The organism is Leclercia sp. M50, assembly GCF_037150775.1.
Classification (GTDB): Bacteria; Pseudomonadota; Gammaproteobacteria; order Enterobacterales; family Enterobacteriaceae; genus Enterobacter.
In genome coordinates this window covers 1-56,859 of sequence record NZ_JBBCPK010000005.1, presented here as the reverse complement: position 1 = coordinate 56,859, position 56,859 = coordinate 1, and the positions used below count along the sequence as shown (strand labels likewise).

54 protein-coding genes and 4 pseudogenes (1 of these 58 only partly in view) are annotated in these 56,859 nt (G+C 56.1%); 18 read left to right on the top strand and 40 right to left on the bottom strand.

Translation table 11 applies throughout. The features are described 5' to 3' along the window. From poxB to WFM46_RS02175, 4 genes are all read left to right on the top strand, one after another. A protein-coding gene (poxB, locus tag WFM46_RS02190) for a ubiquinone-dependent pyruvate dehydrogenase (protein ID WP_103823407.1) crosses the window boundary here: on the top strand, window positions 1-1,169 show its 3' portion. The gene continues 550 nt to the left of window position 1, outside the view; 1,169 of the gene's 1,719 nt are visible here — the last part of the coding sequence; the start codon falls outside the window, past its left edge; the stop codon is at window positions 1,167-1,169. A 38-nt stretch (window positions 1,170-1,207) separates the two neighbouring features. Next, window positions 1,208-2,209, top strand: a complete 1,002-nt coding sequence (gene ltaE, locus WFM46_RS02185) for a low-specificity L-threonine aldolase (RefSeq protein WP_336996990.1) — start codon at window positions 1,208-1,210, stop codon at window positions 2,207-2,209. A 9-nt stretch (window positions 2,210-2,218) separates the two neighbouring features. Continuing rightward, the gene (locus tag WFM46_RS02180) at window positions 2,219-3,655 is read left to right on the top strand and encodes an SDR family oxidoreductase (protein WP_159339218.1); all 1,437 of its coding nucleotides are present in this window, start codon (window positions 2,219-2,221) and stop codon (window positions 3,653-3,655) included. Between the two features lie 91 nt (window positions 3,656-3,746). Further along, window positions 3,747-4,760 (top strand): NAD-dependent epimerase/dehydratase family protein, encoded by a 1,014-nt coding sequence (locus WFM46_RS02175; RefSeq protein ID WP_103178888.1) that lies wholly within the window; start codon window positions 3,747-3,749, stop codon window positions 4,758-4,760. A 55-nt stretch (window positions 4,761-4,815) separates the two neighbouring features. On the opposite strand, the gene WFM46_RS02170 is transcribed toward WFM46_RS02175, so the two are convergent. From WFM46_RS02170 to gspC, 15 genes and pseudogenes are all read right to left on the bottom strand, one after another. Beyond that, on the bottom strand, window positions 4,816-6,657 hold the full coding sequence (locus WFM46_RS02170) for a glycoside hydrolase family 19 protein (RefSeq protein ID WP_336996989.1): 1,842 nt from the start codon (window positions 6,655-6,657) through the stop codon (window positions 4,816-4,818). Window positions 6,658-6,792: 135 nt separating this feature from the next. Continuing rightward, entirely contained in the window at window positions 6,793-7,236 is a 444-nt protein-coding gene (gene iagB / locus WFM46_RS02165; protein ID WP_180209127.1) for a type III secretion system invasion protein IagB, read from the bottom strand. A 96-nt stretch (window positions 7,237-7,332) separates the two neighbouring features. Then, on the bottom strand, window positions 7,333-10,023 hold the full coding sequence (locus WFM46_RS02160; RefSeq protein WP_336996988.1) for a glycosyl hydrolase family 18 protein: 2,691 nt from the start codon (window positions 10,021-10,023) through the stop codon (window positions 7,333-7,335). 247 nt (window positions 10,024-10,270) lie between these two features. Then, window positions 10,271-11,068: a prepilin peptidase gene (locus tag WFM46_RS02155; protein WP_336996987.1), complete on the bottom strand. Its 798-nt coding sequence runs from the start codon at window positions 11,066-11,068 to the stop codon at window positions 10,271-10,273. After that, window positions 11,065-11,550, bottom strand: a complete 486-nt coding sequence (locus WFM46_RS02150; RefSeq protein ID WP_336996986.1) for a type II secretion system protein M — start codon at window positions 11,548-11,550, stop codon at window positions 11,065-11,067. The genes WFM46_RS02155 and WFM46_RS02150 overlap by 4 nt, the downstream gene beginning before the upstream one ends. Next, entirely contained in the window at window positions 11,547-12,692 is a 1,146-nt protein-coding gene (gene gspL / locus WFM46_RS02145; RefSeq protein ID WP_336996985.1) for a type II secretion system protein GspL, read from the bottom strand. Before gspL ends, WFM46_RS02150 begins: the two co-directional genes overlap by 4 nt. A gap of 15 nt (window positions 12,693-12,707) precedes the next feature. Next, entirely contained in the window at window positions 12,708-13,721 is a 1,014-nt protein-coding gene (gene gspK, locus WFM46_RS02140) for a type II secretion system minor pseudopilin GspK (RefSeq protein ID WP_336996984.1), read from the bottom strand. Further along, on the bottom strand, window positions 13,718-14,377 hold the full coding sequence (gene gspJ / locus WFM46_RS02135) for a type II secretion system minor pseudopilin GspJ (protein WP_336996983.1): 660 nt from the start codon (window positions 14,375-14,377) through the stop codon (window positions 13,718-13,720). The genes gspK and gspJ overlap by 4 nt, the downstream gene beginning before the upstream one ends. Continuing rightward, window positions 14,374-14,754, bottom strand: coding sequence for a type II secretion system minor pseudopilin GspI (gene gspI, locus WFM46_RS02130; RefSeq protein WP_103178880.1), 381 nt, complete (start codon window positions 14,752-14,754; stop codon window positions 14,374-14,376). Before gspI ends, gspJ begins: the two co-directional genes overlap by 4 nt. Further along, window positions 14,747-15,232 (bottom strand): type II secretion system minor pseudopilin GspH, encoded by a 486-nt coding sequence (gene gspH, locus WFM46_RS02125; protein WP_336996982.1) that lies wholly within the window; start codon window positions 15,230-15,232, stop codon window positions 14,747-14,749. The genes gspI and gspH overlap by 8 nt, the downstream gene beginning before the upstream one ends. Further along, entirely contained in the window at window positions 15,232-15,675 is a 444-nt protein-coding gene (gene gspG / locus WFM46_RS02120; RefSeq protein ID WP_336996981.1) for a type II secretion system major pseudopilin GspG, read from the bottom strand. Before gspG ends, gspH begins: the two co-directional genes overlap by 1 nt. 2 nt (window positions 15,676-15,677) lie before the next feature. After that, entirely contained in the window at window positions 15,678-16,886 is a 1,209-nt protein-coding gene (gene gspF / locus WFM46_RS02115; protein WP_336996980.1) for a type II secretion system inner membrane protein GspF, read from the bottom strand. Further along, a pseudogene (gspE, locus tag WFM46_RS02110) lies at window positions 16,886-18,363 on the bottom strand (type II secretion system ATPase GspE). Before gspE ends, gspF begins: the two are co-directional and overlap by 1 nt. A gap of 11 nt (window positions 18,364-18,374) precedes the next feature. Next, window positions 18,375-20,285, bottom strand: a complete 1,911-nt coding sequence (gene gspD / locus WFM46_RS02105) for a type II secretion system secretin GspD (RefSeq protein WP_336996979.1) — start codon at window positions 20,283-20,285, stop codon at window positions 18,375-18,377. A gap of 13 nt (window positions 20,286-20,298) precedes the next feature. After that, complete coding sequence (gene gspC / locus WFM46_RS02100; RefSeq protein ID WP_103181054.1) at window positions 20,299-21,030, bottom strand: type II secretion system protein GspC; 732 nt, start codon at window positions 21,028-21,030, stop codon at window positions 20,299-20,301. 304 nt (window positions 21,031-21,334) lie between these two features. On the opposite strand from gspC, the gene WFM46_RS02095 reads away from it, so the two are divergent. Together WFM46_RS02095 and WFM46_RS02090 are read left to right on the top strand one after the other, a co-directional pair. After that, window positions 21,335-22,912, top strand: a complete 1,578-nt coding sequence (locus tag WFM46_RS02095) for an ExeA family protein (RefSeq protein ID WP_214421776.1) — start codon at window positions 21,335-21,337, stop codon at window positions 22,910-22,912. 131 nt (window positions 22,913-23,043) lie between these two features. Further along, window positions 23,044-23,565, top strand: coding sequence for a hypothetical protein (locus WFM46_RS02090; RefSeq protein ID WP_336996978.1), 522 nt, complete (start codon window positions 23,044-23,046; stop codon window positions 23,563-23,565). Here WFM46_RS02090 and WFM46_RS02085 read toward each other — a convergent pair. From WFM46_RS02085 to WFM46_RS02075, 3 genes are all read right to left on the bottom strand, one after another. Further along, window positions 23,559-24,182, bottom strand: coding sequence for a helix-turn-helix domain-containing protein (locus tag WFM46_RS02085; protein WP_103178873.1), 624 nt, complete (start codon window positions 24,180-24,182; stop codon window positions 23,559-23,561). The genes WFM46_RS02090 and WFM46_RS02085 overlap by 7 nt on opposite strands. 253 nt (window positions 24,183-24,435) lie before the next feature. Further along, entirely contained in the window at window positions 24,436-25,266 is an 831-nt protein-coding gene (locus WFM46_RS02080; protein WP_336996977.1) for an N-acetylmuramoyl-L-alanine amidase, read from the bottom strand. Beyond that, window positions 25,263-25,586, bottom strand: coding sequence for a heavy metal-binding domain-containing protein (locus tag WFM46_RS02075; RefSeq protein ID WP_103178871.1), 324 nt, complete (start codon window positions 25,584-25,586; stop codon window positions 25,263-25,265). Before WFM46_RS02075 ends, WFM46_RS02080 begins: the two co-directional genes overlap by 4 nt. A gap of 115 nt (window positions 25,587-25,701) precedes the next feature. Here WFM46_RS02075 and WFM46_RS02070 point away from each other — a divergent pair, with 115 nt between their 5' ends. The 6 genes from WFM46_RS02070 (at window position 25,702) to artJ (ending at window position 30,233) form a co-directional block, all read left to right on the top strand. Beyond that, window positions 25,702-26,220, top strand: coding sequence for a lipoprotein (locus WFM46_RS02070; protein WP_214421775.1), 519 nt, complete (start codon window positions 25,702-25,704; stop codon window positions 26,218-26,220). 237 nt (window positions 26,221-26,457) lie between these two features. Further along, a complete protein-coding gene (gene artP, locus WFM46_RS02065; protein WP_336996976.1) occupies window positions 26,458-27,186 on the top strand; it encodes an arginine ABC transporter ATP-binding protein ArtP in 729 nt (242 codons plus the stop codon). A 19-nt stretch (window positions 27,187-27,205) separates the two neighbouring features. Next, window positions 27,206-27,937, top strand: a complete 732-nt coding sequence (gene artI / locus WFM46_RS02060; protein WP_103178869.1) for an arginine ABC transporter substrate-binding protein ArtI — start codon at window positions 27,206-27,208, stop codon at window positions 27,935-27,937. A gap of 6 nt (window positions 27,938-27,943) precedes the next feature. After that, complete coding sequence (artQ, locus tag WFM46_RS02055; protein ID WP_156654181.1) at window positions 27,944-28,660, top strand: arginine ABC transporter permease ArtQ; 717 nt, start codon at window positions 27,944-27,946, stop codon at window positions 28,658-28,660. Beyond that, entirely contained in the window at window positions 28,660-29,328 is a 669-nt protein-coding gene (artM, locus tag WFM46_RS02050; RefSeq protein ID WP_336996975.1) for an arginine ABC transporter permease ArtM, read from the top strand. Before artQ ends, artM begins: the two co-directional genes overlap by 1 nt. A gap of 173 nt (window positions 29,329-29,501) precedes the next feature. After that, window positions 29,502-30,233: an arginine ABC transporter substrate-binding protein ArtJ gene (gene artJ, locus WFM46_RS02045; RefSeq protein WP_103823610.1), complete on the top strand. Its 732-nt coding sequence runs from the start codon at window positions 29,502-29,504 to the stop codon at window positions 30,231-30,233. A gap of 146 nt (window positions 30,234-30,379) precedes the next feature. Here artJ and WFM46_RS02040 read toward each other — a convergent pair whose 3' ends face one another. The 11 genes from WFM46_RS02040 to nfsA form a co-directional block, all read right to left on the bottom strand. Continuing rightward, window positions 30,380-31,834: a sensor histidine kinase gene (locus tag WFM46_RS02040; RefSeq protein WP_336996974.1), complete on the bottom strand. Its 1,455-nt coding sequence runs from the start codon at window positions 31,832-31,834 to the stop codon at window positions 30,380-30,382. Then, on the bottom strand, window positions 31,831-32,523 hold the full coding sequence (locus WFM46_RS02035) for a response regulator transcription factor (protein WP_103178865.1): 693 nt from the start codon (window positions 32,521-32,523) through the stop codon (window positions 31,831-31,833). The genes WFM46_RS02040 and WFM46_RS02035 overlap by 4 nt, the downstream gene beginning before the upstream one ends. 157 nt (window positions 32,524-32,680) lie before the next feature. Continuing rightward, complete coding sequence (rlmC, locus tag WFM46_RS02030; protein ID WP_336996973.1) at window positions 32,681-33,808, bottom strand: 23S rRNA (uracil(747)-C(5))-methyltransferase RlmC; 1,128 nt, start codon at window positions 33,806-33,808, stop codon at window positions 32,681-32,683. A 40-nt stretch (window positions 33,809-33,848) separates the two neighbouring features. Then, complete coding sequence (locus tag WFM46_RS02025) at window positions 33,849-34,337, bottom strand: YbjO family protein (RefSeq protein ID WP_103178863.1); 489 nt, start codon at window positions 34,335-34,337, stop codon at window positions 33,849-33,851. Window positions 34,338-34,396: 59 nt separating this feature from the next. Beyond that, on the bottom strand, window positions 34,397-35,242 hold the full coding sequence (potI, locus tag WFM46_RS02020; RefSeq protein ID WP_103178862.1) for a putrescine ABC transporter permease PotI: 846 nt from the start codon (window positions 35,240-35,242) through the stop codon (window positions 34,397-34,399). Next, window positions 35,239-36,189, bottom strand: coding sequence for a putrescine ABC transporter permease PotH (gene potH, locus WFM46_RS02015; RefSeq protein WP_103178861.1), 951 nt, complete (start codon window positions 36,187-36,189; stop codon window positions 35,239-35,241). The genes potI and potH overlap by 4 nt, the downstream gene beginning before the upstream one ends. A gap of 9 nt (window positions 36,190-36,198) precedes the next feature. Beyond that, complete coding sequence (gene potG, locus WFM46_RS02010; protein ID WP_103178860.1) at window positions 36,199-37,332, bottom strand: putrescine ABC transporter ATP-binding subunit PotG; 1,134 nt, start codon at window positions 37,330-37,332, stop codon at window positions 36,199-36,201. A 96-nt stretch (window positions 37,333-37,428) separates the two neighbouring features. Beyond that, window positions 37,429-38,541 (bottom strand): spermidine/putrescine ABC transporter substrate-binding protein PotF, encoded by a 1,113-nt coding sequence (gene potF / locus WFM46_RS02005; protein WP_336996972.1) that lies wholly within the window; start codon window positions 38,539-38,541, stop codon window positions 37,429-37,431. A gap of 349 nt (window positions 38,542-38,890) precedes the next feature. After that, window positions 38,891-39,367: a YbjN domain-containing protein gene (locus tag WFM46_RS02000; protein ID WP_103178858.1), complete on the bottom strand. Its 477-nt coding sequence runs from the start codon at window positions 39,365-39,367 to the stop codon at window positions 38,891-38,893. A 61-nt stretch (window positions 39,368-39,428) separates the two neighbouring features. Continuing rightward, on the bottom strand, window positions 39,429-40,331 hold the full coding sequence (rimK, locus tag WFM46_RS01995) for a 30S ribosomal protein S6--L-glutamate ligase (protein WP_336996971.1): 903 nt from the start codon (window positions 40,329-40,331) through the stop codon (window positions 39,429-39,431). 72 nt (window positions 40,332-40,403) lie between these two features. Continuing rightward, window positions 40,404-41,126 (bottom strand): oxygen-insensitive NADPH nitroreductase, encoded by a 723-nt coding sequence (gene nfsA, locus WFM46_RS01990; protein ID WP_103178856.1) that lies wholly within the window; start codon window positions 41,124-41,126, stop codon window positions 40,404-40,406. A 181-nt stretch (window positions 41,127-41,307) separates the two neighbouring features. Here nfsA and WFM46_RS01985 point away from each other — a divergent pair, with 181 nt between their 5' ends. After that, window positions 41,308-41,577 carry a GrxA family glutaredoxin gene (locus WFM46_RS01985; RefSeq protein WP_159339230.1) on the top strand — a complete coding sequence of 90 codons (270 nt, stop codon included), beginning with the start codon at window positions 41,308-41,310 and terminating at the stop codon, window positions 41,575-41,577. A 13-nt stretch (window positions 41,578-41,590) separates the two neighbouring features. Here WFM46_RS01985 and WFM46_RS01980 read toward each other — a convergent pair whose 3' ends face one another. Next, window positions 41,591-41,980: an inner membrane protein YbjM gene (locus WFM46_RS01980; RefSeq protein WP_103178854.1), complete on the bottom strand. Its 390-nt coding sequence runs from the start codon at window positions 41,978-41,980 to the stop codon at window positions 41,591-41,593. A gap of 273 nt (window positions 41,981-42,253) precedes the next feature. On the opposite strand from WFM46_RS01980, the gene WFM46_RS01975 reads away from it, so the two are divergent. From WFM46_RS01975 to WFM46_RS01960, 3 genes and pseudogenes are all read left to right on the top strand, one after another. Continuing rightward, window positions 42,254-43,939: an aspartate:alanine antiporter gene (locus WFM46_RS01975; protein WP_103178853.1), complete on the top strand. Its 1,686-nt coding sequence runs from the start codon at window positions 42,254-42,256 to the stop codon at window positions 43,937-43,939. 411 nt (window positions 43,940-44,350) lie between these two features. Then, window positions 44,351-45,410 (top strand): annotated as a pseudogene (locus WFM46_RS01965) (phage terminase large subunit family protein); the annotation flags it as partial. Further along, window positions 45,410-46,425, top strand: a pseudogene (locus tag WFM46_RS01960) (phage portal protein). The pseudogenes WFM46_RS01965 and WFM46_RS01960, both read left to right, overlap by 1 nt. A 52-nt stretch (window positions 46,426-46,477) precedes the next feature. Here WFM46_RS01960 and WFM46_RS01955 read toward each other — a convergent pair. The 5 genes and pseudogenes from WFM46_RS01955 to WFM46_RS01940 all read right to left on the bottom strand — a co-directional run. Then, window positions 46,478-47,320, bottom strand: a complete 843-nt coding sequence (locus tag WFM46_RS01955; RefSeq protein ID WP_336996970.1) for a hypothetical protein — start codon at window positions 47,318-47,320, stop codon at window positions 46,478-46,480. Then, window positions 47,310-48,359 carry a DGQHR domain-containing protein gene (locus tag WFM46_RS01950; protein WP_336996969.1) on the bottom strand — a complete coding sequence of 350 codons (1,050 nt, stop codon included), beginning with the start codon at window positions 48,357-48,359 and terminating at the stop codon, window positions 47,310-47,312. Before WFM46_RS01950 ends, WFM46_RS01955 begins: the two co-directional genes overlap by 11 nt. Before the next feature lie 249 nt (window positions 48,360-48,608). Then, window positions 48,609-48,866 carry a hypothetical protein gene (locus WFM46_RS01945; protein ID WP_336996968.1) on the bottom strand — a complete coding sequence of 86 codons (258 nt, stop codon included), beginning with the start codon at window positions 48,864-48,866 and terminating at the stop codon, window positions 48,609-48,611. A gap of 68 nt (window positions 48,867-48,934) precedes the next feature. Continuing rightward, entirely contained in the window at window positions 48,935-49,084 is a 150-nt protein-coding gene (locus WFM46_RS23795; protein ID WP_442913438.1) for a DinI-like family protein, read from the bottom strand. After that, window positions 49,085-49,633 (bottom strand): annotated as a pseudogene (locus WFM46_RS01940) (replication endonuclease); the annotation flags it as partial. A gap of 363 nt (window positions 49,634-49,996) precedes the next feature. Between WFM46_RS01940 and WFM46_RS01935 the strand changes: the two are divergent. Both WFM46_RS01935 and WFM46_RS01930 read left to right on the top strand, forming a co-directional pair. Continuing rightward, a complete protein-coding gene (locus tag WFM46_RS01935) occupies window positions 49,997-50,614 on the top strand; it encodes a hypothetical protein (RefSeq protein WP_336996967.1) in 618 nt (205 codons plus the stop codon). A 233-nt stretch (window positions 50,615-50,847) separates the two neighbouring features. Next, window positions 50,848-51,384 carry a sterol desaturase family protein gene (locus WFM46_RS01930; protein WP_336996966.1) on the top strand — a complete coding sequence of 179 codons (537 nt, stop codon included), beginning with the start codon at window positions 50,848-50,850 and terminating at the stop codon, window positions 51,382-51,384. Here WFM46_RS01930 and crtB read toward each other — a convergent pair. From crtB to WFM46_RS01905, 5 genes are read right to left on the bottom strand one after another with little or no spacing between them, the layout of a single operon-like run. Continuing rightward, a complete protein-coding gene (crtB, locus tag WFM46_RS01925; protein ID WP_336996965.1) occupies window positions 51,323-52,249 on the bottom strand; it encodes a 15-cis-phytoene synthase CrtB in 927 nt (308 codons plus the stop codon). The genes WFM46_RS01930 and crtB overlap by 62 nt on opposite strands. Continuing rightward, the gene (locus WFM46_RS01920) at window positions 52,246-53,724 is read right to left on the bottom strand and encodes a phytoene desaturase (protein ID WP_301563667.1); all 1,479 of its coding nucleotides are present in this window, start codon (window positions 53,722-53,724) and stop codon (window positions 52,246-52,248) included. Before WFM46_RS01920 ends, crtB begins: the two co-directional genes overlap by 4 nt. Beyond that, the gene (crtY, locus tag WFM46_RS01915) at window positions 53,717-54,892 is read right to left on the bottom strand and encodes a lycopene beta-cyclase CrtY (RefSeq protein ID WP_336996964.1); all 1,176 of its coding nucleotides are present in this window, start codon (window positions 54,890-54,892) and stop codon (window positions 53,717-53,719) included. The genes WFM46_RS01920 and crtY overlap by 8 nt, the downstream gene beginning before the upstream one ends. Then, complete coding sequence (gene fni / locus WFM46_RS01910; protein WP_156654175.1) at window positions 54,892-55,920, bottom strand: type 2 isopentenyl-diphosphate Delta-isomerase; 1,029 nt, start codon at window positions 55,918-55,920, stop codon at window positions 54,892-54,894. Before fni ends, crtY begins: the two co-directional genes overlap by 1 nt. Then, window positions 55,917-56,837 (bottom strand): polyprenyl synthetase family protein, encoded by a 921-nt coding sequence (locus tag WFM46_RS01905; RefSeq protein ID WP_336997003.1) that lies wholly within the window; start codon window positions 56,835-56,837, stop codon window positions 55,917-55,919. Before WFM46_RS01905 ends, fni begins: the two co-directional genes overlap by 4 nt. Window positions 56,838-56,859: the final 22 nt, after the last annotated feature.

The following is a 56,859-nucleotide window of genomic DNA, read 5'->3' as shown; positions in this document are numbered from 1 at the left end:
TGACGCCCGCCCTCGCGGAGCTGAAAAAACTGGCCCAGCTGCTGCGCTACTCCAGCAATATCGCCCTGATGTGCGGCAGCGGCTGCGCCGGGGCCCACGAGGAGCTGCTGGAATTTGCCGGCACCCTGAAGGCGCCGATTGTTCACGCCCTGCGCGGGAAAGAGCATGTGGAGTACGATAACCCCTACGACGTGGGGATGACCGGGCTAATTGGCTTCTCCTCCGGGTTCCACACCATGATGAATGCCGACACCCTGGTGCTGCTCGGCACCCAGTTCCCCTATCGCGCGTTTTACCCCACCGACGCCAAAATTATCCAGATCGACATTAACCCCGCCAGCATCGGGGCGCACAGCAAAGTGGATATGGCGCTGGTGGGCGACATCAAGGCGACCCTGAGCGCACTCATGCCGCTGCTGGAGGAGAAGACCGATCGCACCTTCCTGGATAAAGCCCTGAGCGATTATCGCGATGCCCGCAAAGGGCTGGATGACAAGGCGAAACCCAGCGATAAAGCGCTGCACCCGCAGTATCTGGCCCAGCAGATCAGTCGTTACGCCGACGAGGATGCCATCTTTACCTGCGACGTGGGTACCCCCACCGTCTGGGCGGCGCGTTACCTGAAAATGAACGGCAAGCGCCGCCTGCTGGGGTCGTTTAACCACGGCTCAATGGCCAACGCCATGCCGCAGGCGCTGGGGGCGAAAGCCACCGCGCCGGACCGTCAGGTGGTGGCGATGTGCGGCGACGGCGGCTTCAGCATGCTGATGGGCGACTTCCTTTCAGTGGCGCAGATGAAACTGCCGATCAAAATCATCGTCTTTAACAACAGCGTGCTGGGCTTTGTGGCGATGGAGATGAAAGCGGGCGGCTATCTGACCGACGGTACGGATCTGCACGACACCAACTTCGCCGCCATCGCCGAAGCCTGCGGCATTACCGGTATTCGCGTGGAGAAAGCCTCAGAGGTGGATGAGGCCTTGCAGCGCGCCTTTGCCACCGACGGCCCGGTGCTGGTGGATGTGGTGGTGGCCAAAGAGGAGCTGGCTATTCCGCCGCAGATCAAACTGGAACAGGCGAAGGGCTTTAGTCTGTATATGCTGCGCGCCATTATCAGTGGCCGCGGTGACGAAGTTTTGGAGCTGGCAAAAACCAACTGGCTCAGGTAAAACATTTCACATCACCTTTTAAACTATAGGGATGTGAAATGATTGATTTACGTAGCGATACCGTAACCCGCCCGACGCAGGCCATGCTCAAGGAGATGCTGGCCGCGCCGGTCGGGGACGACGTCTATGGCGATGACCCCACCGTTAACGAACTTCAGCGCTATGCCGCCGAACTGAGCGGCCACGAGGCCGCCCTGTTCCTGCCCACCGGCACCCAGGCGAACCTGGTGGCCCTGCTCAGCCACTGCGAGCGCGGCGAAGAGTATATCGTCGGCCAGGGGGCGCATAACTACCTGTACGAAGCGGGCGGCGCGGCGGTGCTGGGCAGCATTCAGCCCCAGCCGATCGATGCCGCCGCAGACGGCACCCTGCCGCTGGACAAGGTGGCGGCTAAAATCAAAGCCGACGACATTCACTTCGCCCGCACCAGACTGCTCAGCCTCGAAAACACCCATAACGGCAAAGTGCTGCCGCGCGACTACCTGAAAGCGGCGTGGGAGTTTACCCGCGAGCGTAAACTGGGGCTGCACGTCGACGGCGCGCGCATCTTCAACGCCGTGGTGGAGTATGGCTGCGAGCTGAAAGCGATTACGCAATATTGCGACTCGTTCACCATTTGTCTCTCCAAAGGGCTGGGCACGCCGGTGGGCTCCCTGCTGGTGGGCAACGCCGACTACATCAAGCGCGCCAACCGCTGGCGCAAAATGACCGGCGGCGGCATGCGCCAGGCCGGGATCCTCGCCGCGGCGGGTCTGTACGCCCTGAAAAATAACGTAGCCCGCCTGAAGGACGATCACGACAACGCCGCGTGGATGGCTGCGCAGCTGCGCGAGATCGGCGCCGACGTGATGCGTCACGACACCAACATGCTCTTTGTCCGCGTCGGAGAGGAACATGCCGCAGCATTAGGCGAGTTTATGAAGGCGCGCGGCGTGCTGATTAACGCCTCGCCGGTGGTGCGTCTGGTGATGCATCTCGACGTTAACCGCGAGCAGCTGACAGACGTGGTTGCCCACTGGCAGGCATTTTTGCAGCGCTAAGGAGTCCACGTGCCGCAACGTATTCTGGTGCTGGGTGCCAGCGGGTATATCGGTCAACATCTGGTGGCCGCCCTGAGCGCACACGGGCATCAGGTCCGGGCTGCGGCACGCAGCATTGAACGTCTGCAAAAGCAGGCCCTGCCCCACGTCACCTGCCATGCTATCGACCTCAACTGGCCGCAGACGCTGGCGGCGCTGCTGGAGGGGGTGGATACCCTTTACTATCTGGTACACAGCATGGGCGAAGGGGGGGACTTTATCGCCCACGAGCGGCAGGTTGCGATGAACGTGCGCGACGTGCTGCTGGAACACCCGGTTAAGCAGATTATCTTTCTCAGTTCGTTACAGGCACCGGCGCATGAGCAGTCCGACCATCTGCGCGCCCGGCAACTTACCGCCGATATCCTGCGCAGCGCTGGGATCCCGCTTACCGAACTGCGGGCCGGGATCATCGTTGGCGCCGGTTCTGCCGCCTTCGAAGTGATGCGCGATATGGTCTATAACCTGCCGGTGCTGACCCCGCCGCGCTGGGTCCGCTCCCGCACCACGCCGATTGCGCTGGAGAACCTGCTGCACTATATGGTGGAGCTTCTCAACCACCCGGCCACGCAGCACCGGGTGCTGGAGGCCGCCGGACCCGAGGTGTTGAGCTATCAGCAGCAGTTTGAGCATTTTATGCGGGTAAGTGGCCGTCGTCGCCCGCTGATCCCCATTCCTTTCCCGACCCGCTGGATCTCAGTGTGGTTTTTAAATGTGATTACCTCCGTGCCGCCGACCATTGCCAAAGCGTTAATCCAGGGTCTGAAACACGATCTGCTGGCGGACGATCGCGCGCTGCGCAACCTGATCCCGCAAACGCTGATCCCCTTCGATGACGCGGTTCGTAACACGCTGAAAGAAGAGGAGAAGCTGGTGAACTCCAGCGACTGGGGCTACGACGCCCAGGCGTTCGCCCGCTGGCGTCCGGAATATGGTTACTACCCGAAACAGGCCGGATGCACGGTGAAAACCACCGCCAGCCTCAGCGCCCTGTGGGAAGTGGTGAACCAGATCGGCGGTAAAGAGCGCTACTTCTTTGGCAACGCACTGTGGCAAACCCGGGCGATGATGGATCGGCTCGTCGGGCATAAGCTGGCGAAAGGCCGTCCGGCTGCGCCATATTTGCAAACAGGCGATACCGTTGACAGCTGGAAGGTAATTATCGTTGAACCTGAAAAGCAGCTGGCGCTGCTGTTTGGCATGAAAGCCCCCGGCCTCGGGCGGTTGTGCTTTACGCTCAAGGACAAAGGCGACCACCGGGAGCTGGACGTGCGCGCCTGGTGGCATCCGCACGGCATGCCAGGTCTGTTCTACTGGCTGCTGATGATCCCGGCGCACCTGTTTATCTTCCGGGGAATGGCCCGGCGTATTGTTTTTCTGGCAGAACAAAACAGAGAAAAAGAGTAATTAAAACTCTGAATCTTTCACGTTTCCCATTGCATACAGTCGTAATTCACGGAAGAATGCGCACGAAATTCTTTCAATACAGTGGATCGATATGAAGGTACTGGTTACCGGCGCCACCAGCGGCTTAGGCCGCAATGCGGTGGAGTTTTTGCGCAATAAAGGCGTCAGCGTCCGGGCCACCGGTCGTAATGAAGCGATGGGTAAATTGCTGCAAAAAATGGGCGCAGAGTTTGTCCATGCCGACCTGACGGAACTGGTCTCTTCCCAGGCAAAAGTGATGCTGGCCGGAATCGATACGCTGTGGCACTGCTCCAGCTTTACCTCACCCTGGGGAACCCAGGAAGCGTTCGACCTGGCAAACGTGCGCGCCACCCGCCGTCTGGGTGAGTGGGCTGTGGCCTGGGGCGTGCGCAACTTCGTGCATATCTCCTCGCCGTCGCTCTATTTCGACTATCACCACCATCGCGATATCCAGGAAGATTTCCGTCCGGCGCGCTTCGCCTGCGAATTTGCCCGCAGTAAAGCCGCCAGCGAAGAGGTAATCGATCTGCTGGCGCAGTCTAACCCGCACACCCGTTTTACCATTTTGCGTCCGCAGAGCCTGTTTGGCCCGCACGACAAAGTGTTTATTCCGCGCCTGGCGCAGATGATGCACCACTACGGCAGCGTGTTGTTGCCGCGCGGCGGGGATGCGCTGGTGGACATGACCTATTACGACAATGCCATTCATGCCATGTGGCTGGCCAGCCAACGTGAGTGCGACGGGCTGCCATCCGGCCGGGCATACAACATCACCAACGGCGAGCCACGCTCGCTGCGCAGCATTGTGCAAAAGCTGATCGACGAGCTGAACATTCACTGCCGGATCCGCTCCGTGCCCTACCCGATGCTGGATATTATTGCCCGCAGCATGGAGCGGCTGGGCAATAAGGCTGCCAAAGAGCCGATGCTGACGCACTACGGGGTGTCGAAACTGAACTTTGATTTTACCCTCGATACACAACGCGCTGAGAGTGAGCTGGGCTATAAGCCGCTGGTGACGCTGGATGAGGGGATTGTGCGCACCGCGGCCTGGCTGCGGGATCACGGGAAGTTACATCGCTAACAGCCCGGCGCGCGGCAGAGAAAAAAACGGCAACCCTGAGGTTGCCGTTTTGCTATTAAAGCGCGGTCCAGGCGTCTGCCCATGCCAGGCCAACGCCTGGTTCATAGTAAGCCGGGGTGCTGTTACACCAGCCGCTGTACGGGAACGGCTTGCACTGGAAGAGTTTACCGTGGTTGTTCACAATATCCCCTGCGTTGTACTTGTTGTTGGCGCTCCACGCCGCGTAAGTGTCTGAGCCTTCGTCACCTGACGGGGTCTGCGCTTTCGCTTTCACGTTCAGCAGGTAAGTCGTGGTGTCGCTCAGTTCGCCATCGCTGACGGTCAGGCTCACTTCAATCTGCTGAGCCGTTGCCGCCTCAGGCGCAGTAAAGGTCACTACCGCTTTGTCTTCACCGGAGACGGTCTGGCCGTCCTGGGAACGCCAGGTGTAGGTCAGTTTGTTGCCATCTTCGTCAGTGGAGCCTTCCGCGCTCAGGGAGACCTGGGCACCCGCGTCAACCGCCCCAACCGGGCCGGAAATGACCGCAACCGGCGCATGGTTAGTCACAGCTGGCGTCTCATCTGCTGGCGTATTGTCAGCCGGGGTGTTGTCAGCCGGAGTATTATCCGCTGGCGTATTGTCTGCCGGGGTATTGTCCGCAGGCGTGTTATCGCTCGGGTTAACCGCAGAGCCATCGTCATTGACGATATTCACGTTAAAGAACTTCTGCACGCACTTGGTGTAGTCGCCCTCTTTAAAGGCACTGAATGGCGTCTGATAACCCACCAGCTGACAGGCGTAGGTTTTGCCGTCTGGCGTATCTGCGCTCCATCCCCAGTCCTGTTCCCAGTAAATTTTCAGGGCACCGGCGCCGCCTTCATCAAACTGCTTCATGTTGGCGCAGCCCAGGACTTCATTTTCCGGAACCGGCACTTTCAGGTAGTTGGCGAACTCTTTGTAGTATTTGATCCGGTTTTCCGACTGGGCAATTTCCGTCGGGCCGCCACATTCCACGCCGCCGTTAATGATTTGGGTGGTCACGCCGAAGCCCGGTACCAGGCCGTTAGCTTTGTCGTGATCGTTTGGCTGCCAGGTGCCGTCGATAACCTGCAGCATGCTCGGCTTCGGCGGTTGCGGGTAGGCGAAGAAGAAGATGGCGCTCGCCAGGTTCAGCCAGGTATCGGCAACCAGCTCCGGTTTGTCCAGCAGCGTGCGGACGTCGCCAAACATCGCTTCCGAGAACGGACCGTAGTTATAGTTGTAGGAGAGCTGCTTGGCGCCGCGGCCAAAGTAGCTCAGGAAATCGCCGTCTTTGTCTTTGCCGCACGGCCAGGTCTGTCCCTGCCAGACATCCGGGTTGCATTCGCCGTTATAGCCGCCCTTCTGGCCTTCGCTCCAGCCCATTTCGCGAACGTATACCAGCGCCTGACGCCATTCGGCTTCCGGACGCCAGGATTCATGCCCGCCGGTCTCCTGCGCGAAGTGTGCAAACATGGTCGCCAGCTCTTTACGGCAAATCGCCAGGCTGTCGCGGCCATCGGTGTAGGTATCGCACAGCGCCGGGAATTTACCCACCGCTTTCAGGAAGTTGCTGTAGCTGTACTCTTTGGCGCGCAGCGGGAACAGATACTCCCAGTCGCTCTCCTTCAGAATGCTTTCAACACGCTTCACGTTATCTGGATTGGTCGCCTTACCCGGCTCAATCTGCTCCACCAGGGCGTTATCCAGGGTGCGGATTGTCGCCTTGACCGACTTCATCAGCGGAAAATCCGTTAACGCCTGCTCTTTTTTTGCCAGATCGCTGGCTTTCATCGTGTAGGGTTCACTGCTTTCCGCCTTGAGCATGTTTGCCTGTGCCATTACTGGCGCAACACACGCCCCCGCGACCAGAATGCTCAGCAATGTCCTTTTATTCATCTACGTTGTTCCTTTTAAAAACGATAATAAGCAATACGAACTCGATTTATGTATTAACCCTTTAATAAATAAATCCGGGACAGCAACCTTTTCTTTCTGAAGAACACTCGTAAGATATTCTTCAAAAAAAACTGATTATCGGTACTGTGACATCCGTTTTATTCTTTGATATTTCGCCCAGACTTTTCTGGCGTAAATCCTGCGCTGGGGATAATTCTCCGGTTTCAGTCCCGCGTTATAGGCGCCGACCGCCTCCCAGTTATAGCCGTAAACGTTAATCATGCCGGAGAGAATAGAAGCGCCAACCATAATAGAGGTGCAGGGCTCCGTTATTAACCGGTATTCATCAATGCCTTTTTTTTCCAGCTCAGCAAAATGCGTACTATTTATTTGCATCAGACCGACATCCCGGGAGCCGTCGTGGTTATAACCGACCGCGTTCGGATTGAGGCCGGACTCCACGTCCGCAATGGCAAATAATAACCAGGGATCGACATGGTAATATTTCCCGGCAGAATTCCAGCAGTTGGCTAATGCCCCCTGACTGATTAACAACAACAGAAAAATAACGCGTTTCATCTCTTCACCTGGCCGACGCTGATGGACTGACCGCGCGGTGAAGCGCGGTCATTGATGGCGGGCAAAGATCGCGCCCGCCATCTCAGAGAAGGACGATTATTTGCAGTCTGCTGCTGCGCCTTCTTTCACCCATACATCGCTGTTGGCTGGGTTATCACCACGGGTCCACCACTTCGCACGGTAAACGAAACCTTCATAAGTGGTCGTGTCGCCGCCGTTATAAACCATTTCTGGTTGCCAGCTGAACTTCACTTTGCTGACCAGTTCCCATGCTCCCTCGCCAAAGCCAGGCTGGTTGCCCTGAGTCCAGTACTTCGCTTTCCAGACCAGATGGTCGAAGCTAACGGTATCGCCAGTGTTGTAGACCTTGCTACTGCTCCACGCAGCATATTTGCTGGCGTTGGCATCGACAGGCTTATCACAGCTACCGGTTGCCCCTTCGTCGGACGGAGGAGTGTCTTCATCAGCTGGTGGCGTGACGTCATCCGCAGGCGGCGTGACATCATCGGCTGGCTCAGACGCTTTTGGCGTGACGTTAACCTGCACGGTTGAGTGCACGCTCTCTTTGCCATCGCCGACCACTACGCTCAGGGAGTAGCTGGACTCGGAGGTCACCTCCGGCGCAGTGATACGCACGCTTGAGGTATTGATACCGGTAGCATTCATCTCTGCCGGTACGCTCCAGCTATAGGTCAGCGCATCGCCATCTGGATCGGATGCCTGGACATGCAGGGACTGCGTCTGACCCGCTTCCAGGGTGACGGCCTGCATTGGGTTAACCACCGGAGCCTGGTTCGCTTTAGGCGCTTTGTTGACGACCTGGACGTTCACGGTGCTGGAGAGCCCTTTCGCATCGGTCACGGTCAGACGGAAGGCCATGGTATGGTCGCTGGTCACAGCCGGAACGCTAAAGGTGGCTTTCGCGGAGGTGCTGTTCGCGATATTCACCGTGGTTCCGGAAATCTGCGTCCACTTGTAGGTCAGCGCATCGCCATCCTGGTCGGAAGAAGCAGAACCATCCAGCGTGACGGTCACCGGACCGGTCACGGTCTGGTCAGCAGCGGTCGCCACAGGCGCGTGGTTGGTGTTCGCTGGCTCGTCAGAAGAGGAACCGTTGCCCAACAGGCTTTCGTTCATGGCGTTCAGGATATCGCCGTTATCGGATTCAATAGACCATGCGAACAGACCGCCGAGGTTTTTGTCCAGTACGTACTTGCCTTTCGCCGCAACCGAACGGGCGTCGTCATAGCTCACCAGCTCGCCGGTGGCTTTGTTGAACAGGTAAGGCGCTTCTGCCGCGCTGTCATATTTGTACTCCCAGCCTGGCTTGCCTTTCATCTGATTGGCAATCACGCGGTAGTCAATGATACCCGCTTCCCAGGTACCCGGAATTGCGCCAGTCGCGGTGCCGGTGAATGGATTGTCGCCGGTGTAGCCGTGTACGCCGGTCCAGCCGCGACCGTACATCGCTGCACCCACTACGATTTTGCCCGGCTGTACTTTCTGATCCAGCATCGCTTTCACGGCGTTATCGGTGGTGTAGTTGGTATCTGGTTTCCAGGAAGCACCGTACAGCGCCGCCTGGTGACCCAGTTCGGTGTTACTCCATGCGCCATAGTAGTCGTAGCTCATCAGGAAGATATGGTCGATGTACTGCTGTGCAGTGGTGTAATCGACATCTTCAATCTTATCTCTACCGGCGCCGATAGCGGTGGTCAGCTCGTAAGTACGGCCAGTCTCAGCAGACAGCTCGTTCAGCATGGCGCGCAGATCGTGCATCAGTGCGGTATAGGTGGCTTTGTCGGTCTGCGGGTTGCCCAGTTTGGCATTCTCGCCACCGCCGCCCGGGAATTCCCAGTCGATATCCACGCCATCAAACACTTTCCAGGTTTTCAGGAACTCTTTAACTGAGCCGACGAAACGGTCGCGCAGCACTTTGTTGTCCATCTGGAAGAAGGGATCGGACAGGGTCCAGCCGCCCACGGAAGGCAGGATCTTCAGGTTTGGATTGGCTTTTTTCATCGCCATCAGCTGGCCGTAGTTGCCTTTGTACGGTTCGTCCCAGCCGGTCACACCCTGCTGTGGTTTTTGCAGCGCAGCCCACGGGTCATGAATGGCGACGGTGTAGTCCTGACGGCCAGCACAGGCGCGTTTCAGGGATTCCAGCGCGCCGGAAGATTTAGCGCTGTCGTTGATGCCATCGCCACCGCAAATTGGAATGAAGCCGTAAAGAATGTGGTTCAGGTTGGCAACCGGGATTTTATCCACGGTGAAGTTACGGTCGTATACGCCCCACTCAGGGAAATAGGCCGCAACCACTTTATCGGTATGTTTGGCGAACGCTTTGTTGTTCTCATGAAGCGTGGTGTTTAATGGCAGCAGGTGGCTACCGTCGGTATCCGCCACAATGATCAGTTTGCTGGCGCTGGTGCTACAGCCGCTGTCATTACATACCTGAACCTGCTCCTGGTAACGCCCCCCTTTTTTCACCTTAAAGGTGGCGGAGCCTGTCGCGCCGCTCGCGCCAGACCAGACTTCCTTACCATCCAGCAGCACTTTTGCCGAGGTTGGAGCATCACCACTCCAGACATTCCACTCAACTTTAACGTCTGCGCCATCGTGAACTTTTACCAGAGAGTTATAGTCCTGCGCGGCCTGGTCAACTTCAACAATAGCAAACTTGTCGTTGCCGCTGGTCAATGATGGCACACCTGGAACGGCTGCAAATACAGGGCTGGTTGCCGCTGCAACAAAAAGCGCCAGGTATTTAGGCTTAAAGAAATTCATTTTCATATCCTAATAACTCTACGTGAACTTTAAAAAACATGTCTTCCTTAAACATGAAATAAAACCAACATGGATTTAAAAAAAATTAAATACATAATGACTTAAAATGTTTTTAATATTTTCAGTTAATCTTAATTATAAAATTAACGTCACATGCGGTTTACAACGAAGATAGTATTAGCAAAAAAATGATTACTCACCTCTTTCCCTTGTCGAAAAAATCTCAAAATATAATTGACAGATTTAATTAGGGGATGAGTGAATAATTTTGCAAAATAAAGGTAATAACGCCTCCGACCGCCAGTGCCGGGCCAAAAGGAATGTGCGCGGCTTTTTGATCCGCTTTAATAAAGAGGAGATGTCCGGCAATGCCGGTTAACGACGCCAGTAACAGTACATCAGGCAGCGCCTGCCAGCCGCACCAGGCGCCCAGCGCGGCCAGCAGCTTGAAATCACCGTAACCCAGACCTTCGCGACCGGTCATCAGGCGAAACGTCCAGTAGACAAGCCAGAGAGAGAGGTAACCCGCCACGGCGCCGATAATGGCATCGCGCAGAGGCAGCGTCGGGCTGATAAGGTGGACCAGCAGCCCGGCCCACAGCAGCGGTTGTGTCAGGCAGTCCGGCAGCAGCAGATGCCGCCCATCGATGAGGGCGAGCGGCAGCAAAAAGGCGCTCAACAGCCAGAGGGAAAAGAGCCCGGCAAGGTCTGGCATAGACCAGGCGGTGGTGCCAAAAAAGAGGAAGGTAAAGGCTTCAAGTAACCATAAACGCAATGGGATAGCGCTGCCGCAGTAGTGGCAGCGCCCCCGTAGCGCCAACCAGCTTACCAGTGGGATATTTTGCCACCAGGCCAAATCATGCTGGCACGCCGGGCAGTGCGAGCCCGGAACGAGTAAGTTAATCCCGGCCTCATCTTCAAGCAGCATCGGCGGGATCCGCTCTGCTACCACGCCGAGAAAGCTGCCGATAATTGCGCCAAAAACGGCGCTCATCAGGCTGAACAGGCCCGGGCTGCTCTCTCTGAACAGGACGAAAGCCGTCATGCCGTTTTTTTCCAGCTAAGCTGGATCTCTGCCCTGACGTCACGCTGGTGGTCGACAGGAGTCAGCTTTATTTTCTCCAGTTTGATCCCTGAGGTGGCGTTAATTTCGCGCAACCAGTTCTTCAGCTCATTGATCTCCATCCGGGGCACAATGAACGATAACGTCTGCCCCTCCTGACGCACATCATTTAGCGGCAGCTTTATTTGCTTTGCGCTGTTTTCCACCACGCTACGCGGATTGTCGGTTGTTAATTGCTGCACCTGGAGATGGTTTTTATCGATTTCGCTACGCATCCAGTTAAGGGTATCTCTCTGGCGCTTCAGCGTTGACTGGCTATTTTTAATCATATTATCCAGCGGAACCATGCCGCCGTAATAGACGACGGCGCAGCCCAGCGCCGCGGCGTAGAATTTCATCAGCACCTTTTCACGGGCAGAGTAATTCTGATACCGCGCTTTAAGCTGTGCGACACGCTCTTTCATTTGTGTTTCCCCGTGATCATGGCGGTAAAGGGCGCGGCCGTTGAAACCGGCTGCAGCGAAAAGTTGAAATCCGCACTGCTCTGCTGAATGAACGCCTGCAGCGATGCGCTGTTCTGGCTGCTGGCGCTGAGCGTCCAGCGGTTTTGCGCACCGTCATAATCCAGCAGGTTAATTTCTATACCCGGAACCGCCTGCTTCGCTTTGTTCAGATCCGCCATTTGCAGAAAGACGCCTTTGTTAACCTTCTTCAGGTTCTGACCAAAGTGATACTTAATATTGCTTTGCTGGCGAAGGCTGGGGAAATGATACTGATAGACCGTGGCGATCTCCTGTTGCAGCTGGTTTTCCTGGTGCACCAGCAGCAGGGCCATCGCCAGTCTCGGCCCCAGCAGCAATCCGACGCTGAGCAGCGCCAGGGCAACCATTGCCCCTTTCATGCCTTTGGAGGCACCGCCCCGTGCGCCGCGGGGATGAAACTCGCCGTGCAGCACATTGGCCCGGCAGTTCTGCCACTGCGGCTGGATCAGCACTAACGGGTGCTGCCAGGGTAAGGATTCATCCACCGCAATTCCGGCAGGCGCCTCGCCATAGCAGCGCACCATCCCCGGCTGAGATTTCGCCATCAGCAGCGGCAGCAGCGAGGCGTCGGCTTCACAGGCGCTGGCCGGTGAAAAGCGCAGCCAGTAGCTCTCATCCAGCGCAACCAGCGTGCTTCCGCCTTCCACGACCGGCAGCAGCCAGGCGTCAGGCAGGGCCTGAACGACCTTCAGCCCGGCCTGCTCAAAGCGGGTGAGCCAGTTGCGCAAGCGCCGACCATCAATGGCGACAGCATCCACTTCATCTCCTTTTTTGCTCAACACCGTCCAGTGCAGGTCGTCGACGTCACCGATCAGCGTCTCCTCGGCCATCCACGAGAATGGCGTCGCCTGGGCGCTGAGCCCTTTCTTTGGCAGGGAGAAGTGGCGGAAGATCGTCTCACCGGCGGGTAACAGCAGACAGACGCGCGACGCCAGCGGATGGTCCGCAAGCGTCGACAGGGCCGCCATGCCGTGGAGCGTATTGACCTGCTGGCTCCCGGATTCGCACCATGCAATGGTCCCATCCTCGCGGCTGTCGGGACGTACAAAAAGTATCTTTTTCATCGGTATCGGCTTTTGTTATTCAATCATTCGGTAACGGCGCTGCCAGGTTACGATCTCGCCCGCTTCACTGTTAACCTGAAGCTGACTGACCACGCGCAGCGTTAAATCATCGGTGTTGCCGGTGTAGTTCACCCGGAAGTAGCGACTGTTGACGGCTACCTGTTCAGCCACCTGAGTTAACTCGTCTTTCAGCTGGGGGAAGTTTTGCTCCAGCGCCTTGCTGAAGGCCTCCACGTTTTCCCATCCCGCTTCCGGGCGCGACGCGAGCAGCCGGGCGGCGTCATCCTCCGTCAGTTTTCCCGCAAACAGCGCCGCCAGCAGTTTTGCCTGTTCAGGCTTGAGGGTATTGACGTTGATCTTGCTGCTGGCATCCGGCAGGGCGCACAGTAGCGCGCTGACTTTGGCATAGGCCGATGCCGGAAACGCGGGCAGTAGCCTGATTTCGCTGATGTTGCGCATCATCTGGTTGGCCGGAAGCCGAGCGGGCTGCACACCTGCCCGGGCATCACTTTCCGCGGCCCCTTTCGCCGTGGTGCTGTCGCCGTCCAGGTAATCCACCAGCTGTTGATAGACCTGCTCAGCGGTGATCTGATCCAGACCCGCGTCGGCCAGCAGTTGTTCAACCGTCTGCTGCTTACGGGACTTCTCCGGTATGGCTGACGTGGCCTGATCCTTTGCCGCCTGCTCCACGGTGAGCAGATTATTGACGTTAAAGCAGTCCTGCGCGTCCTCAACCTGGCTCACCACCGTGTAAAACTCCCCCTGTGTCTCAAGGGGTTGATGCCACTCACCGTCCGGCTCCAGCGGATTCTCGCCGCTGGCGGCGGTCTGCAACAGCTGCTTCACCGCCTGCTCCTGGCGCTGTATCGCCCAGCGCAGCTGCTGCTGGCTCACCTGGTAGTGGGTTTTCTGTAAATTACGGCTGAACTGTTGGCTGATTCTGGCCGCAAGGGCCGACATCATCACCAGCAGGATTAGCACCACCAGCAGCGCAACGCCCCGCTGCTGGCTTTGATTCATTTTGTTCATGGCTGACTTTCCGGTACCGGTGCTGGCGCTTGTTCAGGAGCGGACGCAGGCTTCGCCTCTTCGGGCTTTTCAGCCGTTTTCACGGCGATCTGCGGCTGCGGCATGTCGCCTGGGGTGGTAAAGACCCAGCGCCAGGTGTCGCCGCTCTCCATGGTCAGGGTCAACTCGACCCCGTCTGGCTGATGCCCGCTCTCTCGCCAGTGCTTCTGCCATGAACCGCTGAAAAATCGCCACTGGGCGGATTTCACCTCAGAGACAATCGGCACCGCTTCGGGTTTTACGCCTGCCGGGCTGTCGATGGTCGGCCAGACATCGCGCCACAGCCGGTGATCCTCAAACCGCCAGCGCACCCGCTCCAGCTGAACATGCCCGCTCACCCCGTTGAGGGTGGTCAGTTCGATGGCGTTATCATCCTGGCGAAAAACGTCGGGTTCATTGCGCGGTGCCCGGGCCTGCTGCTGAAAAAAATCACGCTCCAGCAGGCTCCAGGCGCGCTGGATCTGATTGAGCCTGGACGCGTTGCGATCGGTGGCATTGCTGGTACGCATCGCGCCGTCGAGGATCTGCCAGGCGAGGGTGCTGATCACCGCAAAGATGGTCAGCGCAATCATGATCTCCAGCAGCGTAAAGCCGCGCTGGCTTTGCCGTTTCTTCATTTTTTCTCTCCCGGAGGCAGTACCCGCATCGCTACCACCGGCTGGCTCTCATCCCCTTCGGCATAGACCAGGATCTCATCCGCCCAGCGCTTATCGGCAACCTTCACCCGCTGCATCCGCCAGTTCCAGTTGCGCCCGCCCATCAGTTCCGTCCCCTTCTGCCCTGCATCCGGGAAGTCGCTCTTGGTCAGCTGCGCTTCGGCGAGCAGATTCTCAGCGACCCAGCTGGCCTGGAGGGTATCCGCCAGACCGTGGGTAAAGCGCACGTTCAGGGAGACAGAGTTCATTAACGCCAGCGCGGCGGTGGAGAAGATCACCAGGGCGACCATCACCTCCAGCAGCGTCATCCCGCGCTGCGAGGCATTTCGTTTAGCCATCGTTCTCTACCGTAACCGGTGCCGCGCCCTGCGACACCACGCGGAAATGGTGTTGTTTATCGTCACTCTGTAATGTCAGGGTGAAACGGCTCATCTCGCCGTCCGGCAAAAAGACGATCTGCGGCTCGGCGTCAGGCGTGGCGGCCAGACGCTGCGGGGTGAGCGAGACGTGCATCCCTTCAGGGAAGTCGCCCCCGGTAGTGATACGGCGTTGCGCTAACAACACCCAGCGACGTTCACCCTTTTTTTCACTAAGCGTCATCAGCTGATATTTATCCGGCGTCACCACCAGGCCCACAATATTTCCGTCCATCACCGCCCGGTCGGAACCATATTCAACAACGGCTTTTAATTGCTGACCAAATATATCCGCGCCGTTGCGCGACGGTATTGTTGAGACCACCATCATGGCGCAGCTGGCGAATATCACCAGCGCGAGAATAATTTCCAGCAGCGTAAAGCCGCGTTGCCTGTTCATTATTTTTTATCGAGCGACCAGTTGGTAATATCGTCTGCGGTATTGGCTTCGCCGTCCGGACCGGCGGAGAATACGTCAACGGCGCCATGTTCGCCCGGGCTGACCAGAATATAATCACTGCCCCACGGATCCTGCGGCAGACGGCGAATATAGCCGTCAGCGCGGTAGCCGTTCGGGATTGGCGCGATTTCAGGTTTGGTGACCAGCGCCTGCAGGCCCTGTTCAGTGGTGGGATAACGGTGGTTATCCAGCTTATACATATCCAGCGAGCCTTCCAGCGCCACAATATCGCTGGTGGCTTTCTGGATATCCGCTTTCTCTTTATTTCCCATTAAATTCGGCACCACCATACTGGCCAGTACGCCGAGAATAACAATGACCACCATTAATTCGAGCAAAGTAAAGCCCGCCTGGCCCGCCAGTTTTTTTCGTTTCATCGCCATAATTAACCTACCATATTATTAAGTTGCAGAAGCGGTTGTAATATTGACATCACAATAAACAGAACAATGGTCGCCATAGAGACCACCAGCGCCGGTTCAAATACCGACAGCGTTAAAGTGATGCGATGCTGTAATGCTGATTCCTGGTTTTCGGCCGCGCGATCCATCAGGTTACCCAGCTCGCCGCTCTCTTCGCCGGAGGCAATCATGTACAGCATGGTGGGCGGGAATAATCTCGCCTGCTCCAGGGCGGCATATAACGAGGCTCCCTGGCGCACCGTGTCCGCCGCCTGTTCCAGCACCTGGCGGGCGTGCAGATTTTCAATCCCGTCCATGGCGATATACATCCCCTCAAGCAGCGGCACGCTGCTGGCCTGCAAAATACTGAGGGTGCGGATATAGCGCGCGCTGTTGATGGCGCAGACCAGTGTTTTGATTGGCGAGGCGTTAACCAGCCAGCGGTGCCAGACAAAGCGGTTCCGGGCGTTTTTAAGCCAGCTTTTAAAGCCGATAAATGCCGTGACCAGCCCGCCGCCGATATAGAGGCCATACGCCTGCAGGAAATCACTCACCGCGATCAGCGTGCGGGTGGTGATCGGCAGTTGCTGTTTCATATGGGTAAACTGCTCAATCACTTGCGGCACCACCGCCACCAGCAGGATGCAGATCACCGCCACCGCCACCACCGTCAGGGTGATGGGGTAAACCATCGCCTGGGTGAGCTTGCTTTTCATCTTCTGGCGCTGTTCGTTGTACTCCGCCAGTTTTTCCAGCACGTCCCCGAGATGGCCGGTTTTTTCCCCGGCCATCACCAGGGTGCAGTAGAGTTTGTCGAAGGTGCGCGGAAACTGGCTGAAGGCGTCGAACAGCGTATGGCCTTCCACCACTTTTTCGCGGATCTCCACCACCATCGAGGCCAGCTTTTTGTCTTCCGACTGCTTTGCAATCGCCTTCAGGGCACTCTCCAGCGGCAGCGCGGCGTTTACCAGAGTTGACAGCTGACGGGTGAACATCGACAGCACCGGGGTGGAGAGTTTGATCCCCTTCTGCGCGCTACCGGTTGTCGCAGGTTCGCGGGTCGGCGTAATGCTCACCGGCATCAGCTTTTGCTCACGCAACGTCTGGCGAACCTGCTTCGGCCCCTCGGCCTGCAGGATGCCGCGCTGGGTTTTCCCCGCCGCACTGGTGGCTGTCCACGCATACCACGCCATTATTCATCTCCCCCGCGCTCGGCGGTGACGCGCATGACCTCTTCCAGGGAGGTGACGCCGGAAATCACCTTCAGCAGACCGTTTTCACGCAGGCTGTAGGCCTGTTTGAAGAGTTCGGTCTCGATGGACATCTCATCTTTATCTTCGTGAATGGCCCGGCGCATCGCGCTGTCCACGACCAGGAATTCATGGATCCCGGCTCGCCCCTGATACCCGCTCTGGCGGCAGTGTTCGCAGCCCACTGCGCGATAAATCGCCTTCGGCGGGGTCGCCATAAAGCTGAACAGCGCTTTTTCATTGGCGTCCAGCGGACTGGTGGTCCGGCAGTGTACACACAGCCGACGCACCAGACGCTGGGCAATGACCCCCAGCAGGGATGAACCGATTAAAAATGACTCCAGGCCCATGTCGCGCAGGCGGGTGATGGCCCTGCCGCGCTGTTGGTGTGCAGCGTGGACATCACCAGGTGACCAGTGAGCGACGCCTGCACCGCAATCTGCGCGGTTTCGCCGTCACGGATTTCACCGATCATCACCACGTCCGGGTCCTGGCGCAGAATGGCGCGCAGCCCGCGGGCAAAGGTCATGTCGACGCGCGGGTTAACCTGGGTTTGCCCCACCCCTTCCAGCTCATACTCGATGGGATCTTCAACGGTGAGGATGTTGCGTTGATGGCCGTTCAGCGCCGACAGAATGGCGTACAGGGTGGTACTTTTCCCGGAACCGGTCGGGCCGGTGACCAGAATGATGCCATGCGGACGGCCAATTAATCCCTTCAGCTGCTGTAACTCTTCGTCGATTAGACCCAGCTTGTTAATGTCCGGCTTGAGATTGCTTTTATCGAGCAGACGCATCACCACCCGCTCGCCGTACTGCGAGGGGATGGTGGAAACACGCACGTCGATGGCTTTACGCCCGATACGCAGCGAAATACGCCCATCCTGCGGCAGCCGTTTTTCGGCGATATCGAGCTTCGACATCACCTTGATACGTGACACCAGCAGCGGCGCCAGCTTGCGTGCCGGTTGCAGCACCGGACGCAGCACGCCGTCGACGCGAAAGCGGATGCTCAGGGTACGCTCAAAGGTTTCGATATGAATATCCGAGGCACCGTCTTTCACCGCCTCGCCGAGAATGGCGTTGATCAGGCGGATCACCGGCGAGTTTTCGTCGTTATCCAGCAGATCCTCGTTATCCGGGATCTCCTCGGTCAGCGCCATCAGATCGATATCGGCATCCATGTCATCCACCAGCTGCTGCGAGACACCGCTATTCTGCTGCCAGATTTTGGCCAGCATCTCGTCAAACGCCTCTGGCGTCAGGACAACCGGCGTAAAAGAACGGGCCAGCACCCGGCGCATCTCCAGCAGAGCAAAGGCCGGGGCGTCATCGCGGACAAAGACCTGATCCTGATAAAAGAGGACGCCGTTATCCTTGGCAAAGCTGCTGGTGCATAAGGCATTGGTGAGTTCATCCATCTCCCGCCCCCTTACCCTTTAAACGGATTGCGCGGGGCCGCAGTGGCGGAAGTGCCCTTAGACGGATAGGCCGGTAGCACTGCTGTGTCATCGTTAGAGACAATGCCCAGCTTTTTCTCCTCCATGCGCTGCTGCTGGCGCGCGCGGATCTGGTCATATTTTTCCTTCGACGAGGCGCTGTAGCTATCGTCATCCCGCAGAACGGTGGTATGGATAAAGACCATCAGGTTACGTTTCGAGGTATCCTGGGAGGTGTAGCGGAACAGCTGTCCCACCAGCGGAAGATCCCCCAGCAGCGGCACTTTCGAGACATTCTGTTTGGTGACGTTCTCCATTAACCCGCCGAGCACTACCGTCTGCCCGCTGTGCACCATCACTTCCTTATTGATGGTACGGGTGTTGAAGGTTGGACCGAGGCTGGCATCTTCCGTCGCGCTGGCATCCACGCTGGAAACTTCCTGCTCAATCTTCAGGTGGATGATGTCACCGTCGTTGATCTGCGGAATAATTTTCAGCTTGGTACCGACCGTCTTACGCTCCACCGAGTTAAAAACATTATCGCCGCTGGTGGTCTGCGAGCCGGACAGGACCGGCACATCCTGACCCACGTTGAACGACGCCTCTTTGTTATCCAGGGTGACCACACTCGGGGTTGAGAGAATGTCGTTTTTACCGTCAGTAGAGAGGGCGGTCATCAGCGCGCCAAAATCACCGTTAAAGAAGCCGGTCGCCATACCGGTAAAGCTGGTCCCTTTCATGGTACCGTTCTTGATCTGGCTGATTGGCAGACCGGTGGCACCAAACTGCACGCCGCCATGTTTGCCGGTCCACTGCACGCCAAGGTCGAGGCCGTTGCCGTCCTGCACTTCGGCAATGATTGCTTCTACCAGCACCTGCGGACGGCGGATGTCGAGTTTGTCGATCACTTTTTCCAGCGAGTTCATCACGTTAGGCTGGGCGGTGATCACCAGTGAGTTGGTGGCCTCGTCGGCAGTGATATTCAGATCGCTGCTGGCGGAGGCCGTTTTGCTTTTTGACGCTGGCGCTTTGTCTTTCAGCTGTTCGCCAATGCCGGTGAGCACCGGCACGACTTTGCTGGCATTGGCATATTTCAGATAGAAAACGCGGGTATTGCCCTCGTTGTTCTGCTCCTGATCGAGCTCACTTACCAGCGACCGGGTGCGTGCGCGGGCCTCTTCCGAGCCGCTGATCACCAGGCTGTTGGTCTCGTCATCGGCAACGACTTTCGTCGCCAGCTGCGGCGCGTTCTGCCCTTTTTGCTCTTCGTTGTTGAGATTGTTCAACATATCGGAGAGCGCTTTGGCTGAGGCATAGCGTAGCGGTACGATTTCGCGACGCTGCATGCCGGAGCGATCGACCCGCTGGACCAGATCCACCAGCCGGTTCACCACCGAGGCTTTACCGGTCAGCAGCAGCACGTTAGAGGGTTCAAAGTGGACCACGTTACCAATGCCGGAGGCATCGTTCAGCTGGCGCAGCAGCGGCGCCAGCTCACGCACCGGCACATTTTCCATCCGCACCACGCGAGTGATAATCTCATCGCCTTTGCCGGGATGCTGACTGTCCGCCAGCGGCACGCCCGCGGTACGCGCCACCGTGGAACGCACCACTTTCACCATGCCGTTATCCATCGGGATCACCGACAGACCGTACAGATCCAGCACGCTGAGGAAGAACTGATAGTATTCCTCTTCCGTCAGCACGTTATAGGTCTTAACCGATACGTTGCCCTGCACGGAGGGATCGACCAGAATGGTTTTATTAAGGTTGCGCCCTACCGTATCGATAAATTCACGAATATCGGTGTTCTTAAAACTGGCGCTGAAGTTCGCCGCCATCACCGAACTGGAAATAAAAGAGGCGGCAGTCAGCGCGAGACATGCCCAGGGAAATTTCTTCATCTCATTACACTTGTTAATTGGTTAATACATTAACCCGAATATTTTCAAGGTGAGCGTGGCGTCTGACTACGACTTCCGCTTCTCTCATTTTCGACCAGCTGGCAATAATACTTTTTGCCTGCTCCGCTCGCGTCATATCGACGGAATTCACTTTCACTACCACATCCCCCTTTTCCAGCCCGCTCGCGCTAAAAAAGGAAGAGGCATTTTTGGGCTTGATTTGATAGCCTTCGAGCTGCCCTTTTTCGATATAGGGTTTCAGCACCAGATAATCGTCAAGATGGACATTATCCGCCCCGGCATCGCCTTTAGGCTTCAGTGCGGGCGAAGAATTGATGTCGCCTTTGAAATAGTCAGGGCGTTTTAACGCCAGCACCTGCCGCTCGCCCTCGTAACTCACCACCACGTTATCGGGATTAATTTCATCGATGTAGGCATCGTTGTAACCGGGCAGCGGGTCGCCTTCACGCAGACTCTTCTGCCCGACAGGCGTTTTGATAACGGCGAAGGAGAGCCACGCTTCGTCGCTGTTGATGATGCCGTCCACCTCGGCAGAAATGCTCTTTTTTGCCGCCTGCTGTGCCACGGGTTGGTTAACCGCTGGCTGGAAAAGGGCAAAGTCCTGCTCTGACTGTCGCATGCGGGAAAGCGCGGGTGCCTTATTCGGGTCGGAATTGGCCGCCTTTTTATACGCTTTAAATACGACATATCCCTGCTGGCCGCTAAATATCAGCAGAACAAACATTACGCATGGCGCAATAAACCGGGAATAGAGCTGCATTTTCATTTTTAATAGTGACCTTTTAGTCAATGCAGAAGTTAGCAGCCTGGCGCTGCACCTGAAAACTATGAAATAGTAATAATGATGTGCCTCCCGCTCCATCGGGTTTGCCGCTAACTTTAATACAGAAAAATATTGACCAGATAATTAACCGATGTTAGTCAGTCGACGCAGGTTATTTTTCTCCTCACGCAAAATTGACCCTTTACCGCGCTTCCCTTACTTTCCCGGGTGACATTTGGTCAATGAAATAGATCGGTGAAGCGTTATGTTCCTCAGCCATTTTAAATTTACCCGCCCCCCCTTCAGGAGCGCAGCCCGCCCCTGCGGCAGTTTCTTTGCGGCCTATCATCAGGATGTCTTTGGCATGCTGGCAGAGAAATCAACCGTGCCCGGGATTGTGGCGCTGTTTGGCGATGACGAGGCACTGCTCAACACCTTCACCGGACACCTACTGGCGAACGCCTCCGCCGGGGTTGCCGTTAACGCTTTTCCAAAGCTGAGCGCGAAGGGGCTGCTGTATAAACTCAGCGCCCAGACCAAAGAGGCCAGTAACAAAATTCAGGCTGTTGACGCGGTACTGCGCCAGTGGCACGAAAAATACCCAGCCAGCAAAACGAGTGGCATGGTCGTGACCCTCTCTGCCGTTCAGGCGATGCGCGATAACGGCTGGGAGGCGCTGGGCATGCTGCTCTCCCGGGCGCAGGAGTGCGATCTGTCGTTGACGCTGGTCCTGACCGGTACCCCTGATCAGGATGCGCGTCTGATGAAGCACTCTGGGCTGGCGTCCCGGGTGCATACCCGCCATACCTTGCGCCCGCTCACCTGTCGCGAAGTGATGCGCTATGTTGAGGCGCAATCGCAGGAGCATGGGGCGGAAACGTCCCCCTTTACCCCTGCCCGCATACGCCGGATGCACGCCCTGACCAGAGGATCGGTGAGCCAGCTGAACGCGCTGGCGCACCTGTCGCTACTGGCGGCCTGGACCGAACGGGCGCCCGGCGTGGGGCCACGCCATTTACGTCTGGCGGCGGGTGAAGTGCTGCCGCGCAACACCCATCGCAAAACCCTGGCGACGGTCGGCCTGTTCGCCAGCGTGCTGTTTGCCGCCTGCGGATGGTATTTCTCGGGTGCCATCACAGCGAAACTCCCCGTGCCGCTGCCTGTTCCGGCAAGCTGGAAACAGACAGTCCGCACACCGCAGGCGCCGGTTCTGCCGACCCTTGATAAAGAGGTGGTGAATGCACCGGACGCCATGCATCAGCTCTACACCATGTGGGGGTACGATCCCTCAACGGACGAGGCGCTTTGCCAGAATGCCGCCCGGGTGAATCTCATCTGTAAACAGGGCAACGCCTCGCTGCAGGCGCTGGAAAAAGAGGGCTATCCGTGGGTGAGTGAACTGAAAACCGGCGATCACCTGAACTATGCGGTGGTAGCCCGCGTTGGGGCAAACTCGCTGGATCTGCTGCTGAATAATCGCACCTGGCAGGTGAAGCGCAGCTGGTTTAACGCCCACGCCACCGGGAATTACACGTTATTGCACCGTCTGACCCCGGCAGGACAAGATATGGTCGGCGCCGCCAGCAGCCGCCAGGATCTGGCCTGGATTGATACACAACTCAGCCAGGCGCTGCATGAACCCGAAACCCATGCTCACACCTGGACGCAGACGCTGGTGCAGCGCACCCGCGAATTTCAGGCCCAGGCAAGGCTGAACGTTGACGGTATGCCGGGGGAAGAGACGCTGATGCAGCTAATGCGGGCTAATAACACTATTCCGACGGTTCTCTCCCCGGTCGCTGACACCGCACCACATGTTCTGGCGCAAGGAAAAACGCACTAATGTCTACTATATGCCTCGCTGCCCAGCGCAGCTTTAATACCGGCGAGGCGGTCTGGTTCTCTTACCGCCTTCCCGCGTTGCATAGGATCGCCTTCCGAACCCTGGCCTGCTTATGCTGCGTGGGGGCCATTTTGATTGCCGGGCTGTACGCCCATCTCTACTGGAATCTTCGACATCCGGCGCCGATCCCCAAACCGGTGAGCGTGGCGCAACCGGATACGCAGCTTTCGGATATGCATTATGTTTATGTCTCAAAACCGTTCCCGGAACCGAAACCAAAAGCTGCGGAGTATGCCGCACCACCGCTACCGTCAGACGATCCGTTGATGATGGATAAGTCATTAGACTGGCAGCAGGCTCCGGACAATGACATTTCCAGTGAACCGTTGCCCGATACGCATACCGCCCGGCAAGAAACAGATGCCGATTCACTAAAAGAGCGGTTTATGCAGGCGCTGAAAGAGCAGCAGCAAGAATATTTGCAGGGAAAGATACCGGATGCGCCGGTTGATGAGACGCAATATGATTCTGAGACGACGAATCGGGTGATAAATCAGACGGCAGCGTTAAAAACAGAAAAAATAGATGCATCGATGCGAAAAAAATCTCCACAGGCGTTAACCCATGGAGATATTCGTAATGGTTATCAGTAGCGTTCAGGCAGGCTGGTGATATTTATTAATTTGCCTTTTTCAACCACAATGTAATGACCTTTTTTCAGGTCTGAGAGAATTTTAATAATGGTGCTGCGCGCCAGACTGGTGTATTCCTGAATATAGTCATATACGTTAATATCACGATTCTGATGAACAATCAGGTCATTAATTTCGAGGAGGAATTCCCGGACTATAGAATAAGCACTGCGGGCCACCAGAATATCATCGCGCTTGCTCAGTATGTCGATATACCAGATTAAGTACTGGCTGAATTCTGGCCAAAGGTTTTTCTCGCTAATAAGACGTTCGAATTCATCACGTCTGATGGTGCGAATGATGGTGGTATCGCGTACCAGACCGTACATGCGGGAGGCGGTGTTATAGATGGCTGAGATGCCTAAAAATCCGGCCTGACGCATGGTAAACATACTTAATTCGTCAGAGTTACGACGAATTTCGATTTCACCGCTGACCATCACATGAACATATTGTGAATCGGCGGTAATAATTTTCTGCCATTTTTTTAATGTTTTTTCAGGATAATCCGCCGTAGCGGCAACAAGGGCGTCAATCGCCTTTTTCGGTCGATTATTTTTACAGTATACGTTTAACATTATTATGCCTGTTTAATTTTTTTATGGATAAAGCAGCCCACTGCGTCAGAAACGTCGCAACAGATAATTCAAAATAATTTTGCTGAGAATGACTATCAAATAATATTTGCTCTACCTAATAGTTAGCAAGCTATATGTACATATTATATTCGGGTAATTTTAAGTCAATTAACTAAAAATGAATCACAAATGAACCTAAGATTAATCTTAACGTCGATACAGAGAAAACTACCTCAATAGTGATAGTCGAGGCTTACCCCTGGCCATATTTTTCAAGTAACGCTTCGGCGATAGCAATTGTTTCTCTATCAGAAACACCATTCCATAATTGCGGTCTGAAATGCATCTGAAAAGCCATAATAATGCGCTTTTGCTGTGAGGGCGAAATATTATCCGGAACATCATATCCGTAGCGAGATAATAAACTGAGGAGTGTGGCACTGTCTGCGGGTTGATAAGGCGGTTGCCCGTTCAGATAAAACGCCACCCGGGCCGGATCCGGCCAGGCGCCTATCCCCTGCTGCGCCAGCGCCTGCCAGGGGAACAACGGACCGGGATCGTCCTTGCGCTGCGGGGCGATGTCCGCGTGGGCGACCACGTTCTGGGGTTTGATGTCGTAACGCTGGATAATATCTTTCGCCAGTGGGATCAGGGCAGCGATCTGCGCCGGTTCGAAGGGAACAAAGCGTTTCTGGCCGTTAATTTTTTGCCAGCCGCGGTTTTCAAGCTCAATGCCAATAGAGGTGTCATTAATACGCGTGGCGCCACGCCAGAAGCTGACGCCGGCATGCCAGGCCAGATCCCGCTCCGGCACCAGCTGCCAGATCCGCGGTTTTCCTTTATGCAGGGGCGGGATCGCCGGGATCAAATAGTGAGAGCTGACGTTTTTATCGGTCAGGGTAGCCAGCGAGCTGTCAAAATCGTCGGCGGTGTAATGGATAACCAGCACCTTAACGCGCGGATAGGCCGCCTGCGCCTGACGCCGGGAGTCCAGCTCATAGGCCCCTTTCTCGACAATCCCTTTTTCTGCCGCACAGCCTGCCAGCAGCAGCGCCAGCAGGAGGGGCGCAAAAGCCTGCTTCATCGGCGCGTTTTCACCGCCGTACCGCTGACGCTAACCATCAGCATGCTGGCATCTTTGCCGACGGTTTCGTAGTCGATATCGATCCCCACTACCGCGTCAGCCCCCATCGCCTTCGCCTGCTCGCCCATCTCCCTGAAGGCAATTTCACGGGCTTTACGCAGCTCTTTCTCATAGGCGCCGGAGCGGCCACCCACGATATCGCGGATGCCGGCAAAAAAGTCGCGGAAGACGTTGGCGCCGAGTATGGCTTCCCCGGTCACCACGCCGCAGTATTCGCTGATGGGTTGTCCTTCCAGAGTGGGGGTGGTTGAAAATTGCATCCTGATCTCCTTTGCGCGGTTAAGGGCCTAAGCGGTTAAGAACAAAATCATTATCTGCTCGTTACGCTATGATTTAAAGGTTAGTTAATTATTGCAGCCTAATAAGGAAATCATCATGCGCTATTCTGCTTTGACGCTTTTAGTGCCTTGCGCGCTGCTGCTCAGCGCCTGCACAACGCCAGTCACCCCGGCCTTTAAGGACATCGGTACCCGCAGCGGCAGTTGCATCACCGGCGGGCCGGATGCCGTGGCTCAACAGTTCTATGACTACCGCATTACGCACCGCAGCAATGACCTCACCGCCCTGCGCCCCTACCTGAGCGACGGCCTGGCCCAGCTGCTGAGTGATGCCAGCCGCGATCCGCAGCACCGTAACCTGCTGAAAGACGATCCTTTCTCCAGCCGCACCACCGCGCCTGAAAAAGCAGAAGTCTCCAGCGCATCGACCATCCCGAATACCGATGCGCGAAATATTCCGCTGCGCGTCAAGCTGACGCAGGGTAGCCAGACCTGGCAGGATGAAGTGTTGATGATCCGGGAAGGTCAGTGCTGGGCTATCGACGACGTTCGCTACCTGGGCGGCACTGTCCACGCCCCGGCTGGCACCCTGCGCCAGTCGATTGAAAACCGCTAAACGCGCGCGTTTCAGACCGTTAACCAGGGGAAAACCCCGTAAAATGTCTGGCATTTCGCGAGGAATGCCGACATTTATTCTCGTCGACCTGCCCTTCCGCTATTTTGTGCTATGTTTAGGTATGGATACGGTTTATATTTAACTTTTAACGCAGTTATATTGCATAACTATTCTGTCAACGGTACTATTTGCGGCCTCAATTGCTATAGATTGCCTGGATGAGTAAAGACTGCCCCGATGAGTATTCAACTAAACGGCATTAACTGCTTTTACGGCGCACACCAGGCGCTGTTCGACATCAACCTGAATTGCCCTGAGGGCGAAACGCTGGTTCTGCTTGGTCCCAGCGGCGCGGGTAAAAGCTCGCTGCTTCGCGTCCTTAATCTGCTTGAAATGCCCCGCTCCGGTACGCTGGATATTGCGGGCAACCACTTCAATTTTGCGAAAGCCCCTTCTGAGAAAGCGATCCGCGATCTGCGCCAGAATGTCGGCATGGTCTTTCAGCAATATAATCTCTGGCCGCACCTCACCGTGCAGCAGAACCTGATTGAAGCGCCGTGCCGCGTGCTGGGCCTGTCAAAAGAGCAGGCGCTGGCACGTGCCGAGAAGCTGCTGGAACGTCTGCGCCTGAAGCCCTACAGCGACCGTTATCCGCTGCACCTTTCCGGGGGCCAGCAGCAGCGTGTGGCCATTGCCCGCGCCCTGATGATGGAGCCGCAGGTTCTCCTGTTTGATGAACCCACCGCCGCGCTCGACCCGGAAATCACTGCCCAGATCGTCAGTATCATTCGCGAGCTGGCGGAGACCAACATTACCCAGGTGATCGTGACCCACGAGGTGGAAGTGGCGCGTAAAACCGCCAGCCGTGTGGTCTATATGGAAAACGGTCATATTGTGGAGCAAGGGGATGCGCGCTGCTTTGCCGAGCCGCAGACCGATGCATTCAGAAATTATCTGTCTCACTAATCGAACCGAGAGAACGACAATGAAAAAAATAGTGATTGCCGCGCTGCTTGCCAGCGTTAGCCTCTCTGCCACCGCAGCTCAGACCATTCGTTTTGCCACGGAAGCCTCCTACCCTCCGTTTGAGTCTATGGATGCGAATAACAAGATTGTGGGCTTTGACGTAGATCTGGCCAACGCCCTGTGTAAAGAGATCGACGCCACCTGTACCTTCTCCAACCAGTCTTTCGACAGCCTGATCCCAAGCCTGAAATTCCGTCGTATCGACGCGGTGATGGCCGGTATGGACATCACCCCGGAACGTGAGAAGCAGGTTCTGTTCAGTACGCCATACTATGAGAACTCCGCCCTGTTCATCGGTCAAAAGGGTAAATATGCCTCTATCGACGCGCTGAAAGGCAAGAAAGTGGGCGTGCAGAACGGCACCACCCACCAGAAATTCATCATGGATAAGCACCCGGAAATCACCACCGTGCCTTACGACAGCTACCAGAACGCCCGTCTGGATCTGCAGAATGGCCGTATCGACGCCGTCTTTGGTGATAACGCGGTGGTGACCGAATGGCTGAAAGCGAACGACAAGCTGGCCGCGGTGGGCGATAAAGTGACGGATAAAGACTACTTCGGCACCGGTCTTGGCATTGCTGTTCGTCAGGGCAACACCGAGCTGCAGCAGAAATTCAACACTGCGCTGGAAAAAGTGAAGAAAGATGGCACCTACGATTCCATCTACAACAAATGGTTCCAGAAGTAAGATCTGATGAACGAAATTTTTCCATTAGCAAGCGCCGCCGGGATGACCGTCGGCCTTGCCGTTTGTGCGCTGATCATCGGCCTGGTGCTGGCGATGATCTTTGCCGTGTGGGAGTCGGCTAAGTGGCGACCTGTCGCCTGGGCCGGCTCAGCACTGGTGACCCTGCTGCGCGGCCTGCCGGAAATTCTGGTGGTGCTGTTTATTTACTTTGGCTCCTCGCAGCTGCTGCTGATGTTGTCGGACGGCTTTACGCTCAATCTGGGCGTGGTGCAGATCCCGATTCAGATGCAGATTGAAAACTTTGACGTCAGCCCGTTCCTGTGCGGCGTGATTGCCCTCTCCCTGCTCTACTCCGCCTATGCCTCGCAAACCCTGCGCGGCGCGCTGAAAGCGGTGCCGGTGGGACAGTGGGAGTCTGGTCAGGCGCTGGGGCTATCGAAAACCGCCATTTTCTTCCGTCTGGTGATGCCGCAGATGTGGCGTCATGCCCTGCCGGGGCTCGGCAACCAGTGGCTGGTGCTGTTGAAAGATACCGCGCTGGTGAGCTTAATCAGCGTTAACGACCTGATGCTGCAAACCAAAAGCATTGCCACCCGTACTCAGGAGCCTTTTACCTGGTACATCGTGGCGGCGGCCATCTACCTGGTGATCACGTTGCTCAGTCAGTACATTCTCAAGCGTATTGATCTGCGTGCGACGCGTTTTGAACGGAGACCAGGCTGATGCTTGAGTATTTACCCGAACTGATGAAAGGGCTGCATACCAGCCTGACGCTGACGGTGGCCTCGATTATCGTGGCGCTGATCCTGGCGCTGATTTTTACCATCATCCTGACGCTCAAAACGCCGGTGCTGGTGTGGATTGTGCGTGGCTATATCACCCTGTTTACCGGCACGCCGCTGCTGGTGCAGATCTTCCTGATTTATTACGGCCCGGGCCAGTTCCCAACGCTGCAGGAATATCCGGTGCTGTGGCATCTGCTCTCGGAGCCGTGGCTCTGCGCCCTGCTCGCCCTCTCGCTGAACAGTGCCGCCTATACCACGCAGCTCTTCTACGGTGCGATCCGCGCCATTCCGGACGGCCAGTGGCAGACCTGCGGCGCGCTGGGGATGAGCAAGAAAGATACGCTGGCGATCCTGCTGCCCTACGCCTTTAAACGCGCCCTCTCGTCATATTCCAACGAAGTGGTGCTGGTGTTCAAGAGTACGTCGCTCGCCTACACCATCACCCTGATGGAGGTGATGGGCCACGGACAGCTGCTGTACGGTCGGACCTACGATGTGATGGTGTTTGGCGCCGCAGGTATTATCTACCTCATCGTCAACGGCCTGCTGACGCTGCTGATGCGTCTGGTTGAACGCAGAGCCCTCGCCTTCGAACGCCGCAATTAAAACTGCATATGTTTGATTTAAGAAAGACGGGAAACCCTTAAACCTTCCCGTCTTTTTTATTTTCCAATTAATATTTAATCATTTTTATTGCATATAAATTCATTAAGTGGCAATGTAACTCCCAGCCGCAGACACGGCACATAATGACAAGATTGACAGACGGGAGCTTCATCATGAAAAAGTTAGTTCTGGCCGCTTTACTCGCTACCTTCGCCGCAGGCGCCTCTGCTGCCGATAAAATCAACTTCGGTGTTTCTGCGACCTATCCACCGTTCGAATCACTGGATGCCAGCAACCAGATTGTCGGGTTTGATATCGACCTGGCGAAAGCGCTGTGCAAGCAGATGCAGGCCGAGTGCACCTTTACTAACCACGCTTTTGACAGCCTGATCCCGTCCCTGAAATTTAAAAAATATGACGCGGTGATCTCCGGCATGGATATCACGCCGGAGCGTAGCAAGCAGGTCGCCTTCACCGAGCCGTACTACGCAAACTCCGCGGTGGTGATTGCCAAAAAAGGCCAGTACACCTCCTTTGAGCAGCTGAAAGGCAAGCGCATCGGCATGGAAAACGGCACCACGCACCAGAAATACCTCCAGGATAAGCACCCGGAAGTGAAAACCGTCGCCTATGACAGCTACCAGAATGCGATTATCGACCTGAAAAATGGCCGTATTGATGGCGTGTTTGGCGATACCGCGGTGGTGAACGAGTGGCTGAAGACCAACCCGCAGCTGGGTACCGCCACCGATAAAGTGACCGATCCGCAGTACTTCGGCACCGGCCTGGGTATCGCAGTTCGTCCGGATAACAAAGCCCTGGTAGAGAAACTGAACGGCGCCCTGAAAGCGATTAAAGCTGACGGCACGTATCAGAAAATCAGCGACCAGTGGTTCCCGCAGTAAGCCTGTTTTGCCGGGTGGCGCTAATGCTTACCCGGCCTGCGAATGGTGCTGTCTGATGCCCGGTGGCGGCTTCGCCTTACCGGGCCTACGATGGTGCGGTTTGTGGTTTTGTAGGCCGGGTCAGGCGAAGCCGCCACCCGGCGTTTTTATAACGGCACATAGAAGCGAAAACGCGCCCCTTTCGCCGCCTCCATCAGCCTGATCCCCCCGCCGTGCAGTTCCAGCATCCTTTTGACGATCAACAGCCCCAGCCCGCCGCGATTGTCCCGCGACGCCTGCTGGCTCAGCGCTGAAGGCCGCATAAAGAGATCGTCGCGCAGGTGTTCATCCACCCCCGGCCCGCTGTCGTTCACTTCCACCTGCAATTGCTCGCCCTCCAGCCACACCTTCAGCCCGATCTCGCCGCCCGGCGGCGTATGGCGGATGGCGTTATCCAGCAGATTGGTGACCACCCGCTCGATCATCGACAGATCGGCGTTGATCATCGGCAGCTGGCGCGGTACGTCGATATGCAGCCGCAGCTTGCGCGTCTCTACCGCCAGGTCAAACTTTTGCGCCACGTCGGAGATGAGCTCCCCGATAGCAAAGCGCTCCCGCTGGGGCTTGATGCTGCCGTGCTCAAGGCGCGCCAGCTCAAACAGCTGCTGCGACAGATGGCGCACTTTATGCCCCTGACGCAGGGCAATGGCGAGATAGTGCTGCGTCTCCTCTGCGGATAGCGTACCCGATTTCAGCGACAAAGTTTCCAGATAGCCCAGCAGCGCGGTCAGCGGGGTACGCAGATCGTGGGAGATATTGGCGATAAACTCCCGGCGCTGCCGGTCGCTGTCGGCCAGCTGATCCCACTGGCTGGCAATCTGCTGCGCCAGTTCGATAAAGGTGTTGCGCAGCAGGGCCACTTCATCAGAGGGCGCGGTCTGTATGGGCTGGGTGGCAAGCTGTTTGATGACGTGCATACTCTCGCGATCCAGGCCGCTCACCTCGTCGGTTAACTTCTTCACCGGCCGGGTCACCCAGTACCAGACCAGGCCGCCCGCCAGCGCGCCGAAAAGGGCCACCAGCAGCAGCGACCAGAGCACCGTGCTCCAGAGCGTTTTCTGCCATGCCTGTTCCGCCAGCGCGTTCAGCTCTTCACCCTGCAAAATGATGTAGAGATAGCCGCGCAGCACGCCGTCCTGATGCAGCGGCACGGCGCTGAAGACCTTCTCTCCCGTCAGGCTGCGCGGGTCGTCGCCGTAGACCGGCATCATCCCGCCGCTCAGGAACTGCTGTACCGGCGCAACGTCGAGGCGCTGGCGTTTGATATGCCCCGGCGGCGCAGCATCGGCAAGGATCTGCCCGTCCGGGGAGAGGATGTAGAGTTCCACGCTGGGGTTGTAGGTCATCAGCCTGTCGAACAGCGGCTTGAGGCGGGAGCGATCCACCTGCCCGTGCGCATCCAGCAGGGTTTCGCGCTGGGCGATGTGCTGCGCCAGCCCGCCGGAGAGACGCTGCACCATGGCGTTGCCATACTGCATACTGGTCCAGAGCTGCACCGCGCAGGCCACCGCCGCACAGCCCGTCAGCAGGAGGATGAAGATCAGGGTGAGACGGCGGATCATAGCGGGCGTTCCGCAAACAGATAGCCTTTACCCCAGACGGTGCGGATGATCTCCGGCTCGGCGGCATCTTTCTCAATTTTTACCCGCAGACGATTGATATGGGTGTTGACGGTGTGCTCGTACCCTTCGTGCTGGTATCCCCACACCTGTTCGAGCAGGGCGAGCCGGGAGAAGACCTCGCCGGGATGGCGGGCAAAAAAGTAAAGTAAGTCGAACTCGCGCGGCGTCAGGTCAACCACCTCGCCGCGCAGCAGCACGCTGCGGGCCAGCGGGTCGATGGTCAGGCCGTGGGCATTAATCAGCCCGGACGTTTGCTGCCCCATCGCCTGCTGACGGCGGAACAGCGCCCGGATGCGCGCCACCAGCTCCTGCACCGAGAAGGGTTTAGCCAGATAGTCATCGGCCCCGGTTTCCAGGCCCAGAATACGCTCGGTTTCGCTGCTGCGGGCGCTGATGATAATCACCGGCAGGTAGTGGTCCCGGGCGCGGATCGTTCTACAGAGGGTCAGCCCGTCAACGTTGGGCAGCATCAGATCGAGGATCACCGCGTCCCAGTGAGGTTGCCCGAGCAGCTGCTGCGCCCTGCCCCCGTCCGCTTCATGGGTAATCACGTAACCTTCGTCTTCTAAATTGAGGCGCAGTAACGCGGCGATATCGCCGTCGTCCTCCACCAGCAGGATGTGCTTCATCGGTCAGCCTTATTGAATCTTAACTGCTAAAGCTTACCTGATTTCCGGGGAGGGAAACGTTCACATTTTGTTTAAGATTGTCGTCGGGTGGCGGCTACGCCTTACCCGGCCTGGGAAACCGTAAGCCCGTGCAAGCGTAGCGCCGCCGGGCAAGGTCTCAGGATTTAACTAATAGCGTCAGCACTTCATAGTGTGCAGTGTGCGGGAACATATCGAACAGCTGCACCCGCGCAATCCGGTAACCGGGCAGGTCGCGCATGTCTTTCGCCATCGTCTGCGCATTGCAGCTGGAGTAGATAATAAACTCTGGCGCCATCTGGCTCAGGTAGTCGCACAGCGCCTTACCGATCCCGCGACGCGGCGGGTTTACCAGCACCAGCTCCGGCACGTTGCCCTGGCCGGTGGCGAACTGCGTCGAATCGAGCGCCTGGAAGTGCAGATTCGTCAGCCCCAGTTCCGCGGCGGACTGGGTGGCACAGGCGATCGCCTCGGCGGAGATCTCAATCCCGGTCAGCTGCATCTGCGGGGTGGCGCAGTGCAGGCCAAAGCCACCGACGCCGCAGAAGAGATCCCACATATGGTTAACCGGTAGCCCGCGCACCCAGTCGCGTGCGGTGGCGTACAGCTCGCTTGCCACGGTCGGGTTGGTCTGGAAGAAGCTCTTAGGGCGGATCCACAGCGGCACGTCGTTAAAACGCTCTGCCAGCGCCTGGGCGTCGGTGAGGAAGATCTCCTCTTCCCCTTCCATGATCGCCATATGCACCGGCTGAATATTGGCGGTAATCACCTTCAGCTGCGGCAGCTGTTCCTGTAGCCACGGCAGCGCCGCGCGCAGCTGGGGCAGCTTGGCCTCAGAGCGCAGCACAAAGCGCAGCATCATCCCGCCATCAAGCTGGCTTTCGGTGAGCAGAATGTACTTTAACTCGCCGCGCTTGCGTTCCACGTTGTAGGGCGTCAGGCCCGCGCGGGCAATAAAGGGTTTCAGGGCGGCAAAGACCGGCGCGAACGAGGCCGGATAGAGCGGGCAGTCGGTCAGATCGACAGGGGTGCCGTCGCGGTGCAGCATGCCGAGCAGCGGTTTTTCGACGCTGCCGCTGACCACCATTTTGGCTTTATTGCGAAACGCCTGTTCCGGCCCGCTGACCGGCGCGCACCACTCCGCCACCGGCAGGCCAGAGAGCAGCGTCTGCAAATCGGTCATTTTGGCGGAAAGTTGTGAAGAGACCGGCTGCGCTATCCACTGACAGGAGCGACAGCGACCGGCATCATAGAGTGCGCACTGCATAACGAAACCTTAATACGTCTGGGGGCAGCGATTATACACGTTATTGCAGACGGAAAAACCGTCGGCTGGCCGCAGGCACAAACAGCAGGCCGAGCACCAGGATGTCGGGCAGTTTTTGCATCACCAGAGTGTGGAAAATCTCGCGCTTTGACTCGCCAGGGATGCTGAACAGCTCGGGATAGCCGTAGCCCAGCGAGGCGGACCACAGATAGCCGGTGGCGGTGATCTGAGTCAGCAGGTAGATAATCCGCGCCCAGTTACGCCCTTTCACCAGCGAAAAGGCGCAGTAAATTTCGATAAAGACCAGCATCAGGCTGGCGAAAAAGACCAGCGTCAGGCTCCAGGTCTGTACGCTGCGGTGAACAAATTCGCTCAGCCCGCGCATCCCCAGCGTATTGAAAATCATAAACACATCGAGGCAGCGGATCATGATAATGGCGAGCGCCGCCACCTGCACCAGAGCAGGGACGTTCAGACGGGCATGCGAACGGCTTGTTTTCGTGAAAAATCCCAACGTGATGTCTTCCATGAAACGATGCCGCGATAACGCGGCATCTTAATTTCGCTTCTTTGCAGATTTTAGGAGCTTCAGCCGCGTCTTGCACGTTGGATATCGCGCTGACGCTGTTTTTCAGACCGCGCCATCAGATACCAGGCAATCAGCCCGATGATGCCAACCACGCCGAGAATCAGCGTCGCCAGGGCGTTGATCTCCGGGTTGACCCCCATGCGCACGCTGGAGAAGACCAGCATCGGCAGCGTGGTGGCCCCCGGCCCGGAGACAAAGCTGGCGATCACCAGGTCGTCCAGCGACAGGGTAAAGGCCAGCAGCCAGCCGGAGATCACCGCCGGCATGATCATCGGCAGGGTGATGATGAAGAAAACCTTCAGCGGCGTCGCCCCGAGATCCATCGCCGCCTCTTCAATGGAGTGGTCCAGCTCGCGCAGGCGCGAGGAGATGACCACCGCCACATAGGCGGTACAGAAGGTGACGTGGGCCAGCCAGATGGTGAGCATGCCGCGATCCGATGGCCAGCCGATGGCATGCCCCATGGCGACAAACAGCAGCAGCAGCGACAGGCCGGTGATAACATCGGGCATCACCAGCGGGGCAGTGATCATAAAGGCGAAGCCGTTGGCCCCGCGAAAACGACCAAAGCGCACCATCACCACCGCGGCAATCGTGCCCAGAATGGCCGCCATCGTCGCCGCGCAGGCGGCAATGGTCAGGCTTAGGCCCACGGCGCTCATCATCGCCTCGTCGCGGAACAGCTCGCCGTACCAGCGCGTTGACCAGCCCGCCCACACCGTCACCAGCTTGGAGCTATTGAAGGAATAGATCACCAGCATCAGCATCGGCGCGTACAGGAAGGTAAAGCCGAGGACCAGGATCAGGATCCGCCACGGAGAGCGCACTACCGGTAAATTGTTCATCCGTGATCTCCCATCTGTTTCTGCTGGTACTTGTGGAACCACATGATCGGCACGATCAACAGCAGCAACATCACGATCGCCACCGCCGAGGCCACCGGCCAGTCGCGGTTATTAAAGAACTCCTGCCAGAGCACGCGGCCAATCATGATGCTGTCCGGGCCGCCGAGCAGTTCCGGGATCACAAACTCTCCCACCGCCGGGATAAACACCAGCATCGACCCGGCGATAATCCCACCTTTGGTCAGCGGCACTATCACGCTGAAGAAGGTTTTCATCGGACGGGCACCGAGATCCAGCGCCGCCTCCACCAGCGAGTAGTCGATGCGCGTCAGGGCGGTGTAGATAGGCAGCACCATAAACGGCAGATAGGCGTAGACAATGCCGATATAGACCGCCAGATTGGTGTGCAGAATGGTCAGCGGCTGGTCGATAACCCCGAGCCAGAGCAGAACGTTATTCAGCACGCCGTTGTTTTTCAGGATCCCCATCCAGGCATAAACGCGGATCAGAAACGAGGTCCACGAGGGTAAAATCACCAGCAGCAGAAGAATATTACGCGTTGAGGGCTTGCTGTGCGCCACCGCCCATGCCAGCGGATAGGCCAGCAGCAGACAGCAGATCGTCGAGATAGCCGCGACCTGCAACGACTGCAGATAGGCCTCAAAATAGAGTGGATCCTCGGTCAGCTGCAGGAAGTTGCCCAGGTTAAGCATGATCGACAGCTGACTGTCCCCCCACTCCAGCAGATCGCTGTAGGGTGGTATCGCCCGCGCCATCTCCGCCAGGCTGATTTTGAACACAATCAGGAACGGCAGCAGAAACAGCAGGATCAGCCACAGATAGGGCAGCGCAATCACCAGCTTACGCCCGTGGGCCATCTGCATACGGGTCAGCCAGCTGGTATCAATGCCCGCCGCTACGCGGGTCGCAGGTTCAGGTTTGTTCATCGCCCTTCCTTATACCGTCAGCACAACACAGCTATCGGCTTCCCAGCACAGACGCACTTCGTCACCCCAGGTTGGCAACCCCTTGCGGTAGCGGAAGGTGTTCTGCAATTGCGCACTGATCATCTGCCCGCTCTTCAGGCGGACATGGTAGATGGAGAGATCGCCGAGGTAGGCGATATGCACCACTTCCCCCACGGCAAAGTTGTAGCCATCCGCGGGCGCCTCTTCGCAGAGGGTGATTTTTTCCGGGCGCAGGGCCACGTAGACCGGCACGTTATCCACTACCGAGTTGTCCGCCGCCACTTTCAGGGGATGGATCAGCCCCGGTGAGTCAATCACCAGCCCGTCCTCTTCACGGCTTTTCAGCAGCCCTTCAAATACGTTCATGGAGCCGATAAATTCGGCGCTGTAGCGGGTGGTCGGGTGCTCGTAAATCTCTTCCGGCTCGCCGATCTGCACGAACTTGCCGCGGTTCATGATGGCGATACGCCCGGCCATGGTCATCGCCTCTTCCTGGTCGTGGGTGACCATCACGCAGGTCACGCCCACGCGCTCAAGAATATCCACCACTTCCAGCTGCATACGGTCGCGCAGCTTTTTATCCAGCGCCCCCATCGGCTCATCGAGCAGCAGCAGCTTTGGCCGCTTCGCCAGGCTACGGGCCAGGGCCACGCGCTGACGCTGGCCGCCGGAGAGCTGGTGCGGCTTGCGCTTCGCAAACTCCTGCATATGCACCAGGCTCAGCATTTCGGCCACGCGGGCGGTGATTTCCGCTTTTGGCAGTTTGTCCTGCTTCAGGCCAAAGGCGATGTTCTGCTCCACGGTCATGTGCGGAAAGAGGGCATAAGACTGGAACATCATATTGATCGGGCGCTGATAGGGCGGCACCCGGGAGAGGTCGACGCCATCCAGCATAATCTGCCCGGCGCTGGGCTGTTCAAACCCGGCGAGCATGCGCAGCAAGGTCGATTTCCCGCAGCCAGATGCGCCAAGCAGAGCAAAAATTTCACCTTTGTAGATAGTCAGGCTGACATCATCCACGGCATTCTGACCATCAAAAGATTTGGTCAGGTTACGGATTTCCAGCAGCGGGGTCAGCGCTTTACGGGTTTTCGCCTGCGGGCGGGGGATCGCGTCGTTCACGGGGTGCTCTCCGGCATCAATCAAAATGGTGCATACGCACCAGAACGGTGCGCCTGTTGCCGGGGGCGGTACGCTTGCCCGGCCTACGACGAACGGTTATTTACCGCTTTTCACTTTCGTCCACGCCCGGGTACGGACGCGGTCAATTTTCGGCTCCTGCACGCTCAGGGTAAACATCTTGGCGCGCACGTCTTCTGGCGGGTAGATCCCCGGGTTATCACGCACTTCAGCGCTGACAAGCTTCGTGGCCTCTTTGTTACCGTTGGCATAGAAGACGTGGTCAGAGATGTGGGCGATCACTTCCGGGCGCAGCAGATAGTTCAGGAACTGATAGGCTTCCTCTTTGTTTTTTGCATCGGCTGGCATCGCGAAGACGTCAAAGAAGGCCATTGCCCCCTCTTTCGGGATCGAATAGGCGATATTCACGCCGTTTTTCGCCTCTTTCGCGCGGTTCGCCGCCTGCCACACGTCCCCTGCCCAGCCGATGGCTACGCAGATATCGCCGTTTGCCAGATCGTTGATGTACTGGGAGGAGTGGAAGTAACGGATATTTGGACGCAGCTTCAGCAGCAGGTCGGTGGCCGGACCGGTATAGTCATCCGCTTTGGTGCTGTTGGGATCTTTGCCGAGATAGTTCAGGACGGTGGCAAAAATCTCTTCAGGCGCATCAAGGAACGACACGCCGCAGCTTTTCAGCTTCTCGAGGTTCTCTGGCTTCAGCACCAGATCCCAGCTGTTTACCGGCGCATCGGCACCCAGCACCTGCTTCACTTTCTCGACGTTATAGCCAATGCCGGTGGTAGCCCACATGTACGGCATGGCGTATTTGTTGTCCGGATCGTGTTTGGCGATAAGCTTCAGCAGCTCAGGGTCAAGGTTTTTCCAGTCCGGTAGTTTGCTTTTATCCAGCGGCTGGAAGACGCCGGCGGAGAGCTGACGTTCCAGGAAGCTGGCTGAGGGTACCACCAGGTCAAAGCCGGTGCTGCCCGCCATCAGTTTGCCTTCCAGCACTTCGTTAGAATCGAAGACGTCATAGACGACTTTAATCCCGGTCTCTTTTTCAAAATTCGCCACCGTATCCGGAGCGATATAATCAGACCAGTTGTAGATATGCAGCGTTTTTTGCTCTGCCGCCAGCGAGCCTGCAGAGACCGCCATCAGCGCGCCCGCAACCAGACCCGATAACCATTTTTTATTTAAAGCGATCATAGCGTTAATCCTTCTGAAAGCACGTTAACAAACGCACTAAAAATGAACACTCTTAGCCTATGCAAGAAACGTGCATAATTTATCACTCCGCCTGTAGCAGAAGATGTTACTCAGGTGGCTGTATCTGCTCGCGTTTAACAGCATCGCAAGAATAAACTGTAGCTTGTCTCCGTAGCTATAGCTCAGATTAAAAAACGCCTTTTAACAATTTTTTATGCAAGAAGTATCTATGTGATAAGCCGAATTGGCGGGATGGCGGTGAATAATTCTTTAAAGAAAGGTTAAAGTCAGCAGAAAAACGGGTGTTATGCAGCCGCCACAACAGCGACTGCCTAAATGTCAGACAGGTTTAGTGCAGAAAATTGCCCGCAGATTCAGGCTGCTCAGCGCCCTCTTCGGCGTTGTAGAGCAGATGATGGGCGCTGGCTTCCAGCATCACCATAGAGATCTGCTCTTCGCTCTGCTGGATAAAGGCCGCGAACTGCGGGAAGGTCAGCCCAACGGACGCGGATAAAGACTGGCAAACCACCAGCTTTGGCAGATTATCATCCTGTATATCGAGAAATGCTTTTACCGTCAAAGAACTGGCATTGATGGCGGACAAATCCGATGCTAAGGCCAGCAGCGCCGAGGGTTTGACCTCTGCCAGCGCGGAGAAAAGAATGACGTCATTGATCAGATCGAGCTTGGCATCGAACACGCCGTCAAAGTTTTGCATGTGCGGCAGGTGCAGCGCCTGGCAGGTGTCGCATTCAAAAAAGCTGACGCCCATGTTGTCCAGCCAGTGGCGTAACGTATCAAGTGTCGGTACTACAAGTGAATCCATAACGGTGGAACCCCTTCAAAAAAATAGTGCCTGGTCCAGGCCACACTGTGCGGCAGGCCAGTTATCCGCCCGTTTTCAGGCAAAACTCCGGCGTGGCATGGCGTTCAATCCAGCCGATCATCTTCCCGGCGATATCAATCCCGGTGGTTTTCTCAATGCCTTCCAGCCCTGGCGAGGCGTTGACTTCCATCACCAGCGGCCCTCTGTCGGCGCGTAAGATATCGACCCCGGCAACGTCCAGCCCCAGCGTTCTGGCGGCCAGCAGGGCCATCTCCCGCTCGCTTGGGGTGATCTCCACTACCCGGGCTACGCCGCCCCGATGCAGGTTAGAGCGAAAATCGCCCTCTTTCGCCTGACGCTCGATGGACGCAACCACTTCATCGCCCACCACCAGGCAGCGAATATCGCGCCCTTTCGCCTCTTTAATGTACTCCTGCACCAGAATGTGCGCGTTCAGGCCGCGAAACGCATCCACCACGCTCTCTGCCGCCTGGCGGGTTTCGGCCAGCACCACGCCAATGCCCTGGGTGCCTTCAACCAGTTTCACCACCAATGGCGCGCCGCCGACCATCTCGATCAGATCGTGGGTGTCGTCGGGCAAATGGGCAATACCGGTGATCGGCAGGTCGATTCCCTGGCGGGCCAGCAGTTGCAGGGAGCGTAGTTTGTCACGCGCCCGGGTGATCGCCACGGATTCATTCAGCGGATAACTGCCGAGCAGCTCAAACTGGCGCAGCGCGGCGGTGCCATAAAAGGTGATAGCCGAGCCAATGCGCGGAATAACCGCGTCAAAATGCGGCAGCTGGCGCCCTTTATAGTGAATAGAAGATGCCGCCGGGCTGATATTCATATAGCAGGACAGCGGATCGAGGATTTCCACCAGATGGCCGCGCTGCTGCGCCGCTTCACGCAGGCGTTTACACGACCAGAGCGTTCCATCCCGGGACAATATGGCAATTTTCACCCTGCACCTCTCAGACATGATCTGGTAAAAGCCTGCGTATCATACACGCAGGCAGGCGCAGGATGAATGGACTTATCGCGTCGCCCAGCCCTGTTTGTGCAAATAGTCGAGAATAAACGGACGATTTTCTTTGATGATGGTGCGCCGGATATGGTCACTCCAGGTGTCGCGGCGGTTATTGGTCGCGCGGCTGAGGTAGTAGTTCGCCAGCTCTTCGTCGTACTGTGCCAGCACTGCTTTATCGACCGGCTGATAGTGGTTTTCATGCATCACCATCGCCGCAGGCAGGCGCGGCTTGACGTCCGGGTTATCCGCAGGCCAGCCCAGGCAGAGGCCAAACAGCGGCAGGACATGCTTCGGCAGCTGCAGCAGCTCGGTCACCGCCTCAATGCTGTTGCGGATACCGCCAATGTAAACCCCGCCCAGCCCCAGCGACTCCGCCGCGGTCATGGCGTTCTGCGCCAGCATTGCGGTATCCACCACGCCCAACAGGAGCTGCTCGGCGAGTCCCAGCTGTGCTTCGGGGCAGATTTGCAGATGGCGGTTGAAATCAGCGCAGAAGACCCAGAACTCCGCCGCCTCGGCTACGTGCTTCTGCCCGCCGGTGAGGGTCACCAGCTGTTCACGCATCGCGGGATCGGTAATGCGGATGATGGAACTGCACTGCAGGAAGCTGGAGCTGGAGGTTCCCTGCGCGCCGGCAAGAATGGCCTCACGCTGGGCATCGCTGATGGGTTGATCGGTAAAATGGCGAATGGAACGGTGGGAACGAAGCAGATCAATTACGGGCGTCATGCGGTCTCTCTGTACGGGCGTTAATGACAATATCGCCAGTATAGGCAAAGAAAAGGCGGCTGTAATTGGCGAAACATAGCCTGGAGGTATCAATGTAACAGGCAGAACCTGCTTTTCATTACCGATAGTTATCGGCAATATAGCGTCATTCGCCGTCAGGCTTCGTTTCAGGAGAGAGAACATGTTTGCAGTAATTTTTGGACGTCCAGGCTGCCCTTACTGTGTGCGCGCTAAAGATCTGGCAGAAAAACTGACCGCCGAGCGTGATGATTTTAACTACCGCTACGTGGACATTCATGCCGAAGGCATCACCAAAGCCGATCTGGAAAAAACCGTCGGTAAGCCGGTTGAAACCGTACCGCAGATCTTCCTCGATCAGAACCACATCGGCGGCTTTACCGATTTTGAAGCCTATGCCAAAGCGCACCTCGGGCTGTTTGCTGCCCAGTAAGCCTTTCTCGCCCTCACTCTGAGGGCGTTTTTATTCTTGCCCGGCGGTTCTCCAGCGCCCGGCGCACGAACAGAAAGAACAGCGCCCCCAACGCACACCAGAAGACCCCACTTAACAGCCAGGCCATCTCCTGCACAATCGTGCGTGAAGGGATAAAGACCAGACGCATCACCACCAGACAGAGGGGCGCGGCGAGTATTGCGCCGAGCAGCGGCCGGATGACCTCTCCTCCGCGGGAGACAAAACTGGCGGCAGCACCGGGCAAGGTGAAGAACAATAATCCCAGCTCAGGACGCCCGGCGGCAATAAATGCCCCCCTTACGTTGAACGTCAGGCAGATGCACACGCCGGTGAAAAGTAAAAAACAGCAAGCCACCCCAAACCAGTTACGTTTAATATTCAAATCGTCCCCCTACAGCGCGGGCAAATTCATTTTTCGTCCACTGGACGCACAATCAGATGGTTTATATGGCATTCCATGCCTGAACGGCGCGTCGTTACGCAATCACGAGCAGATGTTGCTGTCTGTTATAAATAAAGTAATAGTTTGGTATTATTATTCGATATATATTATAGTGTGCGGCCGGGAGCCGCAGCGCTCCTCAACACCGGGAAAACAGTAGCCTAAATCACCTGTCCCTTCAACCACTTACTGGTAAACAAGAAGTTATCCTTCGTGAACATAAACGTCGCAGAATTGTTAAACGGGAATTACATCCTGCTATTATTTGTAGTACTGGCGCTGGGCCTGTGCCTGGGTAAATTACGCCTGGGATCAATCCAACTTGGTAATTCTATTGGCGTTTTAGTCGTCTCGTTATTATTAGGCCAGCAGCATTTCAGTATTAACACGGATGCCCTTAATCTGGGCTTTATGCTGTTTATTTTTTGCGTCGGTGTTGAAGCCGGACCTAACTTTTTTTCTATTTTCTTCCGCGACGGCAAAAATTACCTGATGCTGGCGCTGGTGATGGTCGGCAGCGCCCTGCTGATTGCGTTAGGCTTAGGCAAACTGTTTGGCTGGGATATCGGCCTGACGGCGGGCATGCTGGCCGGTTCGATGACCTCCACGCCGGTGCTGGTTGGCGCGGGGGATACGCTGCGCCATCTGGGGCTGGATAACGCCCAGCTCTCTATGGCGTTAGATCACCTCAGCCTTGGCTATGCCCTGACCTATCTGATTGGTCTGGTGAGCCTGATCGTGGGGGCTCGCTATCTGCCGAAGTTACAGCATCAGGATCTGCAGACCAGCGCCCAGCAAATCGCCCGCGAACGCGGTCTGGATACGGACAGCAAACGCAAAGTCTACCTCCCGGTGATCCGCGCCTACCGTGTCGGCCCGGAGCTGGTGGCCTGGGCAGACGGTAAAAACCTGCGCGAGCTGGGCATTTATCGCCAGACCGGCTGCTATATCGAACGCATCCGCCGTAACGGCATTCTGGCGAACCCGGACGGCGACGCGGTGTTGCAGATGGGTGACGATATCGCCCTGGTCGGCTACCCAGATGCCCACGCCCGTCTCGACCCGAGCTTCCGTAACGGCAAAGAGGTCTTCGACCGCGACCTGCTGGACATGCGCATCGTCACCGAAGAGATCGTGGTGAAAAACCACAACGCAGTGGGCCGCCGTCTGGGTCAGCTTAAACTGACCGACCACGGCTGCTTCCTCAACCGGGTGATCCGCAGCCAGATTGAGATGCCTATCGATGACAACATCGTGCTGAACAAAGGCGACGTGTTGCAGGTGAGCGGCGACACGCGCCGCGTGAAGACCGTTGCCGACCGCATCGGCTTTATCTCCATTCACAGCCAGGTGACCGACCTGCTCGCCTTCTGCGCCTTCTTTATCGTCGGCCTGATGATCGGGATGATCACCTTCCAGTTCAGCAATTTCAGCTTTGGCATCGGCAACGCTGCCGGCCTGCTGTTCGCCGGGATCATGCTCGGCTTCCTGCGCGCCAACCACCCTACCTTCGGCTATATCCCCCAGGGGGCGCTGAACATGGTGAAAGAGTTTGGCCTGATGGTGTTTATGGCGGGCGTCGGCTTAAGCGCAGGCAGCGGCATTGGCCACAGCCTAGGCGCGGTAGGCTGGCAGATGCTGGTGGCCGGGTTAATCGTGAGCCTGGTGCCGGTGGTGATCTGTTTCCTGTTCGGCGCCTACGTGCTGCGTATGAACCGCGCCATGTTGTTTGGCGCCATGATGGGGGCGCGAACCTGTGCGCCTGCGATGGAAATCATCAGCGATACCGCGCGCAGCAACATTCCGGCGCTGGGCTACGCGGGCACCTATGCCATCGCTAACGTATTGTTAACCCTCGCGGGGACGCTAATCATCATCATCTGGCCGGGTCTGGGATAAAAAATTTTTGCGCAATGACGAAAAAATTTTCGCTATGCGCAGAACTTTTCTGCCAGACGTCAGTCATAACTATTGCCACTGCTTATCTTTGATGTCCCCAATTTGTGGAGCCCATCAACCCCGCCGTTTTGGTTCAAGGTTGATGGGTTTTTTGTTGTCTTGAATTTATAATTTTACAAATAAATCACTTAAGCTATTGAATTCCGGCTCCTTCGCAAACATCTGGCGCTAAATACGGCCTTTCTTGTTGCCGGTCGTGGCCCGATGCAACTCCTAACCGCTACCATCGGAATCAAGCTACAGCCTGATATTGTGTTGCTGAGTGCGGCATATCTCTTGCGCCAATTGCTCCATCATACGGCCGTGTGAAGCAGGAGCGAGATTCGTAGCAACGCCGCCAACCAATCCACCACCAACGTTCGCACAGCGCAGAACTACCACTGCAATCTGTAACTAGATAATATTTTTGGATACCGAAATTCCAAGAGCTGCGCAAAGTGGCCTCCGGGATGGCCATTCACAAAAAATGGCGGCAGTCCTACTTTTCCACACCATCCAGCCTGACTCACAGCGCCTATCCGTTTTGGTCCGGTGCACTGTTCAACCGGGGCCGCAACAAAGCGGACAAGGTGGATATTGCCTGACCCACAGCAATCTGGCCCCGGGCCTGCGCTGCCCGGACGGTCAGTATCGCCAGATCGTCACCGTGGAAGATGCGGTGCGCGGTGGCTGCAACCAGTTCGATCTCGACCAGCTGCGCATGGAGTACAGCCCGGACGAATACCAGAACCTGCTGATGTGCGAGTTTATTGACGATCTGGCGTCAGTATTCCCGCTGAGCGAGCTGCAGGCGTGCATGGTGGACAGCTGGGAAGTCTGGTCCGATTTTCAGGCGCTGGCGCTGCGCCCGTTTGGCTGGCGCGAAGTCTGGATCGGCTATGACCCGGCGAAAGGTACGCAGAACGGCGACAGCGCCGGGTGCTTGGTCATGGCACCGCCCACGGTGCCGGGCGGCAAGTTCCGCATTCTTGAGCGGCACCAGTGGCGCGGGATGGACTTCCGCGCCCAGGCTGACGCGATCAAAAAGCTGAAGCAGCAGTACAACGTGACCTATATCGGCATTGACTCGACCGGCGTCGGCCACGGCGTGTATGAGAACGTGAAGGCGTTCTTTCCTGCCGTGCGCGAGTTCGTCTACAACCCGAACGTGAAAAACGCCCTGGTGCTCAAGGCATACGACATTATCGGCCACCGTCGTCTGGAGTTTGACGCCGGACACACTGACATTGCGCAGTCCTTTATGGCATTCCGCCGCGTCACTAATGCCAGCGGGAACCGCCCCACCTACGAAGCCAGCCGCAGCGAAGAAGCCAGCCATGCCGATCTGGCCTGGGCAACGATGCACGCACTGTTTAACGAACCGCTGCAGGGCGAAGCCGCCAATACCAGCAATATTGTGGAGATTTTTTGATGGGCAAGAGCAAGAAAAACCGCGCTGCAGTTCAGCGCAGCAGCGGCGCATCTGCAGAAGCTCTCAGCTTTTGCGACACGATCCCGGTGCTGGACCGCCGGGAATTGCTGGATTATGTGGAGTACGTGCAAATGGACCGCTGGTATGAACCGCCAGTGAGTTTTGACGGGCTGGCGCGTACCTACCGCACCGCCGTGCATCACAGCTCACCGATTGCAGTGAAACGCAACATTCTGACCAGCACCTTTATCCCGCACCCGCTGTTGAGCCAGCAGGCTTTCAGCCGCTTTGTGCAGGACTATCTGGTGTTTGGTAACGCCTACCTGGAGAAGCGCACCAACCGCCTTGGCGGTATTCTGTCGCTGGAGCCATCGCTGGCAAAATATACCCGCCGCGGCGTGGATCTGGATACTAATGGTTTGTGCAGTACGGCATGACTACGCAGCCGTATGAGTTCACAAGAGGCACTATCTTTCACCTGATGGAACCGGACTTAAACCAGGAGATTTACGGCCTACCGGAATACCTGTCCGCCATCCCCTCCGCCCTGCTGAACGAGTCCGCCACCTTGTTCCGCCGGAAGTATTACATCAACGACAGCCACGCGGGATTTATCATGTACATGACTGATGCGGCGCAGAATCAGGAGGACGTGAAAAACATCCGTCAGGCCATGAAAAGCGCCAAAGGATCTGACAACTTCAGCAACCTGTTTATGTACTCGCCCAAGGGTAAAAAGGACGGTATTCAGATCATCCCGCTGTCTTAGATGGCGGCGAAGGATGAATTACTGAATATCAAGAATGTGAGCCGTGATGACATGATGGCCGCACACCGCGTACCGCCGCAGATGATGGGGATCATGCCCAATAATGTTGGTGGATTTAGCGATGTTGAAAAGGCCAGTAGCGTTTTTGTCCGCAATGAATTAGTTCCGCTGCAAAAACGATTAAAGGAACTTAACGAATGGGTAGGGGAGGAAGTAATTTGTTTTGAATCTTATACTCTATATTAACCAAGTACTTAATCAAGGATGAAACTATGGCACTTGAAGTGCCATAGCACAACTATTCTTCCATAACCAAAATGTCAGCATCATTAAGTAACAATTCCTGTAACAATGACATATTCATGAGACCTGACTTTTTGATAATAGCTTTTAAAACAACGTGTCTTTCATAAGTTAACAATTCAACTCCCCCCTTCCTAAAGGTATCAACCAACTCATTTATTAATACTGATGCAGTGGCTAATAAACTATGCTCTTCAATAAAACAATAGGTATAGTAAGTATCGTTTATATAACTCACTAACAACCCTTCCAGACGATTTATATCCCTCAAATCCTCTGGCACAGCTTCATAGCCGTAATCAGGTTCAATGAAAGACGAACTCCTATAATTTACAAGTTCTCTACACTGGACTGCCCACTCAAAAACGCTAATTGAATTAATTGTGTTTGTATGGAGCTTGTGAGTTCTACATAATTCAGCAAATGCCTTAATAGTTGTTTTGTGATCGCCTTTTACTCTATTAGTGGAAATACGCATAGGCACAGCATTTTCCATACACTCCAAATAATAGATCTCTCCTTTTCCATTTTTAAAAATAGCATATCCCTCAAGTAGCAAAAAAGCTCTTAAAGAATAAAAAATGGAATAATATAGTTTGATTATTGCCCACGATGAATGCCCCCTTCTAAGGCTGAATAATGCTTCCAGAAAACTTACCGATGCCTTGTAAAAAACATTTATCGAATCATCCCTAATAGCATCGCTCAAATCTGACAATTTACTAGCAGATAACTGGATCGAATCAATTCTATCTTTATATTGATGTAACTGAGTGGGATCCGAGCATCCCACTTCAGCTTCAATAAATACCTGGCAAAGATATCTTTTAAAATTCATATTCATCCTGAGAAGGTAGTGATGATAGTACGTTCTCCTCCAGCAATTCTTTTACTCTTTTTCTTGCTGTTTTACCATCATGATTCTTTAATTCATCCCATGTAATAAGTGTCGATTTCTCTAACGAGATAACTGATTTAATTGTATCAACAGTAAATGATTTCCTTTCAACGCATTGTGAAAGTAGTTTTTCAGTTAAGAAATCAATAGCACCTGCAAAGCCAGCGGCTTTTACAAATGGATTTTTAGCTTTGCTATTCCAAATATTTTCTTTATCGTAATAATATTTGATACCATTGAAGAAATTTATAATCAAATTGCGTTGATTATCATAGGTCCTGACATTATATTTCGCAAATGTTCCCGCTGGCTTAACGTGTTCTTTTAAAGATTGAACAATGGTGGATAGCTCAATACTACCGACACCACGAGGTGAGCCAGGGAATTTTATTAGCTTATAAAATGGAGAAATCTCTAAATCATTTAACTCACGCGCAATATCAGTTATACGATTTATCGCATGAGTTTCATCATCTTCGAGCTCACCAAAAAGATCGTAAATTAAACTCTTAGGAACTGGTTTTTGTTCTGTGTTAATATTTAAGAAAATCTTTGCTGCTTGTTGTGTAGTTAATGATTCACACAAGGTAACTAATATATCCATCTCTCCAACTTTGGAGTCTTCCTGCATAGCTTCTTCTAAACCAGCTAATCGATGCTGACCATCAATAACCTGAATAGATGCAGGAATAAAATCAAAAGAAATAATACCGTCTTTAACTTTTATCTTTTTATCAGAATTAGTCCAATTCAAAATGAATGAACTAAAGAATATATTACCATCAAGAACATATTTTTTAATACTTGTTATTCTTCTGCTATTAAGTACACGCTGAACAGCCCCCTCCTCATTATCTCGCCCTCGTACAGCAACATAATACATCGGAATAAGTTCTTTTACCTTCATTGAGAAAGTAAATGCAGGAATATCACCAAAAACTGTTTCTAGACACTGATAACTAAGTTTTTTTATTGCCATTATTCATTTACCTGCTTTATCAGTCAGTTGAAAATTTCGCTAACATATTATAACAATAGAGGTTACCACACAATAATTCACCGTTGCGCGCGCTCGTATCCCCGCCACGCTTGCCCGCTTTATGGAGTGGTTTTCATTCAGGTGCATGACATAAGCAAAAGCCCACCAGAACTGGCAGGCCTGCGTCAAAACGATCCTCAAACAATCATGCGATCTCATGCGGCATAGTCATGCACTTGCACGTTTCGGTCAGAACAACGAAAAGTTATCATCAAACTTGGTGCTTCGGGCCTCAACTTTCTCGTAATGAAGGAGATAAACCACGCCATCATGCAGCGAAAATGGGAATTCGAGTTCGAGCCAGAAAAGATCATCATAGGTGCGGCCTAACCAGTAACCGCCGCCGCACTCTTCAGGCCGCTGAAAAAATACCCATCCTCCCGGGTGATACCTCTCAAGACGTTCCCCGCGATAATCGATCTGGTAATTGTCGTCTTTCTTTCCCATAGTTAACGCCTCGTTTCACTCATTGTTCAACCTTCCCCCATCAGAATGAATTCTTTCGGGGGCAACGTTCAGTGTAACCAGCTGTCGTCTTCCCAGACCTGCTGCAGAATTTCCATTACACGTTCCTTATCTTCAGCCTGTTTTACACCGCTAAGTTCGATGCCATTGGCGCTGCCTTTGCGGATTCGGATAGCTGTTTTAGGGAAGAGGGAGCGCAATTTACGGGGAACCAGGACGCCGCCCTGCTTCATGATATAGGCGGCAAAGCAGTCCCCGTCTGCGGCAGCCAGCACGGCATCCAGCCGTGCATTTTCCAACACTGGCGCACCGGCTTTTTTTATCGCCCTGTACTCTCGCGGCCTATTCGGCCAGCAAACGCAGCTCGCGATAAGCCTTACGTCCTGGAATACCGTAGAAGCGAAACTGCAGAGCGCGGTGCAGGGATACCTAGGCGCTAACGTGCTCGGCGCTGTCACGCAGCGATTTGCCAGTTTCCTTGCTGATCTCTTTCGCCAGCCCGCGCCCGTCGATGTTCTTGCTGTTATATTTGGCGATGTAGCAGGTTGGCGTGCCGTGCCTTTGCGAGGGTTGATGAGTTCAGATTTGAAGCGCGGACCGTTGTTGTTGCCGCGTTCAGCGCGTTCTTCACGAATGGCAAATTTGCGCAGCAGCGCAGTGAGCGGGCGACGGTCTTTTTTTCGCATGAAGCACAGCAGGTGCCAGTGCACGGTGCCGTCATGATGCGGTTCAGCAACGCGGACGCCATAACCAAATAAATTGCAAGGTTTTTAGGGAGTGGTCCGTGCACTTTTAGGGCTGGATACCACAGCAGAATAAGACGAAGATTTCAAGGCTGTTTTGAGCCATCTTTATTCATTGACCAATGACACCAGACTTTACACACTTATGTAAGTTCTGCGCAGGGTGCGGGAAGGAAAATGTACATTCTCAAACCTGGTCACCCCGACGGTCGCGTAATGCTCTACATAAACAATAGCAAATTTACTAAGCACATTTTTGTTTCAATTAATAGCCATCAATTTACGCGGTAAAATAAAACTCATATTTTACTGATTTTTGCCGATAACCTCATCTCACCTTTCACTATATGCGCAAACTGAGGAATACGAATGAAAGTTGAAAGCAATTGGTTCGACGAGCTTCTTAAAGTAACAATATACCGCGATCTCTTGTATCGGGCTTCTATCTGGACGCTATTTCCTTTAATAACGCTAATTATTAACTGGAGAAGCAATAATTATTCTGCAGCAGATTATTTAATGAAGGCATATGCATCAACTATGCCTGCTCTGAATTTTGTTTTTCCGGTAAGCACAATTATGGTACTCATTGCTTTATATACAAAACACCGTGAGAGCATCTCTTCCCCAAAATGTCAGAATGTTAAAAAATTCTATCACACGTTCAGACGTTTCACTTCCGATGTCCTTATCTGGATAGCAGGTGCATTGACCGGTTTAACGCTTTTGACCTTTATCAACTTTGGCATATTGTTTTATGATAACCCTCAAGATTTGACAATAGATAATATCGTCAAAATATTTCTTTCACTGTTCATACTTTTAGCCGTCCTGGGTTATTGCTTAACGACTTATGTTGCGATAAGAAAAGAAAAGACTTTTCACTTTACGTCACCAAAATTAAACAAAGGATGGATTGTCACTGTTATTTATGGTGCTGCAATTGCAGTATGGTACGGTTATCTTAATTATCATAATATTCTTTAGCGACAGCCTATAAATAATGGCAACAACCTGGATCATCAGGACTGCATAACGCTGACTCCAGGTTATTTATTTAGCTTAAATGTCTTTATCACATTCTTTTGCCATGGGATGTTACAAGCGGTCATCGATTTTATTATCATAAAAACCGGTTCGCATACTTCTCCCCCCTTCTCCCAATTACCTGTTACGCTTAATACCTGAGACCACAATCCCCCCGAGCCCAAGGAGCCCCAATGCTCGCGTTGTACAACACAGTGATCGTGCTTTTAACCGTTGCCGCCATGGAACTCGTCGCCGCTCTTTCCCACAAGTACATCATGCACGGCTGGGGATGGGGATGGCATGAATCGCACCACGAGCCACGCACCAGCTGGTTTGAGGTGAACGACCTTTACGCCGTGGTATTCGCCGTGCTGGCGATTGTGCTGATTGCACTAGGAACGTGGGGCCTGTGGCCGCTGCAGTGGGTTGGCGCCGGGATGACGGCCTACGGCGCGCTCTACTTTATGGTGCATGATGGGCTGGTGCATCAGCGCTGGCCGTTTCGCTATATCCCGCGCAAGGGTTATCTCAAGCGTCTGTATCTGGCGCACCGTCTGCACCATGCGGTGCGGGGCAAAGAGGACTGCGTCTCCTTTGGTTTTCTCTATGCCCCGCCGGTAGAAAAATTGCAGGCGACGTTACGCCAGCGCAAGGCGCGTCGCGCGGCTAGCGAGGGCGCTGCCAGAGTTGAGCCGGACGCGGCGACGGCGTCGCAAAACGAGAAGTAAGCGCCAGCAAGGCGCCTTTTAGCAGTAATCCCGATTTTTCCACCGAGCTGGTGCCCTGCCGATTATCCCAGGCGCGGGCACCCGCCGCGCTCACCTTCACGCCAATTTCACGGTACACCCCGTGCGCCGAGGCGATTGCCCACGCGGATCGCAGCGGTAGCCCGGGCAGACCTTGCCGGGCAGAGGCATAGTAAGGCTCGGCTTCGGCCACCAGCCTCTGGGCAATGCCCGCGAGAGGTTGGCGCATCTGGGGTGAGGTCATTGCCGCCGGGTCGATGTCCGCCTCCGCCAGCCACCGGGCCGGCAGATAGCAGCGACCAACCCGGGCATCCTCGACAATATCCCGGGCGATATTGGTGAGCTGAAACGCCAGGCCTAAATCGCAGGCGCGATCGAGCACCGCTTCATCGCGGACACCCATCACCCTCGCCATCATCAGCCCCACCACCCCCGCCACGCGATAGCAGTATTGCAGGGTGTCATCGAAGGTCTCGTAATGGGTCTCGCGCACATCCATGGCAAAGCCATCCAGATGATCGTAAGCCAGCTGGAGCGGGATGTTGTGCCCCAGCGCCACCTCCTGAAAAGCGGCAAAGGCGGGTTCATGCATTTCGCCCCCCTCCCAGGCGCGCAGGGTCTGACGTTTGAGCATCTCAAGGCGTTGCTCGGCCGGGGCGATCTCCACGGGAGTGACGTTAAACCCCAGCTCCTGCCCGTCGATCACGTCGTCGCAATAGCGGCACCAGGCGTAAAGCATCAGCACGCTACGCCGGGTAGCAGGATCGAACAGCTTCGCGGCGGTGGCAAAACTTTTTGACCCCACGGCGATGGTGTCGGTGGCGTGATCCATCAGGGTTGTGTTCATCGGGAAAGCGCCTCCAGCATCAGTCCTGCCGTTGCTTTGGCCGAGCCGATCACCCCGGGAATACCGGCGCCTGGGTGGGTACCCGCCCCAACCAGGTAGAGGTTGGGGATGCGGCTGTCGCGATTGTGCGGCCGGAACCAGGCGCTCTGGCGCAGGATCGGTTCCACCGAAAAGGCGGAGCCCAGATGCGCCCCAAGTTGGTCGCGAAAATCAAACGGGGTAAACATGCGGTGAGTCACCAGCTGGCTGCGCAGCCCTGGCATGTAGTGGGCTTCGAGATAGGCAAAAATCCTGTCGCGCAGGCGCGGCCCTTCAACGTCCCAGTCGAGATCCGCCGTTCCCAGATGCGGCACGGGCGCTAACACGTAGTAGCTGCCGCAGCCCGGCGGGGCCAGGGAGGGGTCGGTGACGCAGGGGGCATGCAGGTAGAGGGAAAAATCCTCCGCCAGGGCGTTTTTATTAAATATCTCGTCGATAAGCGCTTTATAACGCGGCCCGAAACAGACGGTGTGGTGGGCCAGATCGTGCTGCTTATTGAGGCCAAAATAGAGCACAAACAGGGAGTTACTCATCCGTTTTCGCTTAAGCGAGGCCGCGCGCGCCGCCCCTGTGGGATGATGTCCCAGCAGCTTTTCATAGGTATGCACCACGTCGGCATTGGAAGCCACCGCCGCGACCGGGATCGTCCGGCCATCCTTGAGCGTGACGGCGCTGATACGATCGCCGTCGGCCTGTAGCCGGGTCACCTCCGCATTCAGCTGTAGCTCGCCGCCCAGATCCTGGTAGAGCTTCACCAGCCCCTGCACCAGCGCCCCGGTGCCGCCCCGGGCAAACCAGACGCCCCACTCCCGCTCAAGGGCGTGGATCAGGGTGTAAATGGACGAGGTGGCGAAGGGATTGCCCCCCACCAGCAGGGAATGAAACGAGAACGCCTGGCGCAGCTGTTCGTTCTCGATAAAGCGGGAGACCATGCTGTAGACGCTGCGCCAGGCCTGAAGGCGGGTAAGCTGCGGCCCGGCGCGAAGCATGTCGCGAAAAGAGAGGAACGGCACCGTGCCAAGCTTGAGATAGCCCTCGTTAAACACCTCCCGCGAATAAGCGTGAAACTTGCGGTAACCCTCTACATCGCGCGGGTTAAATCGTCTTATCTGCTCTTCCAGCCGGGTCTGCACGTTGTCGTAATCAAAGACTTCTCCCGTCTCCCAGCAGAGGCGATAGAACGGGGTCACCGGCAGCAGCTCGACATAATCGGCCATGCGTTTACCAGCCAGGGTAAAGAGCTCTTCAATGGCGCTGGGATCGGTTATCACCGTCGGCCCGGCGTCGAAGGTGAATCCCTCGTCGTGATAAACATAAGCGCGTCCGCCGGGCTTATCCCGCTGCTCCAGCAGAAGCGTGTTGATGCCCTGCGCCTGCAGCCGAATGGCCAGCGCTAATCCGCCAAAACCGGCGCCAATAATCACTGTTTTATTCATGGTGAAACGCTCGCATCCGGGGAGTGAGTTTCAGTATGGCGAGCATCGCTTCGCCGACGGGTACCGGGGGCTTGCCTGCCAGGATCCGCGCTTTATCGGCCAGGGTAATGTTTCCGGCGTAAAAGCGGGCAATCAGCCCTTCGTTAAGAGAGTAAAACCGCTGCATCACCTGCCAGCGCTTATCGGCATCCCCCGCCAGGAAGAGCATGCGGTTGAGGGAGCGGAAAAAGCGCTGCTCGCGCCACTGGCGCAGGGCGTAGCGATGGATAACGGAAAAAAGCGCGGCTGCGCTGCTATCCGCGCTTGCGGCAATGGCCTCGGCCAGCGCCACCGCGTGGGGCAGGGAATAGCCGGTGGTGGCATGAAACAGCCCGGCGCGCAGGCCGCTGCAGGGCTGTTTGTCTCGCCCCTGCCAGAAGGCCGGGAACTCGCCCGCCAGCATAATGGGGAGGTCGCCCTGCTCTTCGCGCTCAAGATGCGCCAGCCCCCAGCCCTGCTCGCGGGCATAATCGGCGATGTTTTGCCGCGCAACGCCAGCATCCAGTCGGGCGGCGTCAACGTAGTGAGTATCTTCGATCAAGAGTTCGGTGGCGGAAAGCGGCAGCGTGTAGACAAAGCGATACCCGCCCTGCTGATTGACCGTGGCATCCATCAGGATGGGCCGGGTCAGGCCATGGGGCTCGCTCAGACGCCACTGCTGGCCGAGGAAAGACTGGCTGCCGGTAGTAAGATGCCTGTCCGCTATGTAGCCCCGACCATCAATGACCGCCCGGGCCTGGAGCGTGGTGCCATCAGCAAGCGTTACCGACGTCGGGGTGAGTGCGGAAACTGCGACACGGGTATGCAGATTGTCGCCGCAGGTCGCGGCCAGCACCTCGGCAAAACGTTCGGAGGTGATGCTGAGATAGTCCCCGGGAAGGGTGCGGTTCAGGTCCGGAAAGCGGACGTCATACCCCTGCCAGCGGTGAGCCACCAGCGGGGCAACCCAGCGATGCTGTTCCGGAGTAATGTCGCCCTCGTGAAAAGACCAGGTGTGATTCCCGCCAGGCTTACTGTCGGCCTCAAGAAGCAGTACGCGCAGCGCCGGCTGTAGCTGTCGCAGGCGTAAGGCGATCAGCCCGTTGGCCAGTCCGCCGCCCGCTAAGATGATGTCCCATGCTGGCGCCATTACGTTTGCGCCACCAGCGTGGCCTGACGCAGCTGGGCCAGGTTTGCACTGCCGGTGCAGAAGCAGGCGACGCGCAGCTGGTCGATAATCACCTGAAAATGGTCGATAACCGCCTCGCTGGAGGTTAACGCGCTTTGCAGCACGCCGGCCGCCTGCCCCACCAGGCTTGCGCCTAAGCGGATCGCTTTTGCCACCTCAATGCCGTTGGCGATCCCGCCCGAGGCCACCAGCGGCATATCGGGCAGCGCCTGATGCAGATCCTGGAGCGCCGTTGCGGTCGGGATCCCCCAGTCGGCAAAGGCCATCGCCACCGCCCGGTCGTGGGCATTAACGGCGCGTTCGCCCTCAACCGCCGCCCAGCTGGTGCCCCCGGCACCGGCGACATCCAGCATCGCCACACCTGCCGCGACCAGCTTGCGGGCCACCGGTACCGAAATCCCGCTGCCCACCTCTTTGACCACCACCGGCACATGCAGCGCCTCGACGGTGCGATGGATGGCATCGATGACGCCGCACCAGTTGCGATCCCCGCCATGCTGCAGCGCCTCCTGCAGCGGGTTAAGGTGGATGATGAGCGCATCCGCCGCAAGGGTCTCGACGGCCCGTTTGGCATAATCCAGCCCCTGTGGTCCCGCGATTTGCGCCGCGCCGAGGTTGGCCATCAGCACAATGTCCGGGGCAACGGCTCGCAGTTCGCGCGTCAGGCCATACCTGGCGTCACTCTCTAGCGCCACGCGCTGGGAGCCCACCCCCATCGCCAGCCCCAGCGTCTGGGCGGCGGTGGCAAGGTGTTGGTTAATCTGGCTCGCCCGGCGGGTGCCGCCGGTCATGGAGCTTATCAGCAGCGGCGCGTTCAGGGTTCGGCCAAACAGCGGGGTCGAGAGGTCAATCTCATCAAGATGCAGTTCGGGCAGTGCGCAATGCCCGAAGCGCCATTTTTCAAAGCCGCTGGTACACTTTTTTACGCCGGGCGTGCTGTTAAGGACGATATCGAGATGATCGCTTTTACGTTGCGACAGGCTGCTCATTGACACTCCGACAGGGATAATGACAGGCTCTGGCTGATAAGCGTCAGCTGTTTTTCAAACCAGATGTGAACATAGTAGCGGGCGGTATTTCCCGGATGACAGGCGGTAGCAATATGCTGATCGGCGCTGCGCACGTGCTCGCGCAGCCGCAGGAAGACACTCTCTGCCCCGAGCACGGCAACCAGCGTCGATTTGTCTTTATCCTGATGCGGATCTTTGCCGTTGGCACTGGAGCCATCGGTCAGGTCATCAATCAGCTGGAAGGCCTGGCCGAGATCGCGGGCAAAAAAGCGCAACCGTTCGCTGACCGGAGGTGGCGCGTCGGCCGCAATCGCCGCCAGTTGCAGGGTGGCGTTAAACAGGCTGCTGGTTTTCAGCTCATTGGTCAGGAGGATCTCATCGGTGTTTCGGTTCTGGCGAGCCTCATTGAGATCGCGAAATTGTCCCTGCACCAGCCCCATATGCCCCACGGACGCAGAGAGCTCAGCAATCGCCCGCGCTTTTGCCTCGTGGTTCAGCGAAGGCGTGCGGGAGATGACGCAAAAAGCGTGACTGAGCAGCGCCACCGCCGCCAGAATCGCCACGTGTTCGCCATACTGGTAGTGAACCGTAGGCCGCCCGCGGCGGAGCGTAGCGTTGTCCATGCAGGGCATGTCATCCAGGATCAGGGAGGCGACATGGACCATCTCAATGGCGCAGGCCAGATCGAGAATGCCCGTCGGCTCTGTTTTGTAGCCCATATCCCGCGCCGCCAGCAGCAGCAACAGAGGGCGCATGCGCTTGCCCGCGACAAGCGTGGCATCGCGCATGGCCGCATAGACCTGCCCTTCCTGCTCTCCCGCAGGCAAAAGTTGTTCGAGACGTTGCTCAAACGCAGACAGCAGCATTTTCACATCATCTTCATGACTGTGGGTCATAGTGTCTTCCCCGGTGTTATGG

What these genes read in the sequence shown, in the direction of transcription:
- gspG (WP_336996981.1), bottom strand. Translation starts at nt 15,675, where the DNA reads ATGGCGATGAAACGAAAAAAACTGGCGGGCCAGGCGGGCTTTACTTTG.
- gspK (WP_336996984.1), bottom strand. Translation starts at nt 13,721, where the DNA reads ATGAACAAAATGAATCAAAGCCAGCAGCGGGGCGTTGCGCTGCTGGTG.
- artQ (WP_156654181.1), top strand. Translation starts at nt 27,944, where the DNA reads ATGAACGAAATTTTTCCATTAGCAAGCGCCGCCGGGATGACCGTCGGC.
- WFM46_RS02080 (WP_336996977.1), bottom strand. Translation starts at nt 25,266, where the DNA reads ATGAAGCAGGCTTTTGCGCCCCTCCTGCTGGCGCTGCTGCTGGCAGGC.
- WFM46_RS01945 (WP_336996968.1), bottom strand. Translation starts at nt 48,866, where the DNA reads ATGGGAAAGAAAGACGACAATTACCAGATCGATTATCGCGGGGAACGT.
- WFM46_RS01930 (WP_336996966.1), top strand. Translation starts at nt 50,848, where the DNA reads ATGCTCGCGTTGTACAACACAGTGATCGTGCTTTTAACCGTTGCCGCC.
- WFM46_RS02025 (WP_103178863.1), bottom strand. Translation starts at nt 34,337, where the DNA reads ATGGAAGACATCACGTTGGGATTTTTCACGAAAACAAGCCGTTCGCAT.
- WFM46_RS02170 (WP_336996989.1), bottom strand. Translation starts at nt 6,657, where the DNA reads ATGAATAAAAGGACATTGCTGAGCATTCTGGTCGCGGGGGCGTGTGTT.
- gspJ (WP_336996983.1), bottom strand. Translation starts at nt 14,377, where the DNA reads ATGAAGAAACGGCAAAGCCAGCGCGGCTTTACGCTGCTGGAGATCATG.
- crtB (WP_336996965.1), bottom strand. Translation starts at nt 52,249, where the DNA reads ATGAACACAACCCTGATGGATCACGCCACCGACACCATCGCCGTGGGG.
- nfsA (WP_103178856.1), bottom strand. Translation starts at nt 41,126, where the DNA reads ATGACGCCCGTAATTGATCTGCTTCGTTCCCACCGTTCCATTCGCCAT.
- WFM46_RS01950 (WP_336996969.1), bottom strand. Translation starts at nt 48,359, where the DNA reads ATGGCAATAAAAAAACTTAGTTATCAGTGTCTAGAAACAGTTTTTGGT.
- WFM46_RS02000 (WP_103178858.1), bottom strand. Translation starts at nt 39,367, where the DNA reads ATGGATTCACTTGTAGTACCGACACTTGATACGTTACGCCACTGGCTG.
- WFM46_RS01935 (WP_336996967.1), top strand. Translation starts at nt 49,997, where the DNA reads ATGAAAGTTGAAAGCAATTGGTTCGACGAGCTTCTTAAAGTAACAATA.
- artJ (WP_103823610.1), top strand. Translation starts at nt 29,502, where the DNA reads ATGAAAAAGTTAGTTCTGGCCGCTTTACTCGCTACCTTCGCCGCAGGC.
- artM (WP_336996975.1), top strand. Translation starts at nt 28,660, where the DNA reads ATGCTTGAGTATTTACCCGAACTGATGAAAGGGCTGCATACCAGCCTG.
- gspC (WP_103181054.1), bottom strand. Translation starts at nt 21,030, where the DNA reads ATGTTTGTTCTGCTGATATTTAGCGGCCAGCAGGGATATGTCGTATTT.
- WFM46_RS02160 (WP_336996988.1), bottom strand. Translation starts at nt 10,023, where the DNA reads ATGAATTTCTTTAAGCCTAAATACCTGGCGCTTTTTGTTGCAGCGGCA.
- fni (WP_156654175.1), bottom strand. Translation starts at nt 55,920, where the DNA reads ATGAGCAGCCTGTCGCAACGTAAAAGCGATCATCTCGATATCGTCCTT.
- gspL (WP_336996985.1), bottom strand. Translation starts at nt 12,692, where the DNA reads ATGAAAAAGATACTTTTTGTACGTCCCGACAGCCGCGAGGATGGGACC.
- WFM46_RS02155 (WP_336996987.1), bottom strand. Translation starts at nt 11,068, where the DNA reads ATGACGGCTTTCGTCCTGTTCAGAGAGAGCAGCCCGGGCCTGTTCAGC.
- WFM46_RS02075 (WP_103178871.1), bottom strand. Translation starts at nt 25,586, where the DNA reads ATGCAATTTTCAACCACCCCCACTCTGGAAGGACAACCCATCAGCGAA.
- gspH (WP_336996982.1), bottom strand. Translation starts at nt 15,232, where the DNA reads ATGAACAGGCAACGCGGCTTTACGCTGCTGGAAATTATTCTCGCGCTG.
- gspI (WP_103178880.1), bottom strand. Translation starts at nt 14,754, where the DNA reads ATGGCTAAACGAAATGCCTCGCAGCGCGGGATGACGCTGCTGGAGGTG.
- WFM46_RS01955 (WP_336996970.1), bottom strand. Translation starts at nt 47,320, where the DNA reads ATGAATTTTAAAAGATATCTTTGCCAGGTATTTATTGAAGCTGAAGTG.
- potH (WP_103178861.1), bottom strand. Translation starts at nt 36,189, where the DNA reads ATGAACAAACCTGAACCTGCGACCCGCGTAGCGGCGGGCATTGATACC.
- WFM46_RS02035 (WP_103178865.1), bottom strand. Translation starts at nt 32,523, where the DNA reads ATGAAGCACATCCTGCTGGTGGAGGACGACGGCGATATCGCCGCGTTA.
- gspF (WP_336996980.1), bottom strand. Translation starts at nt 16,886, where the DNA reads ATGGCGTGGTATGCGTGGACAGCCACCAGTGCGGCGGGGAAAACCCAG.
- WFM46_RS01985 (WP_159339230.1), top strand. Translation starts at nt 41,308, where the DNA reads ATGTTTGCAGTAATTTTTGGACGTCCAGGCTGCCCTTACTGTGTGCGC.
- WFM46_RS02175 (WP_103178888.1), top strand. Translation starts at nt 3,747, where the DNA reads ATGAAGGTACTGGTTACCGGCGCCACCAGCGGCTTAGGCCGCAATGCG.
- crtY (WP_336996964.1), bottom strand. Translation starts at nt 54,892, where the DNA reads ATGGCGCCAGCATGGGACATCATCTTAGCGGGCGGCGGACTGGCCAAC.
- iagB (WP_180209127.1), bottom strand. Translation starts at nt 7,236, where the DNA reads ATGAAACGCGTTATTTTTCTGTTGTTGTTAATCAGTCAGGGGGCATTA.
- WFM46_RS01920 (WP_301563667.1), bottom strand. Translation starts at nt 53,724, where the DNA reads ATGAATAAAACAGTGATTATTGGCGCCGGTTTTGGCGGATTAGCGCTG.
- artI (WP_103178869.1), top strand. Translation starts at nt 27,206, where the DNA reads ATGAAAAAAATAGTGATTGCCGCGCTGCTTGCCAGCGTTAGCCTCTCT.
- WFM46_RS02070 (WP_214421775.1), top strand. Translation starts at nt 25,702, where the DNA reads ATGCGCTATTCTGCTTTGACGCTTTTAGTGCCTTGCGCGCTGCTGCTC.
- ltaE (WP_336996990.1), top strand. Translation starts at nt 1,208, where the DNA reads ATGATTGATTTACGTAGCGATACCGTAACCCGCCCGACGCAGGCCATG.
- WFM46_RS02150 (WP_336996986.1), bottom strand. Translation starts at nt 11,550, where the DNA reads ATGAAAGAGCGTGTCGCACAGCTTAAAGCGCGGTATCAGAATTACTCT.
- potI (WP_103178862.1), bottom strand. Translation starts at nt 35,242, where the DNA reads ATGAACAATTTACCGGTAGTGCGCTCTCCGTGGCGGATCCTGATCCTG.
- artP (WP_336996976.1), top strand. Translation starts at nt 26,458, where the DNA reads ATGAGTATTCAACTAAACGGCATTAACTGCTTTTACGGCGCACACCAG.
- WFM46_RS02085 (WP_103178873.1), bottom strand. Translation starts at nt 24,182, where the DNA reads ATGTTAAACGTATACTGTAAAAATAATCGACCGAAAAAGGCGATTGAC.
- WFM46_RS01905 (WP_336997003.1), bottom strand. Translation starts at nt 56,837, where the DNA reads ATGACCCACAGTCATGAAGATGATGTGAAAATGCTGCTGTCTGCGTTT.
- WFM46_RS02040 (WP_336996974.1), bottom strand. Translation starts at nt 31,834, where the DNA reads ATGATCCGCCGTCTCACCCTGATCTTCATCCTCCTGCTGACGGGCTGT.
- rlmC (WP_336996973.1), bottom strand. Translation starts at nt 33,808, where the DNA reads ATGCAGTGCGCACTCTATGATGCCGGTCGCTGTCGCTCCTGTCAGTGG.
- WFM46_RS02095 (WP_214421776.1), top strand. Translation starts at nt 21,335, where the DNA reads ATGTTCCTCAGCCATTTTAAATTTACCCGCCCCCCCTTCAGGAGCGCA.
- potF (WP_336996972.1), bottom strand. Translation starts at nt 38,541, where the DNA reads ATGATCGCTTTAAATAAAAAATGGTTATCGGGTCTGGTTGCGGGCGCG.
- gspD (WP_336996979.1), bottom strand. Translation starts at nt 20,285, where the DNA reads ATGAAGAAATTTCCCTGGGCATGTCTCGCGCTGACTGCCGCCTCTTTT.